This is a genomic window from Geobacter sp. OR-1, from assembly GCF_000813145.1.
Taxonomy (GTDB): Bacteria; Desulfobacterota; Desulfuromonadia; order Geobacterales; family DSM-12255; genus Geoanaerobacter.
This window is the reverse complement of the sequence record NZ_BAZF01000001.1, coordinates 1-57,671: the sequence shown is the minus strand read 5'-3', so window position 1 is coordinate 57,671 and position 57,671 is coordinate 1. Positions and strand designations below refer to the sequence as shown.

Genomic DNA, 57,671 nt, shown 5'->3' with positions numbered 1-57,671 from the left:
CGCTCGACTTATTGTTATGAGTTTTTTTTTGTAGCACGGGGTGAGGGGGAGACTATGCGGGGAGGGATCATATCTGTTGCAGCAGCAGGTTTCCTGTTGCTCGCGTCTTCAATGCCGGTTCATGCCGATGTCGACATGGATGAACCCGGATATTCACAACAATATTATGTCACGCCCTTAACGACCAGTCCCAGCAGCAATGACAATCCGGTATATTCAGACCCGGTGGCCCAATCCGGCGGCTCCGGAAGCGTGGAGCAGTCCAAGACGTTCAATTCCTGTTTCAAGGCGGCAAAGCATGGCGACGTCCAGGCTCAGTTCAACCTGGGTTACATGCATTACAACGGCTTCGGGGTACCCGTGGACAAGGCCCGTGCCGCAGTCTGGTTCAAGAAGGCAGCGGTTAGGGGACACCTTGAGGCACAGAAGATCCTGGGGTTCATGTATGTCAATGGTGACGGCGTAGCTCAGGATTATAGCGAAGCGGTCGTCTGGTTCCGGATGAGCGCTGAGAGCGGCGATTCCCTGTCCCAGTACAGTATCGGCAGCATCTATTACAACGGCCTGGGAATGGAACCGGACAAGGAAGCAGCAGCATTCTGGTGCCGCAAGGCCGCCGAACAGGGGGAGCCGAAGGCCCAGTTCATTCTTGGTTCGATGTATGTTCGGGGCGAAGGCCTGGCACGCGACTACGACCAGGCAGTCAAGTGGTTTTCACGGAGCGCGGACCAGGGGAACGTCGAGGCGATGTTGAGCCTGGGACTGCTTTACTATAACGGCTGGGGAGTTCCGCAGGATCGCGAAGAGGCTCTCAAGCTCAGTCTCCTCTCTGCCGAGGGAGGAAACGCACAGGCGCGGCTGGTTCTGAACAGCATGCTCAAACACAAGAAAGGGCAGCAGGCCGCTCTGGGTGACAGCGTAGCGCTGAAGAAGTAGCCGCTGGCCATCAGTCTGATCGATCAAGCCGCACGAGGATAGTGCGGCTTTTTTTGTTGCATACCTTAGCCATCTCCCGTAATTTTCAGTAACCCGATTCTTTCCTTATGACATATCCTGTCGCACTGACGGTGTATCTATCAGACCATGACCGAAGCGATCCGACTATTTACGAGCAACAGGCTGGAACTGCTGGCAGAACGGTTGGCGTCAGTGGTCCGTACCCCATTGGCCGATCCCCTGGAGCAGGAGATGATCGTGGTCCAGAGCCGGGGCATGGAGCGCTGGCTTGCCATGCAGCTCTCCGGGAGGCTCGGAGTCTGGGCCAACTGCCGGTACCCGTTTCCCAATGCTCTGGCCTGGGAGATGTTCCGGCTGGTCTTGCCCGCGCTTCCGGAGGAGAATCCGTATGCCCCGGAGGCAATGTCATGGCGGCTGATGGCGGTCATCCCGGCCTGCCTCGAACAGGACGGGTTCGCGCCGCTTAAGGGTTATCTGGCGGAAGACCGGCGGGGGATCAAGCTGTTTCAGCTCGCCGGGGCGGTTGCCGACCTTTTCGACCAGTACACACTTTTCAGGCCGGAGATGATCAAAGGATGGGAGCAGGGGCGTTCCTGCGACGACTGCTGCTGGCAGGCAGAATTGTGGCGGCGGATCTCTCCGGAGGGGAAGGGGGTGCATCGCGGCGCGCTGCTGGAAGATTTCCGCAAGGCGATGCGCCGGAAGGCACCGTTGCCGGCGCAACTGCCGGCAAGGATTTCCGTGTTCGGCATCCCGTCTCTGCCGCCATACCATCTCGAAATCCTGGCAGCCTTATCCCGGCGGATCGAAGTCAATCTGTTTCTCCTCAACCCCAGCAGCAGGCACTGGTTCCAGATCGTCTCGCCTTTGGAAAAGGTACGGAAGATCTGCAAGAACCCGGATCAGCCGGGGCTGTTCGACCTGCTGGAGGTCGGCAACCCGCTCCTCGCCTCCCAAGGGGGGCAGGGCCGGGATTTTTTCGAGATGCTGTACGAGGAATTCCCGCTCGACGACAGTAACGGCGGCCTGTTCCGGAAACCGGAGGCAAGCGGGATGCTGGCCGCGATCCAGCGCGACATCCTGGATCTGGCCGATGCCACCTCTGGCCAAAGGCCGCTGCAGGTCATCGCCGACTCCGACTGTTCCCTCCAGCTCCACTCCTGCCATTCCCCGTTGCGGGAGGTGGAGGTCCTTCACGACCGGCTGCTCGATCTCTTTGAGGCAATGCCGGGGCTCACCCCACGCGATGTTATCGTCATGACCCCGCAGATCGACGAATATGCCCCGTTTATCGCCGCAGTGTTCGGCGGGGTGAAAGACCCGGAGCGCCGGATTCCGTTCAGTGTGGCCGACCGGACCATGGCTGTTGCCGGTTCGCTGGCAAGGACGTTTGTCGATCTCCTCGCCAGTGCAGAGAGCAGGTTCGAGGCATCACGGATCATGGACCTCCTGGAAAACCGGTTCGTTGCCAGGCGGTTCGGGCTTGACGACGACGGGTTGGCGGCTTGCCGGCGCTGGATAACCGGATGCGGCATCCGCTGGGGGATCGATGCTGCCGACCGGGCCGAAGAGGGGCTCCCCGCCTTCGGCGCCAACTCCTGGTCGGACGGCCTGGACCGGCTCCTGCTCGGTTATGCCATGTCCGGCGACAACGCGGCGCTGTTTAAAGGGCTGCTTCCCTATCCGGATATCGAAGGTGGGGAGGCCCGCAGCCTCGGAGGGGTTGTCGTCTTTTGCGAGGCCCTGTTCGAGTTGCGCCGTTTAAGGAACAAAGAACGGACCACCGCCGAATGGGCCTCCTATCTCTCCGGCTTGCTGGAGCGGCTCTTTCTCCCTGACGACGAGGCCCAGGCTGAGTATCTCTATCTTGTTTCCTCTTTTGACGAACTCCGCCGGAGAGGGGAGGCGACCGGTTTCAGCGGCGTCGTGTCGCTGGCCGTTATCCGTTCCTGGCTCACGGGGCGGCTCGCCAGGGCCGGTGCTGCCGAGGGGTTCCTGACCGGTAGGGTGACCTTCTGCGCCATGCTGCCGATGCGCAGCATCCCCTTCCGCGTGGTAGCCCTGCTGGGGATGAACGACGGCGTCTTCCCGCGCCAGCATCGTCCGTCCGGATTTGACCTGATGGCGGCAGCGCCGAAAAGGTGCGACCGCTCGATCAGAAACGAGGACCGCTACCTGTTCCTGGAATCGCTCCTGTCGGCACGGGATGCCTTGTATATCAGCTATGTCGGCCAGAGCGGCAGGGACAACTCCCTCCTCCCCCCTTCCGTGGTCGTGAGCGAGCTGCTCGACTATGCGGAACGGGCCTTCACTCTCCCCGGAGTGCCGGAAAACCGGCGGAGAAGTGCGGTCCGGGAGCGGATAGCAGTCAGGCACCGTCTGCAGCCGTTCCACAGAGATTATTTCAACAGCGGCCTTGACCGGCTGTTCAGCTATTCGGTGGAAAACTGCGCTGCCGCCGGTTCCAGGCAGACCGGCGGCGGGACGTCCGTTGTTCATTCCGGCCTGCCGCTGCTACCGCCTGATTCTGCCGGGCATTGTCTGACGATCGAGCAGCTGGCGGCATTCCTCAGAAACCCGGCCGATTGTTTCCTGAAAAGGGCGGGGATCAGGATCGAGCCTGTTGCCCCGCCGATGGAAGACCGGGAGCCGTTCGCCATCGCCGGGCTGGATGCCTACCGGATCACCACGGAACTGGTGGCGGATCTTCTGGCCGGAAGCGACCCCGCCTCTAAGGCGGAGATTTTCGGCGCCTGCGGGATGCTCCCACCCGCTGCAGTCGGACGGGTCGGGTACGCGGCACTGAAGGGAAAGGCAGAGCGTTTTGCCTCCCTGCTGGCGCCTTACGCCTCTGTTCCCGCATTGGAGCCTCTGGAGATCGATCTGACCATTTCCGGCTGCCGTCTCACCGGCCGGCTGACCGGGATAACTGCCGACAATCTTCTGAGATACCGCTGCGCGAGGCTCAAGGCAAAGGATCTGCTCAACTGCTGGCTCCATCACCTCCTGCTCAACCTCGTTGCCCCGGAAGGTTATCCCTGCCGGAGCCGGCTGATCGCTCTCGACTGCCGGCAGGAATTCGTCCCCTGCCATGATGCCGGCCCGATCCTTTCTGCGCTGGTGGGACTGTATCTGAAAGGGCTGGGCGAGCCGATCCCCTTCTTCCCGGAGACCTCATACGAATTTGCGGTCAACCCGGATAGGGTCGACAAGCTGCTTCCGATCTGGAACGGCTATGAGAGCGGCAAGACCAGGCACCCCGGCGAGTGCGAGTCGTCGAGCGCCTTTGAGCTGTTCTTCGGACCGCAGCAGCCGGAGGAGCTGTTTTCCTCTGCCGCTTTTCGCGAGACCGCGCAGGCGGTCTATCTCCCGTTGCTGGCTTGCATCAGGAAGGAGGGGGAATGAGAGAGCTGGATCTTTTCATGTCTCTCTCCGGCGGGACCGTGGTCATCGAGGCGGCGGCCGGGACCGGCAAAACTTACTCAATTGCGGCGCTCTTCCTAAGGCTGGTGGTCGAAAAAGAGATTCCGGTGGATGCCATCCTGGTGGTGACCTTTACCGAGGCTGCCACCGAAGAGCTGCGCGACCGGATCCGGGAGAGGCTCTGCCGTGCGGTTGAGGCCTTTTCGGGCGAAGAGCCGGCCGACGAATTCCTTGCCGGGCTGGTCCACAGGAGTCCGGACCGGCTGAAGGCGCTGCAGTTGCTGGCGCTGGCGCTGGCATCCTTTGATGCTGCCGCTATCCACACCATTCACGGTTTCTGCAGCAGGGTCCTGCAGGAACATGCCTTCGAGTGCGGCTCCCTGTTCGACGCCGAGCTGCTGGCCGACCAGTCGCGCCTGATCCGGGAGATTGCCGAGGATGCCTGGCGCCGCCACTTCTATCCTGCCGATGAATCGTTCATTGCCTACGCCGTCAGGGCCGGCTGTTCCATTGACAGTATCTGCCGGCTGCTGCAGCAGGTTGTCTCCCGCTTCTCCCTGGAGGTTCTTCCGGATGTGGCCCCAGTTGACCCGGCTCCGCAGAAGGAGCAATGCCTGAGAGCCTTTGCCGCACTGCAGGGAGGCTGGCCCCGGGCAAGGGAACGGGTCTTGGAACTCCTTACTGCTCCAGACCTGTTGAGCCAGAGTTCGTACCGGCGGTCGAGCATTCCCGGCTGGATCGAGGAGGTCGACGGTTTCCTTAAGCAGGACGATCCGCTCGCTTACCCGGAGAAACTGCACAAGTTCACTGTTTCATCGCTAACCGCGGCAACCAGGAAAGGGAAAGACGCTCCCGAAGATCCGTTCTTCGCATCCTGCGAGAGGTTCCTGGAAACCGCAACCGGGCTGGAAGACGCCTATCATACCAACCTGCTCGCCATCCGGTCCGGGGTTGCGGCCCAGGCCAGGGAAGAACTCGCCCGCCGGAAAGAACAGGGAAGCCTCCGTTCTTACGACGATCTGCTCGGGATGCTCTACGACGCGCTGAACGGCACTGGCGGGGAACTGCTCAAAGAGCGGGTCAGGAGCCGTTTCCATGCCGGGCTGATCGACGAGTTTCAGGACACCGACCCGGTGCAGTACCGGATCTTTTCCGGGATCTTCAGCAAGAGCGATGCGACGCTGGTCTTTATCGGCGACCCGAAGCAGGCGATCTACAGCTTCCGGGGGGCCGACCTCAATGCCTACCTCGCCGCAGTAAGGGGGCGAGAGGCAGAGAGTTCGTTCACACTGCTCAGGAACTGGCGGTCCACCCCGGAACTGCTCAAGGCGTTCAATGCCATGTTCAGCGGTGAGCTGCCGTTTCTGCTCCCGGAGATCGAATACCGGGAGGTCATTCCCGGCCGGTATCGCGATGGTGAGGGGCTGTTCCCGGGCCAGCCGCCGTTCGTGGTCCGCACTTACAACAGCGGCAACGATAAGCCGCTGGCCAAAGGTAAGGGTGAGCGGCTGGTTGCTGTTGATGTCGCAAGGGAGGTGGCGTCTTTGCTGGCCGCCGGCATCAGGGGGGAGGCGATTATTTCCGGGAAGCCGCTTAGCGCAGGGGATATTGCGGTCCTGGTCCGGAAGAACCACCAGGGGCGGATGGTCCAGGCCGCGCTCGCCGAGCTGGGGATACCGAGCGTGATGCACGGCACCGAGAGTCTGTTCCGTTCCCGTGAAGTGCTGGAACTCCACCGGCTGCTCGTTGCCCTCCTCGACCCCGGCGATGGCCGGCGTTTCCGGGGGGCGCTCGTTACCGACATGCTCGGCCGGTCACCGGTCGCGCTTGCCGGGATGGCTGCCGATGCCCCTGAATGGACCGATCTGCTCGAACGGTTTCGGAGCTACGGCGACAAGTGGCTCAATCACGGCTTCATGGTGATGGCAATGGAGCTGCTGGCAGCCGAGGGGGTGAGGCCGAGACTGCTGGCGTTCCCGGACGGCGAGCGGCGCCTGACCAACCTGCTGCATGCCGTAGAACTGCTGCATCACGCGGAACTGGAGCGGGAGCTCGGCCCCGAGGGGCTGATCTCCTGGCTGGCGGAGCATATCACTGAGGCGCCGGATGTCGATGAATACCAGTTACGGCTGGAGACCGACGAAAGCTGCATCCAGCTGGTCACCATCCACCGGAGCAAGGGGCTGGAGTATCCGGTGGTCTTCTGCCCGTTCGCCTGGGAAGGTGCCCGCCGGGAGACTGCGCCTGTTTTCCATCGCGGTGATCAGCTGTTTCTCGATATCGGGTCTGATGAACTGGACGATAATCTCAGGAAGGCAGGGGAAGAGCAGTTTGCCGAAGACCTCCGTCTTCTGTACGTGGCGCTGACCAGGGCAAAGTACCGCTGTTACCTGGCCTGGGGGAGGTTCAGGTCGTCGGGTTCATCGGCCCTGGCGTATCTGCTGCACCGGCCGCCCCTCGACGGTGCCTGTGACCCGGTGGCGGCTACCGACAGGTTCATGGCGGAACTGGACGACAATCAGGAGGCCGAGGTGCTGCAGCGCCTTGTGGCGCTTGCGCAGGGCGCGATCCGGGTCGAAACTGCTGCTGAAACCCCGGCCCCTGTGGTGGGGCAGGCTGCCCTTGATACTGCGCCGCTCTCGGCACGGTCTTTCCGGGGGAGCATCGAGACCGGCTGGCGTGTGACCAGCTTTACCGGGCTCACATCCTCCCGCCATCATGCCATCGAGCTGCCGGATCGGGACGCCGGCCGGAGCGCTGGGGCTGGCCTCTCCGCCGCCGAGCCGCCGCCGGCCGGCAGTATCTTCGAGTTTCCGGCCGGAGCGCAGGCCGGTACCTGCCTGCACGCGATCCTGGAGCGGGTGGATTTTAGCGCATTGGCGCGGCACGAGCTTCTACCTCTGGTATCGGAACAGCTGTCCCTGCACCGGTTTCCCGCCGACTGGACCGATACCGTGGCCGCCATGATTGCCGATACCGTGGCTGCACCCCTTGCCATCGGCAGTGAGACCGTAACCCTGTCGCAGCTCCTCCCCGCCAGCTGGCGCCCGGAAATGGAATTCATGCTGCCGCTCGATTCCATAGGCCCCGAATCCCTGGCAGCCGTGTTCCGGCGGCATGGCGACATGGCCAGGTTCCCGGAGCAGCTGGCCGACCTGGGGTTTTCCACGGTCAAGGGGATGCTGCGCGGCTTCATCGACCTGGTCTTCAGGGTGGATGGCCGGTACTACCTGATCGACTGGAAATCGAACCATCTGGGCAACCGTTGGTCCGACTACGCCCCGGGACTGCTGGCAGACGCGATGGACCGGGAGTTCTATACCCTGCAGTATCATCTCTACACCGTGGCGCTGCACCGTTTTCTGTCCGTCAGGGTTCCTGATTACGACTATGAACGGCATTTCGGCGGGGTGTTTTACCTGTTCCTGCGCGGCATCCACAAGGATTTCCCCGGAACCGGGGTCTTTGCCGCCAGGCCGTCGCCGGGGCTGGTTTTTGAACTGGCCGGTCTGATCTCTTCTTGCGAGGCGTGCACACATGACAACTGACCGGACGGCCACAGGATCGACCCTGGAACTCGGGGTGCTGGACCGGGTGTTTGCCGGATTCATCTGCCGTCTCGCCAATGGCGGGTCCCGCAGCCTCTGGCTGGCCGCTGCCTTTGCCTCTGCGGCTGCTGCCAACGGGAGCGTCTGCGCGGAACTGGACGATCTGGCGGCCGGGGAGGCGGTTGCCGTTGCCCGGGCCGAGGGGTTCGGCGAACCGCAGGATGCGCCCTGGCTCGATCCGGAGCAGTGGGTGCGGGAACTGGAACGGTACGATGTCGTTACCCCCCCCGGCGGTTTCGCCCCATTGGTGCTCGATGCTTGCCGCAGGCTCTATCTGCATCGGTACTGGAGCTACGAGAGCGGCCTGGGGGAAGCGCTGCTCCGGTTGGCGGCAGACCGTTGCAAGGATCTTGATGTGCAGGCGCTCGCCGCTGGGCTGGAGCGGTTGTTCCCGGCCGGCAAGCCGGAGGATGGCCCGGATTGGCAGCGCCTGGCAGCGTTCGTGGCTGCCCGCAGCTCCCTGGCGGTAATTGCCGGCGGGCCCGGCACCGGCAAGACCACGACGGTCGTGAAAATCCTGGCGCTGCTGCTGGAACTCCACCGGGGAAAGGAGTTGCGCATCGCTCTGGCCGCACCGACGGGCAAGGCTGCTGCCCGCCTGATCGAGGCGGTCAGCCAGGCCCTGGAAAGCCTGGCGCTTCCCGAGGAGATCAGGGCCGGAATCCCCGGGGAAGCGTATACCCTGCACCGGCTGCTCGGCTACCTGCCGGGATCGGCCGGCTTCAGGCACCATGCCGGAGATCCGCTCCCTTATGACGTCCTGGTCGTTGATGAATCGTCCATGGTGGATCTCCCCTTGATGGCCAAACTGGTTGCTGCCGTCCCTTCGCGCTGCCGCCTGCTGCTGCTGGGGGACAGCGACCAGCTGGCATCGGTCGAGCCGGGGTCGGTGCTGGGCGATATCTGCCATCCCGGGTACCGGAACCGTTTTGCGCCAGCAATTCACGAAGAATACGCGGCCGTCTCCGGAACTATACTCCCCAATCCGCCGGTGGTCCCGGCGCCGCCGCTTTGCGGCTCGATTGTCACCCTGGTAAAGAGCCGGCGCTTTACGGAATCCAGCGGCATTGCCGCGGTGAGCAGGCTGGTGAACGAAGGGCGGGGTGCGGAGGCGCTGGAGCTGATGAACTCCGGCAGTGCGGCCGATATCTCCTGGCGGGAACTGCCGGCCGCAGCCGATCTGGCAACGCAGTTGCTGCGGCCCCTAGTGGACGGATACGGCGAGTATCTGGCCACCGGCGATCCTGCGGAATGCCTGGAGCGGTTCGGCCGGAGCAGGATACTGTCGCCGATCCGTCATGGCGCCTACGGCGTGCAGCAGGTCAATGCCATCGCCGAACAGGCCCTTGGCCTGAGGACGCTCCGTTCCGGCACCCCGGAGTGGTATCCGTACCGTCCGGTACTGGTCACCCGGAACGATTATCAGTTAGGGCTTGCCAACGGCGATGTCGGTATCGCGCTCCCCTGTGAAGATCGCGAGGGGCTGTATGCCTGGTTTCCCTCTCCTGCGGGTAATTGCCGCCGGTTTTCGCCCCTGGCCCTGAAATCGTGCGATACGGTTTTTAGCATGACCGTTCACAAGAGCCAGGGTTCGGAATTCGATTCCCTGCTGATCCTGCTCCCACCGGCCTGCGGGGAGATCCTGACTCGGGAGCTGATTTATACCGCGATTACCAGGGGGAGGAAGCGGGTGGAGATCTGGGGAAGCGAGGAGATCTTCGTTGCAGCGGTTGACCGCAGGATTCAGCGCAGCTCCGGCCTCAGGGAGCGGCTCTGGGGGTAGGACAACTCAGCTGGTGTAAACGATAAAGGCCCGCGATTTGAGCGGGCCTTTATCGTTTCAGCTTGAAGCAGGGATTGTCCTACTTGATCGCGATGTTTTCGACTGTCACAGTCCCCTGGGCGATGACCAGCTGCCCGGAGATGATTGTAACTCCCTGGTTGGCGCCGTAGGCAGCGTCATAACCGCCGCGGAGCGTGATGGCTACCGGACGGTCAAAGGTCAGGTTCTCGGTGAATAGGGTATCTCTCAGATCGATACGGCCGCCGTCGGGAACCGCACCGAAGGCGGTCTGGAGGGAGGCGTAGCTGCCGGTGATCCCCGGAATCTTGAGGATTCCCTCGTTCACGGTCACCGTGAACGGACGCGAGGCGGTTGTTCCCAAGCTGTCGGTGATCTGAACAATGAATGTGAAGCTTCCGGCAACGGTCGGGGTTCCGGAGATCTGGCCGGTAGAGCTGTTCAGGGTTATTCCCGGAGGGAGGCTCCCGGATGATATGCTCCAGGTGTTACCGCCACTCCCTCCCGTTGTCGTAATGTTCTGGATGTATGTTGCCCCGACTTCCCCGGAACCGAGAGTCAGAACGGTTATTGCAGGTCTATCGTAAACCGTAATCGAAAATTCCTCGGATGCGGTGGTCATTTCAGCATCCTGCAGTTCGATTGTGAAGAAGAAAATACCTGTATCTACGGGGAACCCTGTTATGCGACCGGTAATGCTGTCAAGCGTGAGCCCACTTGGCAAGAGGCCGGATGAAATCCTCCATCGATATGGCTTGACTCCTCCTGCCCCTTCGACTGTCGCATCGTAAGCCCCTTTGCTAGATGCAGGGAGAGTGGCGGTGGTTATTGCCGGTGCTGTGTAATTAACCGTGAATGTGGCAGTGCTGGTGCCGATATTGCCCGCTGTATCCGTCGCCTCAATTCTTACCGTATGTTCGCCGTTTGCCAGAGGCCCTAAAGTATCTCCAGATGTTTTAGAGACGGAAAGACCGTCAAGCATGACCACCACGGCGCCGTCGCTGACGGAATAATTCAAGACCGGTTTAGGGGTGTTGATGGTTCCCGATGCCGGTGCAGAAATGGCAACGGTTGGTGCAACGGTGTCAACAGTAATACCGGTCGCTGTCGACGAAACGTTCCAAGATGCATCACGCGCTGAGACGGTAATGACGTTCTCTCCCTCGGCAAGCGCATTAACGATAACGCTCCAGGTGGAATCGGTAGGATATTCAATCGTGCCGATTGTTGCGGCACTGTTTGTGGTGGCAGATATCACAGCGTTAGGCTCCCTGGTGCCGTGTATCGTCAGCGTTCTCTGGTTGGTCAGCGCCGGAATCATGTCAATGGTGAGAGCAGGGGGTGTGGTGTCATCCCCGGCAAGTATTTCCGCTGAACTAAGAGCCGTGTTCAGCGAGTTGTTGCCTCCGACAATCAGAACCTGTCCGTTGGCCAGAAGAGTGGAACTATGGAAATACCGTCCTGTGGATAGGTTGCCGACGCCGGTAAATAGACCGGTTGCAGGATCATAACTTTCGATATTGCTTGCTGTGGTGTTGAGAGATGCTCCTGACGATCCGGAGAAAATCAGAACCTTTCCGTTCGGAAGTGTAACGGCCGTGTGACGTGATCGCAGGGTTGACATGTTGCCGGTGAATGTGGAGGTTCCGGTTGCAGGATCAAAGATTTCGACCCGGTTTACTGGCGTGAAATAATGTGTTTCTCCTCCGGCAATCAGTATCTTGCCGTCGGGGAGGACTGATGCCGAGTGCCGGTAACGTGATGATGCAAGATAACCTGATACGGAGAAAGTTGCTGTCGCCGGATCAAAGGTCTCCACCGAGCTGAGCTGCAGGTAGATCTTGCTTGAAGGGTCTTGCGTTCCCAGACCTCCGGCTATCAATATCTTGCCGTCGGCAAGAAGGGTTGCGGTTGCCCGTACCCGTACCCATGACATGCTCCCGGTTGCGGTAAACGTCCCGGTAGCGGGATCAAATATCTCGGCAAGGAAAATATTATCGCCTGCGAGCCCGCCGGCAATAAGTACCCTGCCATCCTGAAGCCTGGTTGCTGTGTGCAAGACGCGCGGCAAAATCATATTGCCAGTCGCGGTAAATGACCCTGTTTCCGGGTCGTAGATTTCGGCACCAACGCTCGAAGTGTTGCCGCCTGCTATCAGGACCTTGCCGTCCGCAAGGAGAGTGGCTGTATGCCCGGAACGGCGCGTTGCCATGTTCCCGGTCGCGGTAAAGGCGCGTGTCTCTGGATCGAAGATTTCCGCGGAATCAAGTTCTGATCCGAACCCGTCAGTTGCACCCCCTCCGGTGATCAGGACTTTTCCGTTATTCAGCAGTGTTGCCGTATGCATGTATCGCGCTGCTACCATGTTCACCCCGGCAGGGACATCAACTGCGGTAAAAGCGACAGCAACCGAGTGATTGGCCGCGACATTGGTAAGCGTATAGGTACACTGATTGGTTCCGCTGACCTGTGCGGAAACGGGGATGCCATTATCGGTCAATGTCTTGATGATATAACCCGGATTTGTCGTGATTGTCAGCGTTTGGCTGGCTCCGGCAAGGACTGTTGCAACTGGCGGGTTGATGGAACCTGCCCCTTCCAGCACTGATGCGGTCACGGCGCAGTTGATCCTGATGGAAAACTCCTTGCTGCTGGTCGCGCCGAGTGAATCCGAGACCTGAACCGTAAAGGTGAACGTGCCCGATGTGGTGGGGGTGCCAGTTACCATACCTGACGCGTCCATGGATAATCCGGCAGGTATGCTACCGGCAATAACTGACAATATATAATCTGACTTACCCCCAGAGAACCCAATGCTTTGACTATAGGGTGAACCTATAACTCCGTCAGAAAAAGCCGCAGGAGAGATTGACAATTGCCCATAGACAATTATTGACAGTTGTTTGGATGTAATGGTGCCGTTACTGTCCGTAACAGTGATAGTAATTGAAGAGGTGCCTGCTGCAGCCGGTGTTCCTGATAGCTCGCCGGTTAACGCGTTTAATGTTAAACCGGAAGGGAGATTCCCTGTTGATGACCATGTATACGGAGCCATGCCGCCGTTAGCTGCAAGCATCTGGCTGTAGGGTAGGCCAACCTCACCTTCATGCAGGGAAGAAGAAGCAATTGTCAGAGGGATTTGCCGGATCGCTACGGAATGGGTCATGCCGGCAGCAATCCGGGCTATGCCAGTCAGTCCGGAAATCTGCGTCGGCGTTAGATTGTTGGTTGTTGTTCCGCTTCCGAGTTGACCCTGGTTATTCCTCCCCCATGTCCAGACTGTGCCGTCGTTTTTCAGGGCCAGCGCATGATTGCCTCCCGCAGCTATAGCAACAACATTTGTGAGTCCGCTGACCTGGGCCGGCGTGGTCCTGGCTGTTGACGTGCCGTCGCCGAGCTGACCGTAGCCATTATACCCCCAGGACCAGACAGAACCGTCTGTTTTCAGGGCAACGGTAAACTGCTCCCCGCATGATATCGCACTTACGTTAGATATCCCTGCCACTTCAACAGGCTTAGATCGTGATTCAGTTGAACCGTCTCCCAGTTGCCCGAAGCTGTTTGCCCCCCATGTCCAGACTGTGCCGTCATTTCGGAGAGCTGCAGAGTGATTCCCAACTCCATATAGTGATCCCTTAGCTGCGGCAATAGCGGTAATGCCTGAAAGTTCGTTAATCCTGACAGGTGTAAGGCGGTTGGTTGTTGTCCCATCGCCAAGTTGCCCCGAAGAGTTGTATCCCCATGTCCAGACTGTGCCGTCATTTCGGAGTGCTACGCCATGATAGGCTCCGGCATCCACGGAAGTTACATTGGTGAGGCTGTTTTCCTGAATTGGAGCAGTGGCGTATCCACCCCCTAGGAAATAGCCCCACTTCCAGAGTGTTCCGTCGTTATTTACAGCAAGGCTCTGGTCTCCCCCACCGCCAATTGCAGTGACCATGGCCAATCCCATTACACCCACGGGAGAATACCTCGTATAGGTAGCACCATCACCGAGCTGCCCGTTACTGTTCGAACCCCAAGAAACTAAAGATCCGGATAGTCTCTGTGCAAGAGTATGATCACCCCCTTCGGCAACTGCTACTATATCGGAAAGGCCGTTTACCAGCGACGGCGCAAGTGTGGATTTCCCCCATTGCAATAGTTCCCCACCGGCATTTGTTACCAAATACTGCTCAGATTTAATCTCCTCAATGTTCCCTGCGGGATCGACAGAGAAGAATTTTAAGGTCATTGACTTGTTTACCAAAATGGGGAGGTTGCACAGAGAATCAGGAATAATCGGGAGGGTGCCGTCCTTGGTACAATATATTGTCGTTCCCGGCTCATTGGATTTGAGGGTTACCGTCTGTGCTCTTACATAAAATCCTCCGGGAGGGTACGCGTTAGTGACAGGGGTCAGAAAATCGGCAGATACTGCAATGGAAAATGATTTTTCCACCGATGCACTGTTCGCACCGGCTGCTTTTACGGTAAAAACAAAAGCTCCCTCAAGGGCGGGTATTCCGGAAATGACTCCCATAGCGCTGTCGAGCGTCAAACCGTCCGGAAGGCTTCCTGCTGTAATGCTCCAGGTAAATGGCGAAGGCCCCCCGGTGACGGCCAGTGACTGCTTATAATGGCTGCTGACAAAGCCTCCCGGAAGGGTCTCGGTCGTTATCGACAATGGAGCATGGATGGTTATTGATAACGGTCTCGTAACGGATACAGCGTTAATATCTGACACCTGCACGTCGAACGAATATGTGCCTGTAGCTGGAGGAACACCTGAGATAACTCCTGTAACGGCGTTAAACGACAGGCCGTCCGGAAGAGTTCCCGAGTATGACCAGGCGTATGGCCCCATTCCGCCGGAAGGCTTCAGTGCGACGGAATAGGGGAAGTTGAGCGTACCGTCAATCGTGGTGGGGGGTGTTATGGCCAACGGCGCCATTTTTATGGCAATGGAATACTCTCTCCCCGCTGAAATATTTTGGATCCCTGCAAGACCGCTTACCTGAACAGGGGTAAGCCTTTGCTGTGCAGTCCCATCGCCGAGCTGACGATATGAGTTGTCGCCCCATGCCCAGACGGTTCCGTCATTTTTAAGGGCAATGGAATAATTTGAGCCACCGGAAGCAGATTTCACCCCGGCTAGGTTGCTTACCTGTACCGGTACAAGTCTGTTGCTAGTGGAGCCGTCACCGAGCTGGCCGCTGTAATTATAACCCCAAGCCCAGACAGTTCCGTCACTCTTTACGGCGAGTGAATGAGCATAACCACCCGCAATTGCCACCACCTGTGAAAGGCCATTTACTATTGCTGGCGTTGATGTTGTGTCTGTTGTCCCATTGCCAAGCTGACCAAATGAGTTGCTCCCCCAGGTCCAGACTGTGCCGTCATCTTTGAGGGCGATGGCATGGCTGTCACCGGTAGCGATGGCGACAATACCGGATAAGCCGCTTACCTGAGCCGGAGTGCTGCTACCGGACCCCCATTTCCAGACAGTACCGTCTTTCTTCAAGGCAAAAGATGAATCGTATGCGGCGCCTGCAACCGATGCCACATCACTGAGACCTGCCACTTGGATGGGAGTATGCCGGTCGGTATTTGTGCCATCACCCAGTTGACCGTAGGCGTTGTCACCCCACATCCAGACAGTTCCGTCGTTTTTCAGAGCAATCGAATGATAATTATGTCCCGCTATTGCAATGACACCATCGAGTTCGCTTACCCGCGCGGGAATGAAGCTGTCGGTTGTTGTCCCATTGCCGAGCTGACCATTGTTATTATAACCCCAGGCCCAGACCGTGCCGTCACTTTTCAGTGCCAGTGTATGGTAGGAGCCGGCCGCCACTGACAATAGTGCATCATCAATATTTGCAACCTTGACCGGTACAGTCCACACGCTGTTCGTACCATCGCCAAGTTGGCCGTACCCATTAGACCCCCATGCCCACGCTTCCCCACCAGTTATGGAATAGGTTTCTTCCCGTAAGGGTTCACGGTTCCCACCCATGTCAGATGCGTAATATTTTAGGGTCAGGGACTTGCTCACCGTGATAGCAGAGCACAGGTTGTCGGGTATGACCGGTGTTGTCCCGTCTGTGGTGCAGTAAACCGATGAATGTGTTTCGTTGGAGGTCAGGCGAATGATCTGTGATCCGACAAATGACCCTCCGGGGGGATAAACGGTTGAGGTTGGAGTTGAATTGTCGGCTGCAATGTCAATTTCAAAGGTCTTGTCTATCGTCTTGGTAAATCCGCCAATTAATCTGACAGTGAAGTTAAATTTCCCCGGAGTTCTTGGTGTACCTGATAGCACGCCGGTCTTGGTGTCAAGCGAAACACCATCGGGCAAACTTCCTGAAGATATGGTCCAGATGTATGGTAATAGTCCGCCGTATCCTGAAAGGCTGGAAAGATAGTCACTGCCGACTACTCCCGCCGGAAGCAGTGTTGTTGCAATGTCCAACGGGTGAGCCACGTTGAGCATAAAATCTCTGGTTGCAATAGCAGATGACTGATCGACTGCCTGAAGGGTAAAACTGTATGTTCCAAAGACTGTCGGCGTTCCTGACAACGCCCCTGTTGAGCTGTTCAATGAAAGACCGGGGGGAAGTGAGCCAGATTTAATGGACCATGTAAACGGTGCTGACCCATTGACTATCTCAGGGGACATGCTGAAAGGAGCATTTAGGTCGATAAGCTGTTCCTGCATGGCGTTGATGCGAAATGAACTGTCGGAATACTTGATGGTAAGGTAATTGGTGTCATCCCCGGTTACTACGTATCCGGTAGCCCATACGTCGCCCTGCCGATTTACGGTAACTGCTTGGGCGCGGCCGTTAGTGTTATAAAATGACGATTTTACAGTCCAGGGTCGGTTTCCGAAGGCATCGTACTTAATGGTCCACCAGCTGTCCAGTTGGTTTCCCACTTCCTGAGAGTATCCGGTCGTGTATGAATTGCCGTGGGCATCAACATCTATGCCGTATGCCATGGCAAATCCGGAGGTTAACTGTCTTTTCCAAAGCAGTGACCCGGCGCCGCTGTATTTGACAGTGGTCATGCCAACCAGAGAATATCTGTCCGCAGGGTCAAGCTGCGCTGATCCGACGACATAGATATTGCCATTCCGGTCAACGGCGATGTCGAACGCATTGGTGTACATACCGACGTCAGAATATTTTGCAGCCCATATGGGAGTGGCCGCAGCATTAAGTTTCACCGTGAGCCAGCTCTGATTGGATCCAAATTTCGTGCTATTGGTAGTGCCGGTAACGTATATATTCCCCACAGTATCAAGCGCCAGATTGTACGGCCTGTCGTAATTGGAATAGTTGTCCACTCGGTCGGGGTGGTCATAGCTGTTTGACCAGAGCATATTCCCTGACGAATCATATTTGGTTATCAGAAAATCAAGGCTTTTTGCCTCGCTGTAGGAAGAAGTCAACAGATACAAGTTATTAATGCTGTCAACGGCAACACCAACAGCAGTTGTCTGGTTGCATCCGCCCTTCAGGATTGTTTCCGCCAGCACATTCCCTTCCGGGTCATATTTGACGACCATTGCATCGAGATCATTTTCCCCGTCATAGCTCATCCCTGCAACATAGGCATTGCCCCCGGCATCAACGGTCATTGCGGAGGCCATGTCGTGGCTCCCCCGGTGATAAGTCTTTTTCCAGAGGACGGTACCAGCCGGGTCGTACTTTATCGTGATGAAGTCAAAGCCGTTATCCGCCTGATAGGAATATCCTGTTACATAGGTATTGCCATTGACGTCGTGGGCAATGTCCTTTGCATCATCCGCTGCCGGCCCACGGTATTCCCGTGCCCATTCTTCGATAACGGTACCGTTGGAAATGATTATAAACAGTGGTTTTGTGGCAACCATGCCGGTACTGTCGGAAGCCGTAACTATGAACGGGAAACTGCCGGTTGTTGTTGGCAGACCGGTAATCTCACCGGACATGGTGTTCAATGAAAGTCCCGGCGGGAGAGGGCTACCGGGGTCGATTGCCCAGGTAAGCGGTTCCAGCCCCCCGACTGCTGATAATGTTTGGTTGTAGGGGGAATTGGGGTTGCCTTGAATCAGATAGCCGGTGGATATCGAAAGCTGAGGAAGGCGTATGGTGCCAGAAGGTGATGTAACGGTCACAAATGAGACATTTGCTGGCGGGATCCAAGTTGCAGTAAAGATACCGTCGTTGGCAGCAAGGTCGTTATCTTGACCGTCATCATGGAATGGGATCGTTTCCCCATTGGAGGCCGCTACGGAAAATGCCGGTGAGGGTGATCCGCAGTTGATGCTCAACACCGATATGGTGATCGGTACCCCCGCAGTAAACGCCTCCGGTGATTTGATCAGCGCAAACAGCGGTTTTTGATTGCAGGTCAAAGAGCCATAGGAGTTGAGACGCTTCCCGGTAAGGGTTTTCCCGTTCATGGCTGAGACGGAATCTCCTCCGGCCAGTATCAAGTTCTTGATGGCTTTCCAGTCCCAATTCGGGTCTGCAGCCTTGAGCAGCGCCGCAACGCCGGAAACATGCGGTGCAGCCATGGAAGTCCCTTGATAAACATCATAACTATCACCGGGTATCGTACTCAAAATCTCCTTGCCCGGAGCACCAAGATGAACCGAATGTTGACCATAATTGGCTCCCGGGCCACAGCCGCCAAAACTAGCGGTCCACTGAGCCAGGCTGTCGTTACGGTCGGTTGCCGTTACGGCAATAATGTTCGGCAATTCATAGTTTGACGGGTAAAATTTATATATATCCGTATCACAGCCGTCGTTTCCGGCTGCGGCGACGAACAGAATGCCATTATCCATCTGTCGTTTGATGGCTTGATAGAGCAGTGTATCGTTACCCCTTCCGCCCCAACTGTTATTTGATAATGCGATATTCACTCCGCGTAACTTCATGGTGAGCAAGTAATCGAGGCACTCGACGGCATCGGCAGTGGTCCCCTGCCCGGTGTCGCTGATAAACTTAAGCGGCATTAACTTGACATGCCAATTGACGCCCACGACTCCATAGAGGTTGTTGCCGATAGCGCCGATTGTGCCGGCAACGTGCGTCCCATGGCTGTTATCGTCCATCGGGTCGCCATTATCGGCCACCGCATTCCAGCCGTGTATGTCGTCAACATAACCGTTGCCATCGTCGTCAATGCCGTTGCCAGCGATTTCCCCGCTGTTAACCCAGATGTTTTCTGACAGGTCGGGGTGGTTATAATCGATACCGGTATCGATGACCGCCACCACGATATTGTCAGAACCAGTGGTGATATTCCACGATTCCGCAGCCTTGATGTCGGAGCTGGCGGCCCCTCCGCTCTGGCCGGTGTTGTTTAGTCCCCAAAGCTCTCCGAACATCGGGTCGTTAGGGACAACCGGCTGAACATCCGATATGGTGTAGATGTAATTGGGCTGGGCGTATTCCACATCCGGGTCTGTCTGGTAGCTCTTGATAGCCTCCTCGACGGATATCCCTGGCTTTAGCCTGACATGCTGCGCCTTGGCATGTCTGAATGAGCGGATTTTCTCGTGACCATGCCTTTTGTGAACCCTGGTTTTCCTTTCTTCGCCAACGCCGTCTTTGAATTTGACCAGGATTTCACCTTCTTTGAATCTGTCAGCTTTCTGCGCTGTTTTCGCAGTAGACGGAAAGTTTTCCCCTTTGTCTCGCCATTTAGCCTGCGGAGTGCCAATCATAGCTCCATGGCTGCTGTTGACCGAAAACGCAACATTTGATGCCAGGACCAGGCAAATGATCATACATAATCGTATGTAGCCTGAATTTATGGTTTGCGGCAGGGTGAGGTTCCGTTTTAATAGGCCAGGCAGATTCATGTTTCCCCCTTTTACCCGAAATATAATTGGAACAATAAAATTGCAGCGCTGGATTTTTTCGGATGACTGTGGTGAGGTGATGCGAGTTGTAATAATTTAATTACAAATGTTCATGTGTATCGTTCAATTAATAAATTATTTCGCAAATGTCAAGAACAGATATGGCTATGCAGCACGGTAGATCGGCCGGCAATCTGCGGTTACTTGGAAATGAACTGATGGACAAGGCGTAGGAGAATGTTAGAATTTACACACATCTTTGCAGGATTGTTGTATAAAACTAATGACAATTTATAAATAATTAGGGATCTGATATGAAATCTTGCGAAAATATTGGTAAAACCGGCAGTTTCTGTCTCATGCTCTGCCTGATATGGACTGCTGTCATTGCCGCCATCACCACCACCACTCTTGTCGTTTACCATCGGAATGTCATCAGCGAAGCGGAAAACGAAGCGAGAGACTATTTCCGGCTGAATTATTACTATCGCGCCTGGAGCGCCAGGTTGGGGGGAGTTTATGCTCCGGCCGACAAGGTAGAACCGAATCCATACCTTACGCTTCCGGAACGGGATCTGGTAACCACTGGCGGCAAACGTCTCACCCTGGTGAACCCGGCGTACATGACCAGGATGGTTTTTGACGATATCAAGAAATCATCTGGCGATCCCGTGGTCAGCAAGCTTACCAGCCTTAAGCCGACCAACCCGGTCAATGCCCCTGACAGCTGGGAGCGCGAGGCGCTGCATGCTTTTGAGAGGGGAGCGAAGGATCAATCACAGATAACCAAGATTGACGGCAAGCCATATCTGCGGCTCATATCGAGGTTTGTGACGGAAAAGCCTTGCCTGAAATGCCATGCCCAGCATGGTTACAAGCAGAACGAGGTCCGGGGGGGCATAAGCATCGCCATTCCGCTCAACGGTTATTATGAAGGCGAAAAACAGGTTCGTAGCTACATCTCGGCAGGTTACCTGTTCCTGTGGGTGCTCGGATGCAGCGGCATAGTCTATTCAACCCGGAAGCGCGAAGTTTACGAACAACAGCTGCTGGCAAATGAAGAAAAATTCCGCACTGTCTGTGACTGGACCCAGGACTGGGAGTACTGGGCCGATCCCAGCGGGAAGATGATGTATGTTTCCCCACCCTGCGAACAGGTAACCGGGTATTCGGCCGAAGAGTTCATGCAGGACAAAAACCTGGTGATAAGTCTGGTCCATCCGGACGATCGCGCCGTATATGAAGAGCACCACGCGTCACTCCCCGATAACAACGAAGCAGAGGAACTTGAATTCCGCATTGTCAGGCGGGACGGGAACACCCGCTGGATTCACCATGTTTGCCGCCCCGTGCTTGCGACAGGGAGCGATAACAGGGGCAGGAGGGTCTCCAACCGGGACATTACGGAGCAGAAACACCAGCTCGAAGAGCGCCGCCAGCTGGAGCAGCAGATGATGCACACCCAGAAGCTGGAAAGCCTCGGGGTAATGGCCGGGGGGATCGCACACGATTTCAATAACATTCTCACCTCGATCGTAGGCAATGCCGATATCGCCATGATGAGGATACCCCCCGAATCGATCGTAGCCGAGAATCTCAAGAAAATCGAGCAGGGGGCCTTGCGGGCCACCGATCTCGCCAAGCAGCTGCTTGCCTATTCGGGCAAGGGGCGGTTCATAGTTGAACCCCTTGACCTCAACCGGATGATCGAGGATATGGTGCACCTGCTGCAGGTATCCATTTCCAAGAAAGCGCTCCTCCGTTTTCACTTCAGCGACAATCTCCCGAGCATCGAAGGTGATGCCACCCAGCTGCGCCAGATCATCATGAACATCGTGATAAATGCCTCCGACGCCATCGGGGAGAAGAGCGGAGTCATCGCTATCAGGACCGGCTGCATCGAGTGCGACCGGAAATACCTGAAAGGGGTCTGGATGGAGGAGAATATCGCCGAAGGGATGTATGTCTATCTGGAGATCTCTGATACCGGTTGCGGCATGGACAAGGAGACTGTTTCGAAGATATTCGACCCGTTCTTTACCACGAAATTTACCGGCCGCGGCCTTGGGATGGCGGCAGTGCTCGGGATCGTGCGCGGGCACCGGGGGGCGATCAAGGTTTACAGCGAACCGGGCAAGGGGACGACCTTCAAGGTGCTGCTCCCGGCAGGTGCGCTTCCTGCCTCCATCTTCAATGCAGTGCCGGATGAAATGGACTGGAAGGGGGAAGGGACCGTGCTGCTGGTGGACGACGAAGACACGGTCTGCGCAATTGGGAGCGAAATGCTCCAGATGCTCGGTTTTGACGTGGTCACTGCGTCCGACGGACGGGAGGCGCTGGCAAAGTATAAGGAGATCAAGGGGATCAGGTGCGTAATTTTAGACCTGACCATGCCCCACATGGATGGTGATCAGGCGTTCCGCGAGTTGCGCACCCTGGACCCGGAAGTTAAGGTTGTTATGAGCAGCGGTTACAATGAGCACGAAATCAACCAGAAGTTTGCCGGCAAGGGGCTGGCCGGTTTCATCCAGAAACCCTACAGGCTCTCCACTCTTAAAGAGGTCATGCAAAAGGCATTGGCAGAATAACCAAGCGAATCGTGGCTGTGGGGCGTATATGGGACCGGAACAGATTACGTTTGCTGGAGCTTTTGTCGCAGGGTTGCTGTCGTTTCTCTCCCCGTGCGTCTTGCCGTTGATCCCTTCTTACATCACCTATTTGACCGGGCTGTCATTAGCCGACTTCCAGGAAGAGCATCCCCCGGCAAAGGTCCGCAGGCAGGCGGCAATCCATTCGCTCCTTTTCATCTCCGGGTTTACGGCGATTTTCGTGCTCCTCGGGGCATCGGCAACCTTTATCGGCGGATTTCTCCAGACTCACGCGATACTGTTCAGGCGGGTCGGCGGTCTGTTGATCATTGCTTTCGGCATCCACATTACCGGTCTGGTGCCGATTCACCTGCTGCTGGGGGAAAAAAGGATAACCATTCACCGGAAACCGGCCGGTTACCTGGGTAGCGTTCTGGTCGGCGTTGCATTTGCCGCCGGCTGGACCCCCTGTATCGGGCCGATCCTGGCCTCAATTCTCATGGTTGCCGCTGCCGAAGAGACGGTACTGCATGGGATTGGTCTACTCCTGGCATATTCGCTGGGGCTGGCGATCCCCTTCTTTGTGTCGGCGCTTGCCATGAATAAATTTCTGGATGTTTTCAGCCGGTTCAAGAAACATATCCGCCTCTTTGAAGTGGCCACCGGGGTATTTCTGATCGTCGTGGGAATGCTGCTGTTCACTGATTCTCTGAATATTCTGGGGCAATACATTTCCAGGTTGACGGGGTAACTATTGCGGCGCTTGCCGCTTTGCGGCCAGCCTCTGCCGCCCGTCTTTCTATTGCGCCGGAGCTTTGGTGAGCGCCTCCTCGATCTTGTCCTTATTGAATCCCTGCAGGCGGATGGTATTGCCGATGATGATCAGTGGCACGCCGCGCTTCTGTTCCGGCACTCCCATGGCGTCATAGATGGTCATCAGGTCCGCCATATGCTGATCGTCGGTATCGACTTCACGATTGACGAACGGGATATTGTGCTGGGAGAAATACTCCTTTGCCTCTCTGCAGTGGGGGCAGGTCGACAGCGTGTATATCACGACCGGCGGATATTTTTTCGCGGGTACTGCCGGGGGGGCGACAATGGACTGCTTTCCGGCGCTCTCTGCGGCAGCGGCAAAGGACGGCAGCATGCACGCGGCAATCAGCAGACAGCCTGTAATCCTGATCGTACGGAACATGAACATCTCCTCTCGATTAGCAAGATTATTACGATATACTTAAGTTTATCATATCAGCTCAATTATTCTGGGCCAGGGGAGGAGATCATGGATCGTTTCAGTCAGGTAATGATTCTGCTGGCGGCACTGTTACTGTGGGGCGGAAGTATCGAACCGGCCGGGGCCGCAACCGAGACCGGTATTGCCCACCCGATCGAGTCAAGATCCGGTATGGCTGACAACTGCCGTCTATGCGACCGGATGGCGATGACTGCCCAAGTCGGCATGGCTGCGCCGGATTTTGCCCTGGATGCCGTGACCGGTACCGAACCGGGGCGGGAGTTCAGCCGGCTGAGTCTCAATGATTTTCGGAAGAAATGGCTGGTCCTCTTCTTCTACCCGGCTGATTTCACCTTTGTCTGCCCAACCGAGATCAAGGGGTTCAACGATAATCTCAACACCTTCCGCAAACTGGGTGCCGAAGTAGTTGGGATCTCAACCGACAGCAAGTGGTCCCATCTTGCCTGGATCAAGAGGGGAGACCTGGGCAAGCTCGACTATCCGCTGCTCGCGGATTTTACCAAGAAAACCGCACGGCTTTACGGTGTTCTCGATGAAGAAACCGGTGTTGCCAAACGGGGACTCTTCATCATTGACCCGCAGGGGGTGATCCAGTATCAGGTAGTCCATAATGCCGATGTCGGCAGAAGCATCGAAGAGACGATCCGGGTTCTGGAGGCGCTGCAGACGGGCGGTCTATGCCCGCTTGGCTGGAAGCCGGGCCAGAAGACGCTCGGGAGGTAGTATCATTTTCCGGAGGCGTTGTTTGCAGACAAAATTCTTACAAAAGTTGACAGCCGAATTCGGGGTGATATATTTTTAAAAGTATAATTATTCTCAACATAAAGGAGCAAAATCATGAAGAAGGCTATGGTTCTCTTACTGTCCGCAATGATGATCTCTGCTACTGTCCCTGTTTTTGCCGCTGAGCAAGCAAAAGGCGATAAGAATGAGTGCCTGCTCATTTCGAAGGAATGTAAGACAGAAGTAGATTCGATCCAGCAGAAGATCAAAAAACTGCAGGCCGAAATCAAAAAAGGGAAGAAAGTGTACTCAGCCGATGAGTTGAAGAAACTCGATCAGAAGCTGAAAGACGCTGATGATATGCTGGATAGCATGATGAAAGAATAGTTACCTTTGAACCCCTGGTCCCTTATTGAGGGGCCGGGGGCTCGGTGTTGCAGGTACGCCTGCAATCCATAACATGTTGTTTACTCCGGTCATTGTCCAATATGCCTGTTACTGGTTTCTTTAAGATATTAGTTCGGGCTGATCCTAGATTGACTCGAAAAGGCCCGCTATCCGGCGGGCCTTTTCATTTTCAATCCAGTACTTCAGACGATTCGCTGTAGCCGCACTATCAACAAACGCGTTGGACGCATCGCAGGAGAGTCTGTTGAGCGACAGCAGCAAGCATAATCGGCCGAAAGGGGGGCTACAAAAAAACGAACGGCTGTTCGACAATATCGAACGAAGCAAGGCCGAAGAGTCGTTACGAGCTACTTGTCCTGCAATCAGCACCAGTGTCCAGAAGAGATTGGATAGAGCAATGGCGAGCATTGAACCGAAGCAAAAGAGACGAAGCAGTTTCTCCTGCAGGGGAGGTGTGTATCTCTGTGGGGTCTTGCTGGTTGCTTTGCTTCTGCAATCCGCTCTAGCGGCGAATGCCTCCACCGATCTGCATCCACCTCTGCGCTCGGACGGGATTTCAGTAACCTGCCAGCACGGATTATTTGAGAAATACTGGGCGCACCCGGTCATTGACATGCTGGTTCTTCTTGTGGGGGCGCCTATCATAGCCTATCTGGTCTGGAGCCAGCGAAGGCTGAAACAGGCCGAAACTGCCTTGCGGACATCTTCAAGCTATGCCCGCAGCCTGATCGAGGCCAGCTTGGACCCGCTGGTGACCATCAGCAAGGATGGCAAGATCATGGATGTCAACCAGGCCACCATGGAGGCAACGGGTGTGCCGCGGGAGCAGTTGATCGGCACGGATTTTTCCGATTACTTCACCGACCCCGAAGACGCCAGGATCGGTTACAAAACTGTCTGGCGCGACGGCATAGTCAGGGATTATCCACTTTCCCTACGCCATCTGTCCGGGCGGGTAACGGATGTGCTCTACAATGCGGCTCTCTATCGGGATCGGCATGGGGAGGTGTTGGGAGTCTTCGCCGCTGCCCGCGACATTAGCCAGCAAAAACAGGCAGAGGCGGCGCTCAGGGAAAGCGAGCTGCGTTACCGCACGGTCGCGGAGTTCACTGCAGACTGGGAATATTGGATCCTGCCGGACGGCACGCTTCGTTACATGTCACCCTCATGTGAGCAGGTCAGCGGCTACACTCCGGAGGAATTCTATGCCGGCCCGGAGTTGCTGACCCGGATGATCCATCCCGATGATCTGTCTATCTACACAGACCATAGGCATGCCCTGTCCACCGATGCCGGACCGGAGCATGTGGATTTCCGTATCGTCACCAAAAACGGCGAGTACCGTTGGATATCTCACACCTGTCAGAGTGTGCATGGCCCTGACGGGGAACCGCTCGGGCAACGTGTCGGCAATCGCGACATCACCAAGCGCAAGCTGGCTGAAGAGAAAGTCAATCAGCTCAACGACGAACTTGAGAGCCGGGTCAGAGAGCGGACAGCCGAGCTTGAGCGGATAATCGGGGAGCTGGACGGGTTCTGTTATGCACTCTCCCACGAATTCCGGGCGCCCCTTGCCCGGCTTGAAGGTTTCGGCGCCATGATGATCGACCTTGCGGCGCAAGATGGCGATGAGCAGATCATTCACTGTGCCCAACGAATCGTGGCTGACAGCGACCGGCTCAGGACGGTAATCGACTCGCTTCTTGCCATGAACCGGATATCCGTTGCCGAAATGCATCAGCAGAAACTGAATCTGTCGGAAATGGCGATGCGGATCGCTTCAGAACTTGTCGAAGAGATCGGGAACCGAAGAGTCAATATCTCGATTGCACCGGATGTAACCGCCACAGGCGATCGGTTCATGCTGGAAACATGTCTGAAAAACCTGCTGGGGAACGCCGTCAAGTACAGTTCCAAGAATCCTGACGCAATGATCGAGCTCGGGCAAAAGGACATTGACGGGGAAAATGTCTATTATGTCAGGGACAACGGTGTTGGGTTCGATATGGCGTTTATCAAAAACATCTTTCAACCGTTCTGCAGGCTGCATCATCAGGAAGAGTTCGAGGGGACCGGCATTGGACTGGCAACAGTCCACCGGATCATTGAAAAGCACCATGGCCGGATCTGGGTAGAGGCGAAACCCGGAGCAGGGGCGACATTCTACTTTACGCTCGGGGCAAACGGAGAAGATGCATGAAAAATCTCTCCGTGATGCTGGTTGAAGATAACCGGGACGATGAGGACCTTGCGGTCTGGGCCCTGAAAAAGATCGGTATGGAGAACATTACGGCCTGAAAAAAGCCCCACAGAACTTTGTCTGCGGGGCTTTTGCCATCTACTCCCCTTCGTTATGCCGGGAATATCTCAGGCGCATTCGCTGTAGCCGCAGGAGCGGCAGACTGCGCAGCCACCTTCGTGTTCGACTGTGCCGCCGCACTCGGGGCAGGCGCCCCGGTCCGGGGCCTGCTTCTCGATGCCGGCATCAAGCCCGGAAGCGGCCATGTGGGCCTGGATCGCTTTGGCAACTGCGTCCGCGCACGATGTCACCTTGTTCTCGCCAAAGCCGGATGGGCAATGGCAGGAGATCCCCATCAGCTGTTTCACGACCTGCCGTGCCTGGACCCCGCTGCGCCATGCTAGGGATACCAGCCTTCCCATCGCTTCGGCCTGCGAGGCCGCGCAGCCGCCGGCCTTGCCCATGGTGGTGAACAGCTCGAACAGGCCGGACTTGTCCTCGTTGATGGTGACATAGAGCGGGCCGCAGCCGGTCTGCATCTGGTAGGTCCATCCTTTGAGCGCCTTGGGGCGGTCGCGCTTGAAGACGTGCTTTTCTTCCGCCGCTGCTGTTGGTGCCGGTTTCTCCTCGGTCTTGCCGGTGGAGAGCACCTGCTCGTCGCGGGAACCGTCGCGGTAGATCGTTACCCCTTTGCACCCGGCCTGGTACGCCAAGCGGTAAACGTTTTCCACGTCCTCTACGGTGGCGTTGTTGGGGAAGTTGACGGTCTTGGATACGGCATTGTCCGTGTATTTCTGGAAAGCTGCCTGCATCTTGATGTGGTATTCGGGGGAGATGTCGTGGGCAGTTACGAAGACGTCCCTGACATCTGCCGGTATCTCTACGATGTCGTGCAGAGTGCCGTGTTCCGCGATCTTTTCCAGCAATTCCTTGGAGTAGAAGCCCCGTTCCTTGGCCACCTGCTCGAAGAGCGGGTTTACCTCGATCATTTTGGTGTTGTCCATGACGTTTCTGACGAACGAGACCGCAAACAACGGCTCGACGCCGGACGAGGCGTTGGCGATTATGGAGATGGTGCCGGTGGGGGCAATGGTGGTGACGGTGGCGTTCCGGATCGCTCCCTTTCCGGGGCGGTCGTAGATCGAACCCTTGAAGTTGGGGAACGAGCCGCGCTTTGCCGCCAGCTCCCGGGAAGCGGCGTGCCCTTCGTCGTTGATGAATTTCATCACCTTTTCGCCGAGTTTAATGGCCTTATCGGAGCAGTAGGGGATGCCGAGCAGGATCAGCATGTCGGCCCAGCCCATGACCCCCAGGCCGATCTTCCTGTTTGACCTGGTCATCTCGTCGATCTGCGGCAGCGGGTACTTGTTGACCTCGATGACGTTGTCCAGGAAATGGACCGCAAGGGTCACGACCTCTTTCAGCCGGTCCCAGTCCAGCTCGCCGTCCTTGACCATCTTGCCGAGATTTATCGAGCCGAGGTTGCACGATTCGTAGGGGAGCAGCGGCTGCTCGCCGCACGGGTTGGTCGATTCGATCTCGCCGACCAGCGGAGTGGGATTGTCCCGGTTGAGGCGGTCGAGGAAGATGATTCCCGGTTCGCCGTTTTCCCAGGCCTGCTTGACGATCCGGTTGAAGACCTTCCGCGCATTGAGCGTTCCGAACGGTTCGCCGTTTCTCGGGTTTATAAGAGTGTAGTCTCGGTCTTCCTCCACGGCCTGCATGAAATCCTCGGTCAACCCCACTGAGATGTTGAAGTTGTTCAGGTGCTTCTGGTCGGCCTTGCACATGATGAAGTTCATGATGTCCGGGTGATCGACCCGCAGGATTCCCATGTTGGCGCCGCGGCGGGTGCCACCCTGCTTGATGGTTTCGGTCGCCACGTCGAAAACCCTCATGAAAGAGAGCGGGCCGCTGGAGATGCCGGTGGTGGACATGACGACATCGTGCGCCGGGCGGAGGCGGGAGAAGGAGAAACCGGTGCCGCCGCCGGACTTGTGGATCAGCGCGGTATGCTTTACCGATTCAAAGATCTCCTCCATCGAGTCGCCGACCGGGAGGACGAAACAGGCCGAGAGCTGTCCCAGTTCGCGGCCGGCGTTCATCAGGGTCGGTGAGTTAGGGAGAAACTCGAACTCGGTCATTATTTTATAGAACTGGTCCGAAAGCCCCTTGACATCGGCCTTTTTGTCAAGCAGGCTGTCTGCCGAGGCAATCGTGTCCGCAACTCGCCGGAACATGTCTACGGGCCCCTCCAGAGGCTTGCCGCTCAAATCTCGCCTCAGATATCGCTTCTCCAGTACGGTCAGCGCATTGGGGGTTAGTCCCGGGATCATATCCTTGCTCTTAGCGGCGGTTGCTTTTGCCATTGACCTGTTCTCCTTGATTTTATTGAATAATAAGAATACCACTACATTTTGTGTAACGAAAAGGAATTAAACACAACATCTATGGTCTGTCAAGTGGGTTGTGTCAAAAAAATGTAACATCGCGATTCGTCTCGAAAAGTTTCAACGGTTAGCCGGTGCGGACGGCCCGGCGATTTACATAGGTGACTTTTTATGCTACAAACGCTGCCGTAAAGCGTGCAAAGGCCGGTCAGTTTCAGGAGACAGGATGAAAAGCGATATATTCGGCAGGACCCTGCTGTTGGCCTTGATGGTTGCGATCTCAGCCTGCAGCTATGATTCGATGATAGGAATATCCCCCCGTCCGATCCCGCCCATAGTAAAAGCGACGGTGGATCCTGTGCCGCAGCCTGTTGTCAAGCCTGAGGCGGAAAACCCCGGACCAGCCCGGCAACAGCTGCCGCAAGATGTACCGGTTGCGCCAACGGTTGAGGAGCAACCGCAGGTACCGGCAGCCGCGCCCCCTATCACGAAACCGGCGGCGCCTGTTGTTGCCCCGTTGAACGAGCGGGTTGCCAATCTATCCGCAACTCCGGATCGCGAATACCGGAATGAGACAGTCCAGGAAGATACGGTCTGGCACGGCGAGGTTCATGTCAACGGCTGGCTCACGGTGCCGCCACAGGTCACGCTGACCATCGAGGCCGGGACCATTGTCCGGTTCATCCCTTCCGGCGACGGGGACAGCGCTACTTCCGGGCTGCTGGTCCAGGGGCGGCTGGTTGCTGCCGGGGCGCCCGACAAACAGATCCTGTTAACCGGGAGCTATGCGCAGCCTGCGGCCGGTGACTGGCAAGGGATAGTTTTCCTTGCATCAGAGAAGAAGAACCTGCTCGATCAGTGCCGTGTTGAAGGGGCCAGGGTGGGATTGGATGTTTTTCATTCCCAGATCGCCCTGAGGGAATTATCGCTTTCCGCAAGCGGCACGGCGATCCGGCTGCAGGATTCTGATGCCAATATCGCGGGCGGTGTGATTAGCAGCTGCGATATCGCCGTGAAATCCGCTGAGAGCGAGCTTGATCTCCGGGATATCAATATCTCCAGCAACAGGAATGGCATCATGGTTGGCGGAGGGGCGTTCTATCTTACCGGAGCAACCTTTTACGGCAACAGCAGCGCTGCCCTTGTTGCCGAAAACTGCAAACTGAAGGTTACCGGGTGCAGCTTCACGGTTAACGGCACCGGAGTGGTGCTGACCGGTTCGGAAGGTGCCGTTTCTTTCAACAGGATGCTGAGCAACCGGGAAGCAGGGGTTAACCTGACAAATTCCCGGATCAGGATCAACGGCAACAATATCAGCCAGAACGGCGCCACCGGGCTCAAGATATCCGGGGCCGGGAGCGTGGTCTGGGGAAATGTCATTGCCGCCAACAACGGCCATGATCTGGAATATTCCGGGGATGAAGACCTTAGCGTGATGGGGAACTGGTGGGGCGACATCACGCCGGACCGTATTCTGTCACGAATCCACAGGGGAGATTCCAGCGGCCGGGTCCTGTTCATGCCTGTGCTGCCGCAACGCCCGCAAGCGGTGCTGTAAACTTCGGGTAACATATACTTTTCTTGGGGAAATGCGGTTGCCAAGCATGGGGCCGCATGCTACTGTTTCCATAATGGCGATTTATCTGGACAATGCAGCAACTTCCTTTCCAAAACCCGAGGGAGTCTACAAGGCAGTTGACGAGGCCCTTCGGGAAGGGGCGGGGAGTCCGGGAAGGGGCGGGCATCGCGGCGGGATTTCCGCAGCCAGGATCGTTCTCGAAGCAAGGGAGGCATTGGCCCATCTATTCGGGATATCGGATTCGAGCCGCCTGGTTTTCACCCACAGCGCTACGGAGTCTCTAAACCTCGCCTTGCTGGGGTTGCTGAAGCCCGGGGACCATGTAATAACCACCGCCATGGAGCATAATTCCATGGCCAGGCCTCTGCATCTTGCCAGCCTGCAGGGAGTTGAGGTGACCTGGGTCCAGGCCGGGCCGGACGGTTTTGTCCCTCCCCGTGATATCTTTGCGGCTATCCGTCCCAACACCGGGCTGATTGCCGTTACCCACTGTTCCAATGTTACCGGCACCATCCAGGATGTGGCGGCGATCGGCGCGGCAGCGCAAAAAGCGGGGATCCCCCTGCTGGTCGATGCTGCGCAAAGTGCCGGCAGCATACCGATAGATGTTAGTTCCATGCATATCGATATGCTCGCAGCCCCGGGCCATAAAGGGTTGATGGGGCCTCCGGGCACCGGGTTTCTGTACATTGCCGAAGGTATCGAGCTGAAGCCTCTGCTGGTCGGCGGGACCGGCACCTCCTCGGCCAGCCTTTACCAGCCGGAGACCCTTCCCGAACGGTTCGAAAGCGGCACGCAGAACACGCCGGCAATTGCCGGGTTGCTGGCCGGCGTCGAATTTGTCGGTTCCATAGGTGTTGATACGATCGCCAGGCATGAAGCGGCACTGGTCGGACAGTTGATTGCCGGTTTGCTGCCGATTGCCGGATTGAAGGTTTATGGCCCGGATGCCGGCCGGCCGCGCGGCAGCGTGGTTTCTTTCACAATGGACGGAATGGACCCCAGCAAGGTCGGGTTTCTGCTCGACAATGACCATGAAATCGCGGTCAGGACCGGTCTTCACTGTGCTCCCAACGCCCATAAGTCGATAGGCACCTACCCGGCGGGCACCATCAGGGTCAGCCCCGGGTGGTTTAACACCGAGTCAGAAATTGCCGCTTTTGTCGAGGCAATAGAACGGATTGCAAGGAGGAAGAGATGAGCCGGATAAGGATATTTTCAGGTATTGCCCTGCTTGTCGCCATTGCGGGCTGCTCATTGCCGCCGCAAAGGGCGTTTACAAGGCAGGATATCTTCAAGACCAACATCTTCAGCTACTTTACCATCAAGGAGTCTCCCGATGCGGTCCTGGCGCAGATTAACAGGGATGGCGAAGCGGTAATGGAAGGGGTTGATAAAAAGAACAAGACCTATTTCATTAAACTCATCTCCTCCGGCAAGGAACTGAAGGCCCAATACACGGAGAAATAATCAATACCGGTCCCGGCCGGTCATTCAGTAGCCGTGTCTCAACGGCTTACGGAAAGGTTTCAATGAAGACTTTTATTCTGGATACCAACGTCCTTCTTTACGATCCGCATGCGCTCTATAAATTCGAGGACAATAACATCATTATCCCGATCACTGTAATCGAGGAGATCGACAGGTTCAAGAAGGATATGAACGAGACCGGCCGGAACGCCAGGCACATCTCGCGCTTGGTTGACCAGTTACGCAAGGACGGATCGCTCACCAAGGGGATCAGGCTGGAAACCGGCGGTACTGTCCGGGTGGAAATTTACGAGGAAAAGGTCCTGAAGCGCCTGCCGCCGGAACTACGCGTTGACCGGGGCGACAACCGGATCCTGGCTGTGGCGGTCGATCTTCTGGACCGGGACCCCAAGAACCCGGTAATACTGGTGACAAAGGATACCAACCTGAGGATAAAGGCCGATGCCCTGGGCCTGGTTGCCGAGGATTATGAATCGGACAAGGTTGATATCCAGGAACTGTACCCCGGATATGCCGAAATGGAGGTGGAGCCGGTTGTGATCGATCGGGTGCATGGCCAGGGTTTTACCGAGGTGGCGGGTGATTTTTATCCCAACGAGTTTATCACCCTCAAGGACCAGATTAACCCTTCGCATAGTGCGATCTGCCGTTACGATCATCCCCAGAACCGTCTGGTGCCGTTGAAAAAGACCGGGAAGGAAGGGGTCTGGAGCATTCATCCCCGGAATCGCGAACAGTCCTTTGCCCTCGATGCGCTCCTGGACGACAACATCAAGCTGGTCACCCTGGTTGGAAAGGCCGGCACCGGGAAAACGCTTCTTGCCATCGCCGCAGGGCTGCACAAGGTTGCCGAGGAGAATGTCTACAACCGCCTGCTGGTGTCCAGGCCGGTATTCCCGATGGGGAAGGACCTCGGTTTTCTCCCCGGCGACATCGAAGAGAAACTGACCCCCTGGATGCAGCCGATCTTTGACAACGTCGAACTCCTGCTTTCCGGCCATGAGGCGGAAAAGCGCCACAGCAAGGGTTACAAGGAGCTGATGGCAATGGGGATCCTGGATATCGAGCCTCTGACCTATATCCGGGGCCGGTCGATACCGAACCAGTACATGATCGTGGACGAGGCCCAGAACCTGACCCCGCACGAGATCAAGACCATCATCACCAGGGCCGGGGAAGGGACCAAGATCGTTCTGACCGGCGATCCTTACCAGATCGACAACCCGTACGTGGATGCCTCGAGCAACGGACTTACCTACGTGGTGGAGCGGTTCAAGCAGGAGGATATTTCCGGTCATATTACTATGACGAAGGGGGAGAGGTCGGCGCTGGCCGAACTTGCCGCCAACCTTCTTTAGGAACGCGCCTTTTGTCCGATATCGGCGTAAGTCTTAACGCCCCTTTGTGCGACGTAGCGCTGCTACGTCTCCGCAGGGTCGCTCGACAGCCTTGATCTCGAACAAAAATCGCGTTCCTTCAGGATAAATCATAAATGGACTCTGTATAGGGGCGTGTCGAACGCCCCGATCTTTTTCTGAAGGTTACAAATTGTATGCTTGTTCTGGCGATAGAGACATCTTGTGACGAAACAGCTGCTGCGGTGGTGCGGGACGGTCGTACTGTCCTTTCCAGCATCGTGGCTTCCCAGGTGGCGATCCATGCGGAGTATGGCGGCGTGGTGCCGGAGATCGCCTCCCGCAGGCACCTGGAGAGTATTGTGCCTGTGGTTGAGGAGGCTTTGAGCGCTTCCGGGGTGTCTTTAAGTGAAATCAACGGTGTTGCCGTTACCCAGGGCCCGGGGCTTGTAGGTGCGCTCCTGGTGGGGATTGCGGCGGCAAGAGGGATTGGGGCTGCAATGTCGATCCCGGTGACCGGGGTCAATCATATCGAGGCGCATCTCCTGGCCGCGTTCCTGGAGCAGGAGATCGAATTCCCGTACCTGGCTCTGGTCGTCTCCGGAGGGCATACCCATCTCTACCGGGTGGAGGGGGTGGGGCGGTATTCGATACTCGGCCAGACCATTGACGATGCCGCCGGCGAGGCGTTCGACAAGGTGGCCAAGATTGTCGGCCTGACCTATCCGGGTGGGGCGCTGATCGACAGGCTTGCCGCCAGCGGCGATCCGAAGGGGGTCAAGCTGCCTCGGCCGCTGCTGCATGACGGGAGCTGCAATTTCAGTTTCAGCGGGTTGAAAACCGCGGTCCTGAACTGGGTGCAGAAAAATCCGGATGGGAAATCCGGACAGCCGCTGCAGGATCTCTGCGCCTCTTTCCAGTCCGCAGTCTGCGAGGTGCTGGCTTTTAAAACCGCGATGGCCCTGGAACGGACCGGTATACGCAGGCTGGTGGTTGCCGGAGGGGTCGCGTGCAACAGCGGCCTGCGGCGCGAAATCTCCGTTCTTGCAGCAAGCAGAGGCGTGGAACTGTATATCCCGGCTCCGGCGCTTTGCGCCGACAATGCCGCCATGGTAGCCGTGCCGGGAGAGTATTACCTTTCGGAGCGGGTTGCGACCATCAATGGTTTCGACGCATTGCCGTCGTGGCCGCTTGACCGGATCAAGGCCAGATTTGCGGAGCGTGCCTGATGCTCCCCCGCCCCAAAAAGGCGCTTGGCCAGAATTTTCTGACTGACAGGGGCATTCTTGACCGGATAGTCGCGGCGGTGGCGATTGCCCCCGGCGACCGGATCCTGGAGGTCGGCCCCGGTCGTGGGGCGTTGACCCGGATTCTGGCCGAATCCGCAGCCGCGGTCCTGGCGATCGAACTGGATCGCCAGCTGGTCGCTCTGCTCTCGGAAGAGTTTTCCGGAACGGAGAAGGTCGAGGTGGTGCAGGCGGATATCCTCCGGCTGGACCTGGACGAACTGCTGCAGGGGCGCGACGGCGACCGATGGAAGGTGGCGGCGAACCTCCCATACAACATATCTTCCCAGGTAATGTTCAAGTTCCTGGACCACCGGAAACTGTTCCGCAGGCTGGTGCTGATGCTGCAGCGGGAGGTCGGTGAGAGGCTGGTGGCCGGCCCAGGCACCAAGGATTACGGCATCCTCTCGGTCCTGTTTCAGATCTATTTCGATATCCGGAAAGAATTTATCGTGAAACCAGGCGCCTTCTATCCGGTGCCTAAGGTTGACTCCATTGTCCTTTCATTTGAGCCGCTGCCGGAACCGCGCTTCCCGGTCAGCGACGAACAGCTGTTCCGCCAGCTGGTCAAGTCTGCCTTTGCCCAACGCCGCAAGACCCTCTGGAACTGTTTGAAAGGTGGCGGGTTTGCCCCTTCGGACGACCGGTTGCGAGACATATTGACCGGATGCGGAATTGAACCGTCACGGCGGGGTGAAACCCTGACTCTTAAAGAGTTTGCCTTGCTTGCCGAAAGTATATATATGGGCAGGACCGGTTGAAAAATGTGGCTCTGTTTTGGTCGGTTGTGTTATAAAATCCGTTTGATTTGACTCCCGGGAGGGTGCAATGAAAATTTGCGTTTTTGGTGCCGGATATGTTGGACTGGTGGCGGCGGCATGTTTTGCCGAGAGCGGTAACAGCGTCATTACTGTTGATGTTGACCAGGCGAAGATCGAAGGGCTCAAGCAGGGAATTATCCCGATCTACGAGCCCGGATTGAAGGAGCTGGTGCTCCGCAACCAGGCAGAGGGGCGTCTGTCGTTCACTACCGACGTGGAAGCGGCGGTCAAGGGATCGCTGATCAATTTCATCGCGGTCGGAACCCCTCCGGGGGAGGACGGTTCGGCAGACCTGCAATATGTCCTGGCTGTCGGCAGAAGCATCGGTCAACATATGCAGGGTTATAAGATCATTGTCGATAAATCGACTGTCCCGGTCGGTACTGCCGATAAGGTCAGGGCAGCTGTTCAGGAGGAGCTGGATCAGAGAAAGGTTGCCTATGAATTCGATGTCGTCTCGAACCCCGAGTTCCTCAAGGAAGGGGCTGCGATCGACGACTTCATGAAACCTGACCGGGTGGTCATCGGCACGGACAATGTCAGGACCGCCGAGATCATGAAGGAGCTGTACGAACCGTTCATGCGCAAGCATAACAGGATGATCGTCATGGATATCCGCAGCGCCGAGATGACCAAGTATGCGGCCAACGCCATGCTGGCGACCCGGATATCGTTCATGAACCAGATCGCCGGTCTCTGCGAACTTATGAACGCCGATGTGGCCGCGGTTCGCGAAGGTATCGGCTCGGATTCCCGCATCGGCTTCGATTTCCTTTTCCCGGGCCCCGGATACGGCGGGTCGTGCTTCCCGAAAGATGTCAAGGCCCTGATCAGGACCGCCGATGAATGCGGCTATGAGATGCTGCTCCTGAAGTCGGTTGAAGAGGTCAACGAGCTGCAGAAGCAGGTGCTGGCCAGAAAGGTGCTGCATCTGCTCGGCGACCCGGCCGCGGTCAAGCCTCTTGCCGGCAGGACCATCGCCTGCTGGGGCTTATCGTTCAAGCCCAGGACCGACGACATGCGGGAGGCCCCGTCTCTGACCATCATCGAGGAGCTGCTGGCCAACGGCGCCCAGGTCCGCGCCCACGATCCCGAGGCGATGAAAGAGGCGCGGAAGGTGCTGGGGGATCGCATAACATACAGCCACAACCAGTACGAGATCCTTACCGGGGCCGATGCCCTGGTGATAATTACCGACTGGAACGAGTACCGCAACCCTGATTTCGAGCGGATCATGTCCGAGCTGAAAGACCCGCTGATCATTGATGGCCGCAATCTTTACAAGCCGGACCGGATGCGAGTGGCAGGTTTCCGGTACATGCCGCTCGGGCGCAACGGGTCTGGCATTTCTTCAGGGGGTAAATAGCAGATGCGAATTCTGGTAACCGGAGGCGCCGGCTTTATCGGTTCGCACCTGTGCGAGCGGCTTGTGGGCGAGGGACACGACGTCATCTGCCTCGACAATTTCTTTACCGGCAACAAGAGAAACATCGAACCATTGCTGGATAATCACAGGTTCGAACTGATCCGCCACGATATCGTGGAGCCGATCCTGCTTGAGGTCGATCAGATCTACAACCTTGCCTGTCCGGCGTCGCCGATTCACTACCAGTACAATCCGGTCAAGACCGTCAAGACCAGCGTCATGGGGTCAATCAACATGCTGGGGCTTGCCAAACGCGTCCGGGCGAGAATCCTTCAGGCATCGACCTCCGAGATTTACGGCGACCCGAAGATCCACCCGCAGACCGAGGATTACTGGGGGAACGTCAATCCGATCGGGGTCCGGAGCTGTTACGACGAAGGGAAACGGGTCGCCGAAACCCTGATGATGGACTACCACCGTCAGAATGGCGTGGATGTGCGGATAATCAGGATCTTCAACACCTACGGCCCCCGAATGGCGGAAAACGACGGCCGGGTTGTGTCCAACTTCGTTCTCCAGGCCCTGAAAGGGGAGGATATCACCGTCTATGGCAAGGGAAAGCAGACCCGTTCGTTCTGTTATGTCTCGGACCTGGTGGACGGCATGATCCGGATGATGAATTGCCCCGGATTCATTGGGCCGGTAAACCTCGGCAACCCTGCTGAAACCACCATCCTGGAGTTTGCGGAGCGGATCATCGCCCTTACCGGCTCCAAGTCCAAGATTGTTTTCAAGCCTCTCCCTGCAGACGATCCCAAGCAGCGCCAGCCGAACATCGACCTTGCCAAGACGAAACTGGACTGGGAGCCGCGGGTTGCTGTGGAAGACGGGCTCAAGCAGACCATCGATTACTTTGCCTCAATAATTAACGGCAATTGCTGTAAATAGAGGTCCTTATGCGCAGTCGGCTATATCTGATACCGGCCGCGGTCATTCTGTTTCTGCTATTTTTCACCGTCTTCGGGGAACGTGGTTTGTTGCGGATTTATGAACTGAACCGGGAAAAGCAGGAGATGTCCCGGCGCAGCGAGGCATTGAAGGTTGAAAACGAGAACCTGAAGCGGGAGATCGAAGCGCTGAAGAGCGATCGCCGGTACCTGGAAAGCATAGCGCGCAAGGATTTCGGGCTGGTGAGGCCCAACGAGACGGTCTATCAGTTTTCTGCCGTGACTTCGGCACGGAAACGCTGAACAAAGGAAAGAATACCATGACTACGGATGGCAAGAGACAGCATTGTGTCGTATGTGCCTGGCGGGCAACCTGTGCCAAGAAGTTTTCCGTTCCGGATGGCGGCGCCCGCTGCCCGGATTTTTCACGGGACGTTTCCATCAAGGAGACGGAGACTGACGACAAATCTGAAAAGAGTGAAGGGAAGGGTGAATGAAGCAGCGTATTGTTGAAATTGTCCGGGCAGCACTTGCGGACTGCAGGGCAGACGGGAGCATCTCTTCCGTTGAAGATCCGGCATTTGTCATTGAAAGGCCGGCTCAGCCCGAACATGGCGATTTTGCATCCAATCTCGCCATGCTGCTCGCTAAGCCGGAAAGAAAGGCTCCCCGGGCCATTGCGGAAATTCTGGCCGCAAAGTTGCGAGCCAGGACCGATCTGATCAGCCGTGTGGATATAGCGGGGCCGGGATTTATCAACTTTTTCATTGCCAGACAGGCATGGCAGCAGGCGTTGCTGGAGATAGAAGCCAGTGGTGAGAGGTTTGGCAGAAGCTCTGCCGGTGCCGGGCAGAAGCTGCAGGTGGAGTTCGTCAGCGCCAACCCGACCGGTCCTTTGCATATCGGCCATGGCCGCGGCGCTGCGATCGGCGACACCATCTGCCGGCTGCTCGAAGCCAGCGGCTGGGATGTGACCCGAGAATTTTACTACAATGATGCCGGCGCGCAGATCGCAAATCTGGCCCTATCCGTTCAGGCGCGCTGCCTCGGCATTGAGCCGGGCGACCCTCGCTGGCCAGCTGACGGCTATCAGGGCGAATATATCAAAGACGTGGCAAATGCGTATCTCTCTTGCGAGACAGTGGATGCCGGCGATCAGCATGTTACTGCCGTCGGTGACCCGAACGACCTGGACGCGATCCGTCGTTTTGCGGTTGCATACCTGCGGCGGGAGCAGGACCAGGACCTCACCGCTTTTGATGTCGGCTTCGATGTCTATTACCTCGAATCGAGCCTCTATAACGATGGCCGTGTCGATGCCGCGGTCAAGCGGATCATGGAAAAAGGGCATACCTACGACAAGGATGGCGCTCTCTGGCTCCGGACCACCGATTTCGGCGACGACAAGGACCGGGTCATGCGCAAGTCGGACGGCAGTTATACCTATTTCGTTCCGGATGTTGCGTATCATCTTGCCAAATGGGAGCGCGGGTTTAGCAGGGTGATCAATGAGCAGGGGGCAGACCATCACAGCACTATTACCAGGGTAAGGGCCGGACTGCAGGCACTGGAAGCCGGGATACCCAAAGGGTGGCCTGAATATGTCCTGCACCAGATGGTAACGGTCATGAGAGGTGGAGAAGAGGTCAAGATCTCCAAGCGGGCCGGCAGTTACGTGACCCTGCGCGACCTGATCGACGAAGTGGGCCGGGACGCCACCAGGTTTTTCTTTGTCATGCGCAAGCCCGATTCCCAATTGGTGTTCGACATCGATCTGGCCAAGCAGCAGTCGCTCGACAACCCGGTCTATTACGTCCAGTATGCCCATGCACGGATCTGCAGCATCTTTGAAACAGCGACAAAGAACGGGGTCGTTCCGGATTTTGCAAAGTGCAGGCTGGAACTCCTGGACAGTGATGAAGAATCGGCGATCATCAGGACCCTACTCTCTTTCCCAGAGGTGGTGGCTGGTAGCGCCGCGGCGTTCGAACCGCACCGGATCGTCTATTACCTGCAGGAACTGGCCGGAGAGTTTCACAGCTATTACAATCGCAACCGCGTAGTGACCGAAGACGTTGAATTGACCACAGCAAGGCTTTTCCTCCTCAAATGTATCGCCAGAACCATCCGTAATGCCCTGTCGCTGCTGGGAGTTTCCGCACCTGAGCGTATGTGAGGATGGCAACTGATGGCAATTGATTATCGTGAACGGAGTTTCGCAAGCAAGAACAAGCCGCGTCGCCAACCGATAGGAAAGTATCTGCTGGCGGTCGTGGTTGTAGTTATCATAATATTTGCCGCAGGCTTTATCGGCGGCTGGTCAGCCTGCTGGTTCAAGATGAAGAAAACCGCTGCCGTTCAGCAGGCTGCGGTCAACACTGCACCGTCACAGCAGGCGCCTGCAGGTCAGCTGCCGCCGCTTCCGGCACAACCCAAGGGGCAGCAAACGCCTCTTACCTTCTATGAAACCCTGCCGAAGGGGGGAAAGGGGTGATCGGCAGCGGGATCAATGCCAATCTACCCGAGCATCAGCAGCAACCGGCAGCGGTAAAGCCGCCCGCAGCTCCTCAGGCTTCGCCGGCACCGGCGGTAAAGCCGGCTTCTCCCGCAGCTCAGGCACCGGCAAAGCCCGCTGCTTCCGCTGCCCCGGCAGAAAAGCCGTCAGCTGCTACGTCACCGGAGAAACCTGCGCCCCCTCAGTCGGCCAAGGAGAGCGGCAAGAGGTTCAGCGTCCAGGTTGCATCGGTAAAGGACAAGACCGAAGCGGAATCGCTCCGGAAAAAGCTGGCGGCAAAGGGGTTGAATGCAATGCTCATAGTGGTGAATATCCCGGAGAAAGGGATTGTCTACCGCGTCAGGGCCGGACATAACATGTCCCAGCGCGACGCGCAGGAGCTTGCCGCAAAGCTCGGTTCCGGAGCGATTGCCGTTCCCGAGTGATTTATTTTCACTTCAGGGATTATTTTCATTGACTCTGCAGGAACCGCCGTGCTATAAACCATAATTCGTGACGCGGGGTGGAGCAGTCTGGTAGCTCGTCGGGCTCATAACCCGAAGGTCATAGGTTCAAATCCTATCCCCGCAACCAATTTCCAAAAGGGATCTGCAATCATGCAGGTCCCTTTTTTGTGCCAAATTGTACCCTAAAGTGTCATGCATTTATTGAAAATCCCGCTCTCCAGCATTTGCTGCAATGTTTGAATACCTGCACATCCCCTTAAGAGTGGCTCTCGTAAGTCAATAATCCAAAACAACACCATAGAAAATGTATTGCATAATAATAGTTAGCATGCTAACTAATTTGTATGAACATTTACAAAACAAAAGTCAATCGCGGCAACCTGTTCTTTCGTCTTGGCTATCTGACCCGCCGCTGGCGCAAGGTTCTCGATGCCGAGTTTCAATCGTCGGGTCTTACCGATGCCACATGGCGTCCTCTCCTGCACCTGCATGTTCTCGGCGAAAATGTGCGTCAAAAGGACCTGGCGGCATCCCTTGGTATAGAAGGGCCGTCATTGGTGCGCCTCATCGATACACTGGTTATCAAGGGTTTTATCGAGCGGACTGAGGATGTCAGAGACCGTCGGGCAAAACTCCTCCGTATCACACCAAGCGGTCTTCAGCTGGTGGTTCGGATCCGGCAGACGGTAGCCGATTTGGAAGAAAGGCTGTTCAGTTCGATCAATGACGAAGAAATTCTCCTGCTAACCGGCTTGATTCAGCGCCTCGAATCTGCCGTGAGCGACATGTGCAAGCAGGGTAAATGATGAAGCGCAACAACCTGAGCCTGCTTGTACAACGCGAATGGCCTCACATCATATTTGCCGTCCGTGGCACCATTGCCGCCCTGGCCGTAGCCGTATCACCTAAGCTTTCCGCGGCTCTTCAGCGGCCTGAGGAGATCCTGTCGGTGCTCGAAGATGTGTCGCTTATGCTCTGCCGGGCAACGGAACGGCAGCATGGTGTTCATGACCCAGCGGTTCGGCCACTGTTTTACGCCATGCGCGACACGCAGCCCTCTCCGGCGGCCATGTCGTTTGCGGTGAGGGGAAAGAGCCCGTGCCCTATTTAAGATTCAAGGGGTTCAATGAGGAGGGGCTGAGGAGGTCGCTCCCAGCGCTAGTGGAGGAATTCTCCCGTGTCGCAGCTGTACCGCCGGAAATCGTCAAGGTCGAGCTGCTCACCATCACACCGATAACGGCAACGCCCCGTTCGCTGGAGATCTTCATGTTTCCGCGGTCGCAGGAAAAGCATGACGCTATTGCGGCAACTCTGTATGACCTGCTCAGCCATTATGGTTGTCGCGATGTCCATATCTTTTTCGTGCTGCTTTCTCCTGCGCTCTACTACAAGGAAGGGGTGCCGTTACAAAATATCAGCTGGTTACCGGACTATCTGCCGCGTGAAAGCGGATAAAACCTCTGCAGGCCGCCTTCTCCCGACCGTCTGCATCATCAGCGTCTGCTTCTTTGGGGGTGATGATGGCGCTGTTCCTGTTCAGCTCCCTCCATCGTCGTCAACCTGCCGGGGGCAGGAAAAATAAGAAATCAGAAAGGAACAAACGTGTCTGTACTTCATCAAAGAATCAAAAGGACCAGTCTGCACGCAAAAATCAGGAAAGTTGACGACGTCATCCCCATGTTTGAAAACGGGATGAATCTCGGATGGTCGGGATTTACGCCTGCCGGCTATCCGAAAGTGGTACCCATTGCCCTGGCGGATCATGTAGAGAAAAACAGCCTGCAGGGAAAGCTGAGATTCAACCTGTTCATCGGCGCGTCTGTCGGCGTTGAAACCGAAGACCGCTGGGCCTCGCTCGACATGATCAACCGTCGCTGGCCGTACCAGACCGGCAAGAACATTCAGGCCGGCATCAATTCAGGCCGCATTCGCATGGGAGATCGGCATCTCTCCATGTTTGCCCAGGATCTGGGGTACGGTTTTTACACCAAGGACAACGGCGGGCGCCTTGATATCGCCATCATTGAATGTTCAGCCATCATGGAGGACGGCAGCCTGGTACTGACCGCCTCCTGCGGTGCAGTTCCGGAAATCGTCCAGATAGCCGACAAGATCATCATCGAGCTGAACACCTCGCTCCCCAACTACGAGGGTCTGCACGATATCATCGAACCGATCAATCCGCCCCGGCGCCTCCCTTATCTGATCAGCCGGGTTGACGATCGGGCCGGTTCCCCCTACGTCCGCATTGATACCGACAAGATTGTCGCCATTATCGAATCGACCCTGCCGGACAACGGCCGCTCCTTCAGCGAATCTGACGAGACATCTGATGCCATCGCCAACAACATCCTTGATTTCTTCCAGTTTGAAGTTAAGAACGGCCGGTTGCCCAAGAACCTGCTCCCTTTGCAGTCCGGCGTCGGTTCTATTGCCAACGCAGTTATCGGCGGCCTGGCCAAAGGTCCGTTCAGCGGCCTGAATGTCTGGACCGAGGTTCTGCAGGACACCATGCTCGATTTTATCGATTCCGGCAAACTCGACTTTGCTTCCACGGTCTCGCTTTCGTTTTCCGTTGAAGGCTTTAAACGCTTTTACGCCAACTGGGAAAAGTACAGCAAGAAGGTGATCATGCGGCCGCTCTCCATCGCCAATCACCCCGAGCCGATCCGCCGTCTCGGCTGCATCGCCATGAACACCCCGGTTGAGTTCGATATTTATGCCCATGCCAACTCCACCCTGGTAGGAGGTACCCGGATGATCAACGGCATCGGTGGTTCCGGGGATTTTCTCCGCAACGCCTATCTTTCCATCATGCATACGCCGTCGGCCCGGCCATCCAAAACCGATCCGACCGGGATCACCTGTGTGGTGCCGCATGTTCCGCATGTTGACCATACCGAACATGACCTTGACGTGCTTGTTACCGAGCAGGGGCTTGCGGACCTGCGTGGACTTGATCCCAAGAGCCGTGCCCAGCTCATTATCGACAAGTGTGCCCATCCCGACTACCGACCGATCCTGCAGGAGTACCTGGACGTGGCTACAAACGACTGTCTGGCCAGGAAGGCGGGTCATGAGCCGCAACTGCTCGACCGGGTATTCAAGCTGCAAGTGAACCTGGCGAAAAACGGTACCATGAAAATAGACAATTGGGATCTGTAACGGATCGCAGAACTAAGCCCCTCCTGTTGTCCGGAGGGGCTTAACCCTCAGAGCATCTATGAAAATCCTTACCTTAACCTGCTGGAGCCATGAAATCAAATACCACCTCTATTCCAGGGATGGCTGGGCACTGCTTGCTTCCGGAACCATTGAACGGGTAGGTCTCGGCAGTTCTTTTATCCGACAGGATGTTCCGGGACGGGAACCGTACTGCCTGGAGACGGATCACAACGATCACCGGAGCGCTGTAGCCCTGATCATCACTGCCCTGACTGATCCGCAGCATGGTGTCATGGCAGATTCTACGGAAATATCAGCCGTCGGTCACCGGGTAGCGCATGGCGGCTACGAGTTCCGCCATTCAGTGCGGATTGACGGCCATGTCCTCGACTCCATCCGGGAATTTCATCATCTGGCGCCGCTGCACTCGGCACCCAACATCGCGGGGATTGAAGCGGCGATGACACATCTGCCCGCTATTCCACATGTGGCGGTCTTTGATACCGCCTTCCACCTCTCAATACCTGAGCATGCCTACCTCTATCCGCTCCCCTATGAATGGTACGAACAGTATGGGGTCCGCCGCTATGGTTTCCACGGACCATCTCACCTCTACCTTTCGCGGCGGGGGGCCATACGGCTGAACAAACCGATTGATGCCTGCAACCTGATCACGATTCACCTTGACCGGGGGGTATCGATCTGTGCCATCAAAAATGGCCTGTCCATCGACACCAGCATGGGAATGACTCCGCTGGAGGGGGCGGTAATGAAAACGCGCTGCGGTGACATCGATCCCGGCATTCATGCCTTTATCATGCAGGAGATGGGTCTTTCAGCACAGGAATTGGAACAGACCCTCAACCATAAAAGCGGTATGTGGGGTATTACCGGACAACACCTGGAGCGGCAGCAGTTTTTGCAGGCGGCTTTGGATGGGGATTTCCGTTGCGCATTGGCTCTTGAGATAGAAGCCTACCGTCTCAAAAAATATATCGGCTCATGCCTGGCGATTATCGGCCCTCTGGATGCAATCGTTTTCACCTCAGGGACCGGTACATTGGAATGGCTTTTACGGGAGCTGGTGCTGAGTGGACTTGACTGCTTCGGCATACGGATTGACAGTGACCGCAATCGCGCAATCCGGTCGGAGCAGGAAGAGGTGGACATTACCGCTGCAGGCTCTCTGGTCAGGCTCTTTGTCATGCCAACCAATGAGGAACTTGTCATTGCCGAGGATGTGGCCGCAATTCATGCCGGAGTCTACCGTGGCCATCAGCACGACGAATATTCCTTTGCAGCCGCGGACTTTGTTCCAGCGGCTTCTCTGGGATAGCGGATACGTTCGGATGGATCAGATTCGTTGATATTCAATAGATAAGGAGTCATTAACAATGGATAAGACAATTGCAAACAGTACATGCAACAACAAACCAGATCTAAGGGGAGAAACTGACTGGACCCCATTCGATGCCGCTGCATCCGTCGGCTCTTCACTACGTTTCGTTTCCGGTGATCCCGAAGGCAATCGTTTCAGGGTCAGCTATTATCGGGACTCAGAGCACCATCTCAAGGCAAAGGTATGGTTCGGCCCTGAGACTGAGGGGCCGCCCGACCACGCCCACGGAGGGGCAATGGCGGCAGTCATGGATGAGGTTCTGGGACTGGCCGCCTGGGCTGCCGGTTATTCGATAGTGGTCGGTAATCTGAATGTCAGTTTCCGAAACATGCTGCCGTTGCATAAGGTAGTCAGCGTGGAGACCAAGGTAGTATCCGCAGAGGGACGCAAAATAATGGTTCATGGCCGCATCTATTGCGAGAAAACTACGTATTCAGTGGGGGAATGTCTCTGTATCACCATTCAGCCTAAAGATCTTAATATCAAATAGGTTAGGGGGTGGATTTAGTTGAACCAGGAAGATCCATATGAATTTGACGTACCAATAAAGAAATCGAAATTTATCCTTTACACGGTCATTGCGTTCATTGCGGCCATGTTAGCGTATGTTGTCCTTGGGGACGAGCCTTCTTCTTATTGGCCACAGAACCTGATTCACCTGCTTGTAACACATTAAACACACTATCAATATTTGAGAGTACGACGAGGATATTGTTTCTAAGCTATTTATGTGATGTATGAACACATCTGCAAATGGCTGAAGCTGCGTTACCTGCCCCAACTTTTAGCAGATATGTGCACTGTCAATACAGCCTGAAGGACTACAGGGAAAAAAGTGCTTATAAATCAACTGTAATAATTTGGCACTAATCTAGCTATACAAACAATACAAGGAAGACATAAAAACAAGGACTTCCTTCCTTTCTTAGCCCCTGTGCTCCCCTCCTGCATGGGGGCATTTTTTATTTATGAACATCGGTAATCATGATACGGTATTTTTCATCACCTATTGATCGATTCTCAAGAATTTACAGGCCAATTCATGCTACAGGAACAACCTTACAACCCGTTACATGGGATAACCTTGGAAAAGATCCTTAACGAACTGGTAGATCTTTACGGTTGGGAAGAACTTGGCAAGAGAATCAAGGTCAAATGCTTTAATATCAATCCCTCGATCAATTCCAGCTTAAAATTCTTGAGAAGAACTCCCTGGGCCAGAGACAAGGTCGAATCTCTATACTTGGAAATTAAGCTATTCAACCGTTAAGTTATTGTGAATCCGGAGTTATTTCTGTTTCAATGATTCCAGTATCTTTGCCTTTTCTGTTGCGTAGACAGCCTCTGTTATCTCGCCCCGTTTGACTCGATTGCTCAGCACGCGCAGTTCCCTGTCCGCCATTGCTGCAGGATCAGCCGGTATTTTCAACTCCGGGCTGATACCGCCACGCTCTCTGAGGCGGCTTGCCTCGGCCTTGATGTCAATCAGGTCCATTTTGAGTTCGGCATTGCCGTACCAGTGTGTATAGGCCGGATTCTGGTGGTAAGCGCCCTTGATGGTCCGGGCATAATCGTATTTTTTCATCTTGAAAAAGATCCGCTCGATGTGGGATGTGTCTTCGTAGAGCATCTGGGCATCGGTAACCAGCTTCTTTCCGCTCAGGGGATGGTCCGGACGCTGGTCAGGCATGGGATCGAGAAGTGAGCGGTCCGACAGGTCCCAGATGATCTTTTCCGCCTCCTTAAGGATGGTAAGGCTCTGGGTCCGGACAGCATCTCCTCTTGCCAACTCCTTGCGGCCGAATTCCGGGGCATGACACTGGTTGCAGATCTGCAGCATCTCCTTACGGGCAGGCTCTGCCTTCTGGGCAGGGTACGGCACCCCGCCGGAATTCATGGTGATGCCGATGGAGACATTATGTGTCCCTTTTGGCATGTGACAGGTCTGGCAGGTCGGGCCGGTGGCAATGCCGGCCGTGGCGTACAGGGTGCCGTGCAGGGAGGTCTGCCACATTTCCCACTGGGGGTGGTCGGGTCCCATGTGGCATTTTGCGCATGAGTTCGGATCGCGGACTATTACCAGGCTCGTGTTGTGGTTGGTATGGCAGGAGGCGCACGAGCTCTCTACGCTGTGGCAGTAATTGCACCCGATTGCTCCCATCTCGCTGCTCTGTTTGAGGAAACGGGCACATTGTACGCCCCCCTGCGGTATACCGCCCCCGTCTTCATGGCAGAAGCGACACTCGCTCTGGTTTCGGAGCGGCATATTGCGGGTGCATCCCCAGCCGGAATGGAGCGCCATGCCGTGACGGCTGGCGTTGTGCTCGGCCAGGGCCTTTTTGTGGCAGGGGCCGCATACCTTCATGTCAACCCGGGCCTCTCCCTTGATGATCTTGTCATGGTCTTTGCCGTGGCACTTCTCGCATCCGACGCCGGCCTTGAAATGTGCGCTTGCCTCCCATTGCCGAACAGCGGCCGGGGTCTTCTCCCGGTGGCATGGGATGCAGTCTTCGGCCATTGAAGGATATATCATGATGAAAGCTGCGATTACCTGGATGGTGACGTGAATGATAGTATGCTTCATGGGTTGAGTATCCTTTTTTGGGCGGATTGGTATTCCTGGTTGGATATGAGCCCCTCACTGCGCCATTTCCGAAGGGACAGAAGCTGTTTCCTTATTTCCTGCGAAACTGCGGGTACAGATGTCTCCATGAGCCCATTGAGCACAGAAAGCGATTCGCCGCACCTGACCAGGAGTTTGCTCCCGGTTGGTGCAAAAGCTGCTTCGCAGCCGACGGGGAAAGCCGCAACCTCCTGCTTGTCGAGGAAGAGTCTGCCGTCGGCGAAAAGGTAGCGGTCAGTTGGGGAAAGGGCGATGGTGCGGCCTGGTGTGGCTATCAGTGCAACATCGTCCCCTGTCCAGGGGGCAAACCGTCTGATCGTTCCTGCGCCGTCACCGTAGAGCAGATGTTCATTGTCAGAAGAAAATATCACGCCGCCTGGGTCGAGTTTAACTCCTGGGGCTTCGTTCTCGGCGCCACTCTCAAGATTTCGGACGATAATCTTAAGGTAGGATGGGAAATTAGGAGGGTCCACCTGCTTGGTAAAGGCGATTTCGTCACCCAGGGGGGAGAGGGCAAAGGAGAAGGAGTCAAAATAGATCTTGTCGTGTGCTTTAACCCTTCCCGGCATGATGGTGACTTCACTTAATGTAGTTACCCCCGGAGCTGTCTTCATGTTCCATCGGTAGAGCTTTGACTGCAGGTGCGTGCCGAATTTGAACCTCTCCAGTGTCAGTGAAGCAGCAATCAGATCCCCGTCGAAACGCCAAGCAACGCTTGAAATATGGCCGGGGATGATGGATTCTTTGATAACTGCGCCACGCATGTCAAAGATGCGAACGGTGCTATTCTTGCCTTGGATGGCAGCGGCGGCCAAAAGCGATCCATCCGGCGACCAGGCAATTGCCGTCGGAACGACATCGATCTTGGTGCTCTCCTCTGTCGCAAGGTTTTCTATTCGCAACGTGCCCCGCACAAAGGCGATTATATCGCCATCAGGATGCCAGGCAAATGGAGCTTCGGGATCTATGCTCCCCACCATTGCAAGAGAAAGCCCCTGTGGTAACGGTGTGTGAACAGGTAGAGTAGCGGCACACCCCCCAAGCAAAATGGAGATAAGAATGGTTATGAAGAATGCGACACAAGGAAGGGGAATATGTGGACGCGACAATAGGCTACCTCCTGATGGTTAATAAAAGACTTTAGCTGATTTGCATTTGAATGAGAATTAGTTTCACAAGATGACCGCCAATTGACAAGCCTTGAAGTTCTGTTACCGGATATATGACCTTGAGCAGGGTTGCAACACTGAGGCGACGCGTTATAAATTACATTGTGACGAGAATTAATGTTTATGGGCATTTCGTCGATAAAAAGTATATGTCGCATTCGGGGATTACGTCACAAGCGGGTTAGCCGGCAAACTTCACTGTATCTGAACAGCTGCGGTCAAGGAGAAAAGATATGGGTCTTCTTTCAGGATTGATGGGTAAAGAGGGGGTTGTCGCCGTAAACAAATTGCAGTCTGAATATGAGCAATTACTGGTTGATGGCGAAATCGTGGACGTAGGTTTTCAAGTTTCCCGCGATACCTTTCTGTTCACTAGTAAAAGGCTCATAGTAATAAACATTCAGGGTGTTTCGGGTAAAAGGGTTGAATATCTTTCCATACCGTACGCTAAAATTAACAAATTCAGCGTTGAGGCTACCGGGCAGTTTGACCTTGAAGCAGAGTTAAAGATATGGATTGGAAATGATTCTGCCCCTCTGACCAAGAAGTTCAACAGCGAAGTAAGCATTTATGACTTACAAAAGGTACTGGCTAAGCACTTGATAAAGTAAACAATCTGTTTCCTGCCGTCCTTACTGACAAAGTACCTGGAACGTCCACAGTACAGTCAATGGAGACCTGAGATTCCTTGACCTCCAATGACCCCTGCCGCTGGTATATCTGCCACCCTTTTCAAGCCATGTAACGATTTGCAGTGATCGCAAGGTCATGCGACCAGTCATGAGACAGGCTGCCAACAGTATTTTCCCAGGCACGGATTATGTACAAACATTAGCTGAGAGGTTTGTTGTCTGTAGGGAAGTGTTTGCATAACTATCTATAATAACGAGTAAGTAGTGGCGGGCAGACAGGAGTTAAATATGTCAACTGTTCAAATTTCATACAATAGCATGTTGATGAAACCGGAAGACGTTAATCCTCTTGCCCAACCGGCCTATCTGAACCCTTCTCAAAAGGCAAAAGAAAATGACGCTAAGGCGATAGAGCAGATAAAAACCGATACGGTGACTATCTCTCAGGAGGCACTGACAAGATCACGAGCTGCTCAGTTGTCGGAACAGAGTTCGGACAAAAAAGCGCCAACCGAGATAAAAGGTTATTCCACTTCCTCTGCCCAACCTCAAGATGTTGTTAAATCTGATTCTACCGACACCGGTGACAGACCTTCCAATGTTGATCGATTGACAATATCGTCAGAGGCGATGCGAAAATCATCCATCCTGAAAGCCCTGTCAGTTTTGGCGAACTCCAATAACCCTGAATCAGCCTATGAAAAGCTGAGATTATAATCTGTATATTTGCCACTGAGTACGGACAGTTAGAGATTTGTTAGGGGGCGAGTATGGAATCTCCAAGATATCTGGTCGGACGGCAGCCGATACTCAACAGGCAGGAACAGGTTGTTGCTTATGAATTGCTCTTCAGGTCTGCCGATTCTACTGCTTCTGCATCAATGAAGAATGCTTCTCAAGCAACCGCAAACGTCATTATGAATACTCTGTCCGGCTTTGGCATAAAGGGAATTCTTGGGGAAAGACAGGGATTCATAAATGTGGACGTAGAAATGCTTATGAACAATGCTATTGAAATACTGCCCAAAGAACAGATTGGGCTGGAGCTCGTCGGAAATATTTCTTTTGACGATGTTATTGCCAATCGGTGCCGGTTCCTGAAAGAGTCGGGATTTGTCATGGCGCTTGACGACCATGACTATAAAGCTGAACTTGATCCCATATATCAACTTATGGACATCATAAAGGTTGACCTTATTCAAACCGCTCCAGACCGGCTTCAAAGTGTGGTCAAAGAACTTAAACGCTATCCTGCCAAGCTTCTTGCAGAAAAAGTTGATACCAACGATGCATTTAAGAAATGCAGAGATTTAGGGTTTGACTATTTTCAAGGTTATTTTTTTGCGCGACCTTCCCTTATCGAAAAAAAACGTATCGATGGATACAGCTCAGCAATGCTGCAGCTGCTCAAGCTGCTGCTTGCAGATGAGACATATACGGCGATGGAAAAGGTGTTTCGCGGGAGTCCGGCTCTTACCTACAAACTGCTGATTCTGGTTAATTCAGTTTCAATGGGTATGAGAGAAAAAATACGTGATGTCCGCCATGCACTTACCATACTCGGAAGACAGCAGATCAAGCGGTGGGTGCAGTTGGCACTCTTCACTACAGAAAACTCGCCGGACAGTGACAGCCCTTTGGTTGAAATGGCAACCGCACGCGCAGGTTTCATGGAACAATTAGCCAAAGAACACCCTGTTCTTGGTAAAATTCATTCTGCGCCGGACCAGGCATTCATGATCGGGATTTTGTCATTGCTCGACAGCATTTATCAGGTATCCATCGAGCAGATAGTCTCTGACCTTAACCTTTCCGATGAAGTCAGGAACGCCCTTGTTTCTCGTCAAGGGGTCTACGGACGTATGCTTGAATTGACCGAAATGATGGAACGTCTCGAACTAGGGGCTGCATCCGTTGGTTTACAGGCACTCGGGATATCGCTGGATGGGATAATTGCCTCACAGATAAAGGCCCTGGATAACCTGTCGCGTGATCAACCGTAAAACAAGCGGCAAGGTGTTATTCTGAACATAAATGCTCATATGAAGGACAACAATAGGCGCGGTGTTGTTTGTAACTATTCGATTTTGTTGAATGTGTATTTGGCACACGATTAGCATTAGCAGTTATAGGAAGACGATCAAAACGCATACGTCATTCCTCCTTTTTAGCCCCTTTGCGCCCCTCCTGCATCGGGGCATTTTTTTATCTCCTCAAATATAAAAGCAAAAGGCTGACCGTCTATAACCGGCCAGCCTTTATCCCAGTGATCTGGAGATCCTGTTTTGTCAGGATCTATGGGAATCAACAACCTTCCCTATGTTGAAACGTGTATGTTTGCAAAGAGCGACTATTACTCGATTCCTCATTCTCAACAATTCAATCTGATGGTCAATCAATTTGGTCAATCTCGGTGGCCCTGTAATGACAGGACTCAACAGGAGGCATAACCTCCAAGAAATGCGCTTGTTCTATTTTGTTGTGAGAAGACTATCCTTACGAACCTCCTTGCCTTGTAGTCGTTGCTCATACAACCAGTACAGCATAAATCGGTTCAATAATTTCTGATGGTCAATCGATTTGGTCAATCCTGGTGGTCCTGTAATGACAGGACTCAATTGGAGGCACAACCTCCAGGAACTGCAGTTACTTTATTTTGTTGTGAGAAGATTATCCTTACGAACCTCCTTCCCTTGTAGTTGCTGCTTGTACAACCAATAAAGCATAAACCGGTCCAACTATTTCATCAAAATAATAAGTGGCTATCTTGTCGGCGTATTTCGGAGTGGTGTATACAGAAGAGGGGTTAGTATTGGAACGTGCTAACCGTTAAAGTGCGGATGTCTGAGCAATTTCAGAACATCTGTAAGGGATGTGATGCTGGAAGTTGAACAACGCAGGTTGTCGGCTCAAATCTAAGTCACCAAATATTTTCATTTCAAACAGTGGAAGACGCCCATGCACCAGAGGCAGGCTCCGCAGGGCACTTCGCGGATATGGCAGTCCTGGACGAATTCGTTAGTCTGGACATAATCACAGGGGGCAAGGGTGCAGTTAACGCAGGTAGGGTAGTCGTAGCCGACGACCTGCTCCCGGAACGTGCGGTAGGCCGGTGAGTTCCAGATTTCCAGTATGCCTTGCTGCTGCAGGTTGCCGAATACCTTCGGCTGTACCTCTTGGTGCCAGCCGCTGGCAAAACAGCTGTAGCGATGCCAGAGAAAATAACAGGGGGAAACGTTGCCATCCCACGAGACAAAAGCGCCACCTTCCTCGATAAAGCTGCAATGGCGCTGCTCCTGGAGTGCAATAGCCGGGAGGCGCAGTTCCAGCCCGAGTTGCTCTGCGACAGATGTTGTTTCGTTAAAGACGGTGGCGACACGATCTGACCAGTGGGGATCCATTTGCAGTAAGCGTTTCATGTCGGTAAAGAGGTTGCTCCGGTCAGCCTCTTGTTTCATCTCCTCCACCAGTTTTACCAGACGTTGTTCCTCCGCTGATCGGGTGTATTTCCAGCGCGCCTCCAGGTAGCGATAGATGTCGAGCCCTTGGCCGTCGGCAATTGTACGATATCGGTTGAACAGCTCCATGGACTGGGCGGAGCAGGTGCTGTAGGCAGCCTCGACTGCATGCTGGTCGCTGTAGGGGAGCAGGTGGGTTATGATGGCAAAGTCGGCTCCCTGTTCCGCTGCCCAGCGCAATGCCGACGGGAGTTCGTCGAGGTTGCTGCGCATGGCGACGAATTCGATCCCTATCCTGACTCCTGGGCGTTGGCACTGTTTCTTTGCCCGGCGTAGCGCCCTGAAGGCATGCTCGATATCCGCAAGCTCTCCCCCCTCGCGAACGCGTTGAAAGGTGGCCGGGAGCGCTGCGTCCATTGACAGGCAGATCCGGTCCAGACCGGCATCGATCAGGGAAGATGCCCGCAGGTTGGTGAGCAGCTGGCCGTTGGACTGAAAACCGATCCAGCTGTCGGCAGGCATCTGTCTCTTTGCGTGCCTGATAAAGTCTTCCAGGTCGGGGCGGAGGAGCGGCTCACCGATGCCGTTGAGCACCAGTGCTTCAACCCCGGCCAGAGCGGGTGTGAGGCGGGAGAACAGCTCCAGCGAAAGATCCCCTTCGTTCATGGCGTGAGCCCCGTTTTGTTTGACGCACATGAAGCAGTTCAGGTTGCAGCGGGTGGTCACTTCGACAAACAGCTTGGCAGGCGCACCCCGGCGCGCGGGATGATCGATTGCCATCTCTGAGGGGAGGGGGAAGGGCATGGATTTTATGCGAAACTGCGGAGCGGCTGGATCCGGCTCCTTTTTGTCGGAGGTCGGTAATATGTTGATGAGCTGTCTTTAAAGCAGCCTAGTGCCTGACGCATCATGTCGGATACCCTCTTGATCTGCATTGTTTCCATGATCAGGTTCAGATCCTTGAACTCCTCTTCGGAAACGCGAATAGATATAACATAACTCTTGGTGTACTTTCGTTTGCGGCCCATGGTTAGCTCCTTTGCCGTACCGGTTCCTCAGAACTCCTGCGGCATCTCCTTGACCTGTTTGGCGGTAAAGACCGGACCGTCCTTACAGACATAGACATTGCCGACATTGCAGCGGCCGCACTTGCCCAGGCCGCACTTCATCCGGTTCTCCAGGGTGGTGATGATGTTCTCGTCGCTGAATCCCAGCTTCTCCAGCACCGGCAGGGTGAACTTGATCATGATCGGCGGCCCGCACACCAGCGCCACGCAGTTGTCGCTCTTGGGCGCCGCCTCCTCCAGGATCGTCGGCACGAACCCGACCCTGCCGTCCCAGGTGTCGCTGTTGCCGCCCGGGTCCACGGTCTTGACCAGGTTGACGTCGCTTCTTTCCTGCCACTCCTTGAGCTCGTGCTTGTAGACCAGGTCATCTTCCGTCCGGGCACCGTAGACGATGGTGATCTCCCCGAACTTGTCCCGCTGGTCAAGGCAGTTCCAGATCAGGGTCCGAAGCGGCGGCAGGGCAATCCCCCCTGCCACGAAGACCAGGTTCCGGCCATAGAGCGCCTCGATCGGAAACGAATTGCCGTACGGCCCGCGCACCCCGAGGGTATCGCCAATTTCCAGCCGCCGCAGCGCCTCGGTCACCCGCCCCACACTCCGGAAGCAGCATTCGATATACCCCTTGCGGGTCGGCGACGAGGCGATGCAGAAGGTCGACTCCCCATAGCCAAAGGCCGAGTACTCGGCAAACTGCCCCGAACGGAAACTGAAGCTGTCGCGCACCGCTTCATCCTGGAACACCAGGCGGAAGGTCCGGACATCCGGGGTCTCGTCGATGATGTTCTCAATGGTGGCCAGATACGGCTTGTAGATGTTCTTGTCAGGAATGCACATAAGAGGAACCTTTTTAGTCAGATACTTGAAACCGTGAACCGCCCGTTCGCTGCGCTCACTCAAGACGCAAAGAACGCAAAGTAAACCTGAAGTCGCTTTTAACTTTTAAAAGTCTTTTGTCTTTCTTTGCGCCCTTTGCGTCTTTGCGGTGAAGGATTTTCTATTTCTTACCGATCTCTTCGATAATCGCCGCGATATCGATCCCCACCGGGCAGGCGCGGATACAACGGCCGCATCCTGTGCACAGGGTCTTGCCGAACTTGTCGTCGTAATACTTGAACTTGTGCATGATCCGGTTGCGATACCGCTGCGGCTGCACATCCCGCGGGTTATGGCCCGAGGCGTGGTTGGTGAACTTGGCAAAGCCGCAGGCATCCCAGTGCTTGCGGCGGCACCCCTTGCCTTCAGTACCCTCGTCATTGATATCGAAGCAGTGACAGGCCGGGCAGATAAAGGCACAGGCCCCGCAGCCCACGCAGCGGACCGCGATCTCCTTCCAGAAATCGCTCTCGAAGTTGTGGTCCAGCCACTCCTTGATCCTGGCGAGATCCAGCGTGGCCAGCTGCGGTTGTGCCAGCGGCAGCGGGCTGACTGCAGCCTGGTCCTGAAACAGTCCGGCATGTTTTGCCAGCAGGGTTGTTCCTTTGTCTGTTACTGCCTCGGCAACAAAGCCACCACCCTCGACCGGGGTCAGAAACAGGTCGCTCCCCTGCTTCGTGTCCGGGGCATACCCCACCGCGGTGCAGAAACAGGCATCGTCACCCCTGGTGCAGGCAAGACCGACGATCACGGTCTTTTTGCGCCGCTCCAGGTAGAACTCGTCATTATAGTCCCAGGAGAAGACCGCATCAAGGATGCCCGGCGCCGCAGAGTCGCACGGCCGGGCACCGATCAGCACCGTCTCCGGCAGCTTACCCAGGTCAACGTCGGTCACGCAGGTCTTACCGTCCTTCTTCTCATAAGAGAGGATCTCCTCGCAGAGCGGAAAGAAGGTCTCCTTGGCGGACCGGCGGGGGAGCTCGGTCAGGTCCAGCTCCTCGCCTGTGGTGAGCGGGGCGTAGAGGACCATGGTATCGGCCCGCTTGGGACCGACGACACGGGTGCCAGCTTGGAGCAGGGTATCGATGAGGAGCTGAAGATTCTGATTGGTGATGGTCTTTGGCATGTGTAATCCCGATGCTATATTCCCGGAAGCGAGGTATTTTTCGCTCAATCAAGGCTGTCGAGGGGTTGCGCGGAGCCGTAGCAGCGCTACGGCACACAAGCAAGACCGAAGACTTACGCCGAGTGAGCGGAAAAGAACCGCTTCCTACTTGATAAACGACTGGTCGTCGTCTTCCTTATACTCGTTAAGCGGCCCCTTTTCCTGCGGGGCGAGGCCGGCCTCGAAGTCGTACAGTTCCTTCATCTCCTGCGCCATCTTCCGGTTCAGGAGATTGAGCGGGATATCCATGGGGCAGGCCCGCTCGCATTCGGCGCAGCCGCCGCACCGGCCGGTCAGGTGCATGGCGCGGACAATATGCCAGGCCATGTTGCCGGCCGGCCGCGGGGTGGACTCGATCCCCTGGGGACGGTTCCGGTCGCACAGGCACTGCTCGCAGAAACAGAAGGGGCAGACTTGGCGGCAGGCCAGGCACCTGATGCACCGGGAGAACTGCTCTTTCCAGAATGCCCAGCGTTCCTCGGGTGTCATTGCCTCCAGCCTGGCCAGTTCTGCGGCCTCGATAGGGGGCAGCTGTGGCAGCTGCGGCAGGTCGCCGGCAATGAAGTCGGCCCCTTCCGGCAGATGTACTTTGCACTCCCGGCATTTGCGGGCGATAGAAGCTTCTGAGAGCGGTTTTGCCTGGTCGCTGTTGGCGCTGTACACCCCGGCGCAGGCCACACCGATGATATGGAGGTTCTCCCTTTTGAGCTGGTTCTCGCCGATCAGGCCGGCCAGGGCGCGCATGTCGCACCCCTTGGCCACGATCGCCACCTTGCCGCTCTTTTTCACCTCTTTCTTCGCCTTGGTCAGGTAGAGCGAGAGGTTGTTCCGGCAGCCCGGGGAGAAGATCAGATCATTGGCTTTTGCCGGGTCGGTGATCACTGCCGGCATGGCACTGCCCGGTCTTCTGCCGGCAACATAGCCGATCACTTCGCTGACGGTCCCTTCGCTAAGCAGTTTCGTCGCCTCGACTCTGATGGCCGCTGTTACGGCAGCGTAGTAGGCCTCGTCAAACAGTGGGGTTGTGCTTGGTGCTGTTGGTATGGTCATATCCGGTAAAACCTTTTGTCAGATGTTG

At 55.8% G+C, this 57,671-nt stretch carries 42 protein-coding genes and 1 tRNA gene; 33 read left to right on the top strand and 10 right to left on the bottom strand.

Annotated elements, in window-relative coordinates; all coding sequences use genetic code 11:
* Nucleotides 1–54 precede the first annotated feature (54 nt).
* The 4 genes from OR1_RS00220 (at nt 55) to recD (ending at nt 9,771) form a co-directional block, all read left to right on the top strand.
* A complete protein-coding gene (locus OR1_RS00220; protein ID WP_052440162.1) occupies nt 55–936 on the top strand; it encodes a tetratricopeptide repeat protein in 882 nt (293 codons plus the stop codon).
* A gap of 147 nt (nt 937–1,083) precedes the next feature.
* Nucleotides 1,084–4,362, top strand: coding sequence for an exodeoxyribonuclease V subunit gamma (recC, locus tag OR1_RS00215; RefSeq protein WP_041969231.1), 3,279 nt, complete (start codon nt 1,084–1,086; stop codon nt 4,360–4,362).
* Nucleotides 4,359–7,928: an exodeoxyribonuclease V subunit beta gene (gene recB, locus OR1_RS00210; RefSeq protein WP_041969229.1), complete on the top strand. Its 3,570-nt coding sequence runs from the start codon at nt 4,359–4,361 to the stop codon at nt 7,926–7,928. The genes recC and recB overlap by 4 nt, the downstream gene beginning before the upstream one ends.
* Entirely contained in the window at nt 7,918–9,771 is a 1,854-nt protein-coding gene (gene recD, locus OR1_RS00205) for an exodeoxyribonuclease V subunit alpha (protein WP_041969227.1), read from the top strand. Before recB ends, recD begins: the two co-directional genes overlap by 11 nt.
* Nucleotides 9,772–9,850: 79 nt before the next feature.
* On the opposite strand, the gene OR1_RS21885 is transcribed toward recD, so the two are convergent.
* On the bottom strand, nt 9,851–19,555 hold the full coding sequence (locus tag OR1_RS21885; protein WP_160295188.1) for a putative Ig domain-containing protein: 9,705 nt from the start codon (nt 19,553–19,555) through the stop codon (nt 9,851–9,853).
* A gap of 389 nt (nt 19,556–19,944) precedes the next feature.
* On the opposite strand from OR1_RS21885, the gene OR1_RS00190 reads away from it, so the two are divergent.
* Together OR1_RS00190 and OR1_RS00185 are read left to right on the top strand one after the other, a co-directional pair.
* Nucleotides 19,945–22,218 carry a response regulator gene (locus tag OR1_RS00190; protein ID WP_052440160.1) on the top strand — a complete coding sequence of 758 codons (2,274 nt, stop codon included), beginning with the start codon at nt 19,945–19,947 and terminating at the stop codon, nt 22,216–22,218.
* Nucleotides 22,219–22,246: 28 nt separating this feature from the next.
* Nucleotides 22,247–22,969: a cytochrome c biogenesis CcdA family protein gene (locus OR1_RS00185; protein WP_041969225.1), complete on the top strand. Its 723-nt coding sequence runs from the start codon at nt 22,247–22,249 to the stop codon at nt 22,967–22,969.
* 48 nt (nt 22,970–23,017) lie between these two features.
* On the opposite strand, the gene OR1_RS00180 is transcribed toward OR1_RS00185, so the two are convergent.
* Nucleotides 23,018–23,416, bottom strand: a complete 399-nt coding sequence (locus OR1_RS00180) for a glutaredoxin domain-containing protein (RefSeq protein WP_041969223.1) — start codon at nt 23,414–23,416, stop codon at nt 23,018–23,020.
* Nucleotides 23,417–23,662: 246 nt separating this feature from the next.
* Between OR1_RS00180 and OR1_RS00175 the strand changes: the two genes are divergently transcribed.
* From OR1_RS00175 to OR1_RS00160, 3 genes are all read left to right on the top strand, one after another.
* Complete coding sequence (locus tag OR1_RS00175; protein ID WP_082002755.1) at nt 23,663–24,199, top strand: peroxiredoxin; 537 nt, start codon at nt 23,663–23,665, stop codon at nt 24,197–24,199.
* Between the two features lie 114 nt (nt 24,200–24,313).
* Entirely contained in the window at nt 24,314–24,586 is a 273-nt protein-coding gene (locus OR1_RS00170) for a hypothetical protein (protein WP_041969221.1), read from the top strand.
* 265 nt (nt 24,587–24,851) lie between these two features.
* Entirely contained in the window at nt 24,852–26,807 is a 1,956-nt protein-coding gene (locus OR1_RS00160; RefSeq protein ID WP_082002732.1) for a PAS domain S-box protein, read from the top strand.
* A 167-nt stretch (nt 26,808–26,974) separates the two neighbouring features.
* Here OR1_RS00160 and OR1_RS00155 read toward each other — a convergent pair whose 3' ends face one another.
* The gene (locus tag OR1_RS00155) at nt 26,975–29,215 is read right to left on the bottom strand and encodes a vitamin B12-dependent ribonucleotide reductase (RefSeq protein ID WP_041969218.1); all 2,241 of its coding nucleotides are present in this window, start codon (nt 29,213–29,215) and stop codon (nt 26,975–26,977) included.
* 247 nt (nt 29,216–29,462) lie between these two features.
* On the opposite strand from OR1_RS00155, the gene OR1_RS00150 reads away from it, so the two are divergent.
* From OR1_RS00150 to OR1_RS00055, 21 genes are all read left to right on the top strand, one after another.
* Nucleotides 29,463–30,794, top strand: coding sequence for a right-handed parallel beta-helix repeat-containing protein (locus OR1_RS00150; protein WP_052440158.1), 1,332 nt, complete (start codon nt 29,463–29,465; stop codon nt 30,792–30,794).
* A gap of 73 nt (nt 30,795–30,867) precedes the next feature.
* Nucleotides 30,868–32,016 carry an aminotransferase class V-fold PLP-dependent enzyme gene (locus OR1_RS00145; protein ID WP_041969217.1) on the top strand — a complete coding sequence of 383 codons (1,149 nt, stop codon included), beginning with the start codon at nt 30,868–30,870 and terminating at the stop codon, nt 32,014–32,016.
* Nucleotides 32,013–32,285, top strand: coding sequence for a hypothetical protein (locus tag OR1_RS00140; RefSeq protein ID WP_041969216.1), 273 nt, complete (start codon nt 32,013–32,015; stop codon nt 32,283–32,285). Before OR1_RS00145 ends, OR1_RS00140 begins: the two co-directional genes overlap by 4 nt.
* Nucleotides 32,286–32,347: 62 nt before the next feature.
* Nucleotides 32,348–33,664, top strand: coding sequence for a PhoH family protein (locus OR1_RS00135; RefSeq protein WP_041969214.1), 1,317 nt, complete (start codon nt 32,348–32,350; stop codon nt 33,662–33,664).
* Nucleotides 33,665–33,858: 194 nt separating this feature from the next.
* Nucleotides 33,859–34,890 carry a tRNA (adenosine(37)-N6)-threonylcarbamoyltransferase complex transferase subunit TsaD gene (gene tsaD / locus OR1_RS00130; protein ID WP_041969212.1) on the top strand — a complete coding sequence of 344 codons (1,032 nt, stop codon included), beginning with the start codon at nt 33,859–33,861 and terminating at the stop codon, nt 34,888–34,890.
* Complete coding sequence (gene rsmA, locus OR1_RS00125) at nt 34,890–35,708, top strand: 16S rRNA (adenine(1518)-N(6)/adenine(1519)-N(6))-dimethyltransferase RsmA (protein WP_041969211.1); 819 nt, start codon at nt 34,890–34,892, stop codon at nt 35,706–35,708. The genes tsaD and rsmA overlap by 1 nt, the downstream gene beginning before the upstream one ends.
* Before the next feature lie 67 nt (nt 35,709–35,775).
* A complete protein-coding gene (locus tag OR1_RS00120) occupies nt 35,776–37,134 on the top strand; it encodes a UDP-glucose/GDP-mannose dehydrogenase family protein (protein WP_041969210.1) in 1,359 nt (452 codons plus the stop codon).
* 3 nt (nt 37,135–37,137) lie between these two features.
* Complete coding sequence (locus OR1_RS00115) at nt 37,138–38,082, top strand: UDP-glucuronic acid decarboxylase family protein (RefSeq protein WP_041969209.1); 945 nt, start codon at nt 37,138–37,140, stop codon at nt 38,080–38,082.
* Nucleotides 38,083–38,090: 8 nt separating this feature from the next.
* On the top strand, nt 38,091–38,384 hold the full coding sequence (locus OR1_RS00110) for a septum formation initiator family protein (protein WP_041969207.1): 294 nt from the start codon (nt 38,091–38,093) through the stop codon (nt 38,382–38,384).
* 17 nt (nt 38,385–38,401) lie between these two features.
* Nucleotides 38,402–38,578, top strand: a complete 177-nt coding sequence (locus OR1_RS22430) for a hypothetical protein (protein WP_193377077.1) — start codon at nt 38,402–38,404, stop codon at nt 38,576–38,578.
* Entirely contained in the window at nt 38,575–40,257 is a 1,683-nt protein-coding gene (gene argS / locus OR1_RS00105) for an arginine--tRNA ligase (RefSeq protein ID WP_041969206.1), read from the top strand. The genes OR1_RS22430 and argS overlap by 4 nt, the downstream gene beginning before the upstream one ends.
* Before the next feature lie 12 nt (nt 40,258–40,269).
* Nucleotides 40,270–40,575, top strand: coding sequence for a hypothetical protein (locus tag OR1_RS00100; RefSeq protein ID WP_041969205.1), 306 nt, complete (start codon nt 40,270–40,272; stop codon nt 40,573–40,575).
* A complete protein-coding gene (locus OR1_RS00095; protein ID WP_052440157.1) occupies nt 40,572–41,021 on the top strand; it encodes an SPOR domain-containing protein in 450 nt (149 codons plus the stop codon). Before OR1_RS00100 ends, OR1_RS00095 begins: the two co-directional genes overlap by 4 nt.
* 71 nt (nt 41,022–41,092) lie before the next feature.
* Nucleotides 41,093–41,169 (top strand) — tRNA-Met (locus OR1_RS00090).
* A gap of 217 nt (nt 41,170–41,386) precedes the next feature.
* Complete coding sequence (locus OR1_RS00085) at nt 41,387–41,848, top strand: MarR family winged helix-turn-helix transcriptional regulator (protein ID WP_041969204.1); 462 nt, start codon at nt 41,387–41,389, stop codon at nt 41,846–41,848.
* Nucleotides 41,845–42,153 (top strand): hypothetical protein, encoded by a 309-nt coding sequence (locus OR1_RS00080; protein WP_152609763.1) that lies wholly within the window; start codon nt 41,845–41,847, stop codon nt 42,151–42,153. Before OR1_RS00085 ends, OR1_RS00080 begins: the two co-directional genes overlap by 4 nt.
* Nucleotides 42,141–42,497 carry a DUF1904 family protein gene (locus OR1_RS00075; RefSeq protein ID WP_041969200.1) on the top strand — a complete coding sequence of 119 codons (357 nt, stop codon included), beginning with the start codon at nt 42,141–42,143 and terminating at the stop codon, nt 42,495–42,497. Before OR1_RS00080 ends, OR1_RS00075 begins: the two co-directional genes overlap by 13 nt.
* Before the next feature lie 147 nt (nt 42,498–42,644).
* Entirely contained in the window at nt 42,645–44,207 is a 1,563-nt protein-coding gene (locus tag OR1_RS00070; protein WP_041969198.1) for an acetyl-CoA hydrolase/transferase C-terminal domain-containing protein, read from the top strand.
* A gap of 58 nt (nt 44,208–44,265) precedes the next feature.
* Nucleotides 44,266–45,543, top strand: coding sequence for an acetate kinase (locus OR1_RS00065; protein WP_041969197.1), 1,278 nt, complete (start codon nt 44,266–44,268; stop codon nt 45,541–45,543).
* Between the two features lie 58 nt (nt 45,544–45,601).
* On the top strand, nt 45,602–46,096 hold the full coding sequence (locus tag OR1_RS00060) for a PaaI family thioesterase (RefSeq protein ID WP_041969196.1): 495 nt from the start codon (nt 45,602–45,604) through the stop codon (nt 46,094–46,096).
* A gap of 552 nt (nt 46,097–46,648) precedes the next feature.
* Complete coding sequence (locus tag OR1_RS00055) at nt 46,649–46,876, top strand: VF530 family DNA-binding protein (RefSeq protein WP_041969194.1); 228 nt, start codon at nt 46,649–46,651, stop codon at nt 46,874–46,876.
* Between the two features lie 18 nt (nt 46,877–46,894).
* Here OR1_RS00055 and OR1_RS00050 read toward each other — a convergent pair whose 3' ends face one another.
* Both OR1_RS00050 and OR1_RS00045 read right to left on the bottom strand, forming a co-directional pair.
* On the bottom strand, nt 46,895–48,190 hold the full coding sequence (locus OR1_RS00050) for a multiheme c-type cytochrome (protein WP_041969193.1): 1,296 nt from the start codon (nt 48,188–48,190) through the stop codon (nt 46,895–46,897).
* The gene (locus OR1_RS00045; RefSeq protein ID WP_152609762.1) at nt 48,187–49,338 is read right to left on the bottom strand and encodes a WD40 repeat domain-containing protein; all 1,152 of its coding nucleotides are present in this window, start codon (nt 49,336–49,338) and stop codon (nt 48,187–48,189) included. Before OR1_RS00045 ends, OR1_RS00050 begins: the two co-directional genes overlap by 4 nt.
* Before the next feature lie 293 nt (nt 49,339–49,631).
* Between OR1_RS00045 and OR1_RS00040 the strand changes: the two genes are divergently transcribed.
* From OR1_RS00040 to OR1_RS00030, 3 genes are all read left to right on the top strand, one after another.
* Nucleotides 49,632–50,009, top strand: a complete 378-nt coding sequence (locus OR1_RS00040; protein ID WP_041969189.1) for a PH domain-containing protein — start codon at nt 49,632–49,634, stop codon at nt 50,007–50,009.
* Nucleotides 50,010–50,318: 309 nt separating this feature from the next.
* The gene (locus tag OR1_RS00035; protein WP_041969188.1) at nt 50,319–50,747 is read left to right on the top strand and encodes a hypothetical protein; all 429 of its coding nucleotides are present in this window, start codon (nt 50,319–50,321) and stop codon (nt 50,745–50,747) included.
* Between the two features lie 53 nt (nt 50,748–50,800).
* Nucleotides 50,801–52,033, top strand: a complete 1,233-nt coding sequence (locus OR1_RS00030) for an EAL and HDOD domain-containing protein (protein WP_041969186.1) — start codon at nt 50,801–50,803, stop codon at nt 52,031–52,033.
* A gap of 930 nt (nt 52,034–52,963) precedes the next feature.
* Here OR1_RS00030 and OR1_RS00025 read toward each other — a convergent pair.
* The 5 genes from OR1_RS00025 to OR1_RS00005 form a co-directional block, all read right to left on the bottom strand.
* Nucleotides 52,964–54,292: a radical SAM/SPASM domain-containing protein gene (locus OR1_RS00025; RefSeq protein ID WP_152609761.1), complete on the bottom strand. Its 1,329-nt coding sequence runs from the start codon at nt 54,290–54,292 to the stop codon at nt 52,964–52,966.
* A gap of 5 nt (nt 54,293–54,297) precedes the next feature.
* A complete protein-coding gene (locus OR1_RS00020) occupies nt 54,298–54,516 on the bottom strand; it encodes a hypothetical protein (RefSeq protein WP_041969185.1) in 219 nt (72 codons plus the stop codon).
* Between the two features lie 27 nt (nt 54,517–54,543).
* Nucleotides 54,544–55,389 carry an FAD/NAD(P)-binding protein gene (locus OR1_RS00015; RefSeq protein ID WP_041969183.1) on the bottom strand — a complete coding sequence of 282 codons (846 nt, stop codon included), beginning with the start codon at nt 55,387–55,389 and terminating at the stop codon, nt 54,544–54,546.
* Nucleotides 55,390–55,549: 160 nt separating this feature from the next.
* Entirely contained in the window at nt 55,550–56,554 is a 1,005-nt protein-coding gene (locus OR1_RS00010) for a 4Fe-4S dicluster domain-containing protein (RefSeq protein WP_041969180.1), read from the bottom strand.
* Between the two features lie 144 nt (nt 56,555–56,698).
* Nucleotides 56,699–57,643, bottom strand: a complete 945-nt coding sequence (locus tag OR1_RS00005) for a 4Fe-4S dicluster domain-containing protein (RefSeq protein WP_041969179.1) — start codon at nt 57,641–57,643, stop codon at nt 56,699–56,701.
* Between the last annotated feature and the right edge of the window lie 28 nt (nt 57,644–57,671).

Coding starts and splice junctions, on each gene's coding strand:
- OR1_RS00170 (WP_041969221.1), top strand. CDS start 24,314: ATGAAGAAGGCTATGGTTCTCTTACTGTCCGCAATGATGATCTCTGCT.
- recB (WP_041969229.1), top strand. CDS start 4,359: ATGAGAGAGCTGGATCTTTTCATGTCTCTCTCCGGCGGGACCGTGGTC.
- OR1_RS00100 (WP_041969205.1), top strand. CDS start 40,270: ATGGCAATTGATTATCGTGAACGGAGTTTCGCAAGCAAGAACAAGCCG.
- tsaD (WP_041969212.1), top strand. CDS start 33,859: ATGCTTGTTCTGGCGATAGAGACATCTTGTGACGAAACAGCTGCTGCG.
- OR1_RS00220 (WP_052440162.1), top strand. CDS start 55: ATGCGGGGAGGGATCATATCTGTTGCAGCAGCAGGTTTCCTGTTGCTC.
- OR1_RS00185 (WP_041969225.1), top strand. CDS start 22,247: ATGGGACCGGAACAGATTACGTTTGCTGGAGCTTTTGTCGCAGGGTTG.
- OR1_RS00015 (WP_041969183.1), bottom strand. CDS start 55,389: ATGTGCATTCCTGACAAGAACATCTACAAGCCGTATCTGGCCACCATT.
- argS (WP_041969206.1), top strand. CDS start 38,575: ATGAAGCAGCGTATTGTTGAAATTGTCCGGGCAGCACTTGCGGACTGC.
- OR1_RS00120 (WP_041969210.1), top strand. CDS start 35,776: ATGAAAATTTGCGTTTTTGGTGCCGGATATGTTGGACTGGTGGCGGCG.
- OR1_RS21885 (WP_160295188.1), bottom strand. CDS start 19,555: ATGATCATTTGCCTGGTCCTGGCATCAAATGTTGCGTTTTCGGTCAAC.
- OR1_RS00175 (WP_082002755.1), top strand. CDS start 23,663: ATGACTGCCCAAGTCGGCATGGCTGCGCCGGATTTTGCCCTGGATGCC.
- OR1_RS00035 (WP_041969188.1), top strand. CDS start 50,319: ATGTCAACTGTTCAAATTTCATACAATAGCATGTTGATGAAACCGGAA.
- OR1_RS00140 (WP_041969216.1), top strand. CDS start 32,013: ATGAGCCGGATAAGGATATTTTCAGGTATTGCCCTGCTTGTCGCCATT.
- recC (WP_041969231.1), top strand. CDS start 1,084: ATGACCGAAGCGATCCGACTATTTACGAGCAACAGGCTGGAACTGCTG.
- OR1_RS00005 (WP_041969179.1), bottom strand. CDS start 57,643: ATGACCATACCAACAGCACCAAGCACAACCCCACTGTTTGACGAGGCC.
- OR1_RS00020 (WP_041969185.1), bottom strand. CDS start 54,516: ATGGGCCGCAAACGAAAGTACACCAAGAGTTATGTTATATCTATTCGC.
- OR1_RS00150 (WP_052440158.1), top strand. CDS start 29,463: ATGAAAAGCGATATATTCGGCAGGACCCTGCTGTTGGCCTTGATGGTT.
- OR1_RS22430 (WP_193377077.1), top strand. CDS start 38,402: ATGACTACGGATGGCAAGAGACAGCATTGTGTCGTATGTGCCTGGCGG.
- OR1_RS00180 (WP_041969223.1), bottom strand. CDS start 23,416: ATGTTCCGTACGATCAGGATTACAGGCTGTCTGCTGATTGCCGCGTGC.
- OR1_RS00040 (WP_041969189.1), top strand. CDS start 49,632: ATGGGTCTTCTTTCAGGATTGATGGGTAAAGAGGGGGTTGTCGCCGTA.
- OR1_RS00025 (WP_152609761.1), bottom strand. CDS start 54,292: ATGCCCTTCCCCCTCCCCTCAGAGATGGCAATCGATCATCCCGCGCGC.
- OR1_RS00115 (WP_041969209.1), top strand. CDS start 37,138: ATGCGAATTCTGGTAACCGGAGGCGCCGGCTTTATCGGTTCGCACCTG.
- OR1_RS00145 (WP_041969217.1), top strand. CDS start 30,868: ATGGCGATTTATCTGGACAATGCAGCAACTTCCTTTCCAAAACCCGAG.
- OR1_RS00080 (WP_152609763.1), top strand. CDS start 41,845: ATGATGAAGCGCAACAACCTGAGCCTGCTTGTACAACGCGAATGGCCT.
- OR1_RS00155 (WP_041969218.1), bottom strand. CDS start 29,215: ATGGCAAAAGCAACCGCCGCTAAGAGCAAGGATATGATCCCGGGACTA.
- OR1_RS00065 (WP_041969197.1), top strand. CDS start 44,266: ATGAAAATCCTTACCTTAACCTGCTGGAGCCATGAAATCAAATACCAC.
- OR1_RS00190 (WP_052440160.1), top strand. CDS start 19,945: ATGAAATCTTGCGAAAATATTGGTAAAACCGGCAGTTTCTGTCTCATG.
- OR1_RS00010 (WP_041969180.1), bottom strand. CDS start 56,554: ATGCCAAAGACCATCACCAATCAGAATCTTCAGCTCCTCATCGATACC.
- OR1_RS00110 (WP_041969207.1), top strand. CDS start 38,091: ATGCGCAGTCGGCTATATCTGATACCGGCCGCGGTCATTCTGTTTCTG.
- OR1_RS00135 (WP_041969214.1), top strand. CDS start 32,348: ATGAAGACTTTTATTCTGGATACCAACGTCCTTCTTTACGATCCGCAT.
- recD (WP_041969227.1), top strand. CDS start 7,918: ATGACAACTGACCGGACGGCCACAGGATCGACCCTGGAACTCGGGGTG.
- OR1_RS00055 (WP_041969194.1), top strand. CDS start 46,649: ATGCTACAGGAACAACCTTACAACCCGTTACATGGGATAACCTTGGAA.
- OR1_RS00060 (WP_041969196.1), top strand. CDS start 45,602: ATGGATAAGACAATTGCAAACAGTACATGCAACAACAAACCAGATCTA.
- rsmA (WP_041969211.1), top strand. CDS start 34,890: ATGCTCCCCCGCCCCAAAAAGGCGCTTGGCCAGAATTTTCTGACTGAC.
- OR1_RS00085 (WP_041969204.1), top strand. CDS start 41,387: ATGAACATTTACAAAACAAAAGTCAATCGCGGCAACCTGTTCTTTCGT.
- OR1_RS00050 (WP_041969193.1), bottom strand. CDS start 48,190: ATGAAGCATACTATCATTCACGTCACCATCCAGGTAATCGCAGCTTTC.
- OR1_RS00030 (WP_041969186.1), top strand. CDS start 50,801: ATGGAATCTCCAAGATATCTGGTCGGACGGCAGCCGATACTCAACAGG.